At 38.9% G+C, this 57,671-nt stretch carries 48 protein-coding genes and 3 pseudogenes; 28 read left to right on the forward strand and 23 right to left on the reverse strand.

Going from position 1 to position 57,671, the window contains the following annotated elements; genetic code table 11:
• Positions 1-376: 376 nt before the first annotated feature.
• The 3 genes from cutA to H6F62_RS01060 all read left to right on the forward strand — a co-directional run bounded on the left by cutA (position 377) and on the right by H6F62_RS01060 (position 2,102).
• Positions 377-772 (forward strand): divalent-cation tolerance protein CutA, encoded by a 396-nt coding sequence (gene cutA / locus H6F62_RS01050; protein WP_242025883.1) that lies wholly within the window; start codon positions 377-379, stop codon positions 770-772.
• A gap of 111 nt (positions 773-883) precedes the next feature.
• Positions 884-1,432, forward strand: coding sequence for a DciA family protein (locus H6F62_RS01055; RefSeq protein ID WP_190371109.1), 549 nt, complete (start codon positions 884-886; stop codon positions 1,430-1,432).
• Positions 1,433-1,751: 319 nt separating this feature from the next.
• Positions 1,752-2,102, forward strand: a complete 351-nt coding sequence (locus tag H6F62_RS01060; protein WP_228036692.1) for a hypothetical protein — start codon at positions 1,752-1,754, stop codon at positions 2,100-2,102.
• 265 nt (positions 2,103-2,367) lie between these two features.
• Here H6F62_RS01060 and menB read toward each other — a convergent pair whose 3' ends face one another.
• The 5 genes from menB to acpP all read right to left on the reverse strand — a co-directional run bounded on the left by menB (position 2,368) and on the right by acpP (position 13,825).
• The gene (gene menB, locus H6F62_RS01065; protein WP_190371189.1) at positions 2,368-3,201 is read right to left on the reverse strand and encodes a 1,4-dihydroxy-2-naphthoyl-CoA synthase; all 834 of its coding nucleotides are present in this window, start codon (positions 3,199-3,201) and stop codon (positions 2,368-2,370) included.
• A 414-nt stretch (positions 3,202-3,615) separates the two neighbouring features.
• The gene (locus H6F62_RS20335; RefSeq protein WP_199306378.1) at positions 3,616-9,087 is read right to left on the reverse strand and encodes a choice-of-anchor L domain-containing protein; all 5,472 of its coding nucleotides are present in this window, start codon (positions 9,085-9,087) and stop codon (positions 3,616-3,618) included.
• A gap of 590 nt (positions 9,088-9,677) precedes the next feature.
• Complete coding sequence (gene tkt / locus H6F62_RS01095) at positions 9,678-11,690, reverse strand: transketolase (protein ID WP_137906652.1); 2,013 nt, start codon at positions 11,688-11,690, stop codon at positions 9,678-9,680.
• A gap of 356 nt (positions 11,691-12,046) precedes the next feature.
• Positions 12,047-13,306 carry a beta-ketoacyl-ACP synthase II gene (gene fabF, locus H6F62_RS01100; protein ID WP_137906653.1) on the reverse strand — a complete coding sequence of 420 codons (1,260 nt, stop codon included), beginning with the start codon at positions 13,304-13,306 and terminating at the stop codon, positions 12,047-12,049.
• Between the two features lie 264 nt (positions 13,307-13,570).
• Positions 13,571-13,825, reverse strand: a complete 255-nt coding sequence (gene acpP / locus H6F62_RS01105; protein ID WP_137906654.1) for an acyl carrier protein — start codon at positions 13,823-13,825, stop codon at positions 13,571-13,573.
• A gap of 212 nt (positions 13,826-14,037) precedes the next feature.
• Here acpP and H6F62_RS01110 point away from each other — a divergent pair, with 212 nt between their 5' ends.
• Together H6F62_RS01110 and H6F62_RS01115 are read left to right on the forward strand one after the other, a co-directional pair.
• Entirely contained in the window at positions 14,038-14,943 is a 906-nt protein-coding gene (locus H6F62_RS01110) for a CoB--CoM heterodisulfide reductase iron-sulfur subunit B family protein (protein ID WP_190371110.1), read from the forward strand.
• Between the two features lie 9 nt (positions 14,944-14,952).
• Entirely contained in the window at positions 14,953-15,186 is a 234-nt protein-coding gene (locus H6F62_RS01115) for a hypothetical protein (protein ID WP_199306379.1), read from the forward strand.
• On the opposite strand, the gene def is transcribed toward H6F62_RS01115, so the two are convergent.
• A complete protein-coding gene (def, locus tag H6F62_RS01120; RefSeq protein WP_190371191.1) occupies positions 15,159-15,692 on the reverse strand; it encodes a peptide deformylase in 534 nt (177 codons plus the stop codon). The two genes, H6F62_RS01115 and def, sit on opposite strands and share 28 nt — an antisense overlap.
• Before the next feature lie 905 nt (positions 15,693-16,597).
• On the opposite strand from def, the gene H6F62_RS01125 reads away from it, so the two are divergent.
• Entirely contained in the window at positions 16,598-17,131 is a 534-nt protein-coding gene (locus H6F62_RS01125) for a transposase (protein WP_242025884.1), read from the forward strand.
• Between the two features lie 172 nt (positions 17,132-17,303).
• Here H6F62_RS01125 and H6F62_RS20780 read toward each other — a convergent pair whose 3' ends face one another.
• Together H6F62_RS20780 and H6F62_RS01135 are read right to left on the reverse strand one after the other, a co-directional pair.
• Positions 17,304-17,453, reverse strand: coding sequence for a hypothetical protein (locus H6F62_RS20780; protein ID WP_242025885.1), 150 nt, complete (start codon positions 17,451-17,453; stop codon positions 17,304-17,306).
• Positions 17,454-18,105: 652 nt separating this feature from the next.
• On the reverse strand, positions 18,106-19,374 hold the full coding sequence (locus H6F62_RS01135; RefSeq protein WP_190371193.1) for an HhoA/HhoB/HtrA family serine endopeptidase: 1,269 nt from the start codon (positions 19,372-19,374) through the stop codon (positions 18,106-18,108).
• A 661-nt stretch (positions 19,375-20,035) separates the two neighbouring features.
• Here H6F62_RS01135 and H6F62_RS01140 point away from each other — a divergent pair.
• Positions 20,036-20,254, forward strand: coding sequence for a DUF4327 family protein (locus H6F62_RS01140; RefSeq protein ID WP_137906659.1), 219 nt, complete (start codon positions 20,036-20,038; stop codon positions 20,252-20,254).
• A gap of 205 nt (positions 20,255-20,459) precedes the next feature.
• A complete protein-coding gene (locus H6F62_RS01145) occupies positions 20,460-21,077 on the forward strand; it encodes a Uma2 family endonuclease (RefSeq protein WP_190371111.1) in 618 nt (205 codons plus the stop codon).
• Here H6F62_RS01145 and H6F62_RS01150 read toward each other — a convergent pair.
• From H6F62_RS01150 to H6F62_RS01160, 3 genes are all read right to left on the reverse strand, one after another.
• Positions 21,063-22,319 (reverse strand): protein kinase, encoded by a 1,257-nt coding sequence (locus H6F62_RS01150; RefSeq protein WP_190371112.1) that lies wholly within the window; start codon positions 22,317-22,319, stop codon positions 21,063-21,065. The genes H6F62_RS01145 and H6F62_RS01150 overlap by 15 nt on opposite strands.
• Positions 22,320-22,359: 40 nt before the next feature.
• Positions 22,360-23,559: a serine/threonine phosphatase gene (locus H6F62_RS01155; protein WP_190371113.1), complete on the reverse strand. Its 1,200-nt coding sequence runs from the start codon at positions 23,557-23,559 to the stop codon at positions 22,360-22,362.
• A gap of 198 nt (positions 23,560-23,757) precedes the next feature.
• Entirely contained in the window at positions 23,758-24,342 is a 585-nt protein-coding gene (locus tag H6F62_RS01160; protein WP_190371114.1) for an rRNA large subunit pseudouridine synthase E, read from the reverse strand.
• Positions 24,343-24,407: 65 nt separating this feature from the next.
• On the opposite strand from H6F62_RS01160, the gene H6F62_RS01165 reads away from it, so the two are divergent.
• The 7 genes and pseudogenes from H6F62_RS01165 to H6F62_RS20785 all read left to right on the forward strand — a co-directional run bounded on the left by H6F62_RS01165 (position 24,408) and on the right by H6F62_RS20785 (position 30,786).
• Entirely contained in the window at positions 24,408-25,280 is an 873-nt protein-coding gene (locus tag H6F62_RS01165; protein ID WP_190371115.1) for a phosphodiester glycosidase family protein, read from the forward strand.
• A 469-nt stretch (positions 25,281-25,749) separates the two neighbouring features.
• Positions 25,750-27,648 (forward strand): molecular chaperone DnaK, encoded by a 1,899-nt coding sequence (gene dnaK, locus H6F62_RS01170; RefSeq protein ID WP_190371116.1) that lies wholly within the window; start codon positions 25,750-25,752, stop codon positions 27,646-27,648.
• A 416-nt stretch (positions 27,649-28,064) separates the two neighbouring features.
• Positions 28,065-28,706: a hypothetical protein gene (locus H6F62_RS01175; protein WP_137906666.1), complete on the forward strand. Its 642-nt coding sequence runs from the start codon at positions 28,065-28,067 to the stop codon at positions 28,704-28,706.
• 244 nt (positions 28,707-28,950) lie between these two features.
• On the forward strand, positions 28,951-29,271 hold the full coding sequence (locus H6F62_RS01180; RefSeq protein ID WP_190371117.1) for a hypothetical protein: 321 nt from the start codon (positions 28,951-28,953) through the stop codon (positions 29,269-29,271).
• Positions 29,268-29,636 (forward strand): annotated as a pseudogene (locus H6F62_RS01185) (aspartyl protease). Before H6F62_RS01180 ends, H6F62_RS01185 begins: the two are co-directional and overlap by 4 nt.
• Before the next feature lie 653 nt (positions 29,637-30,289).
• Positions 30,290-30,559 (forward strand): DUF2281 domain-containing protein, encoded by a 270-nt coding sequence (locus tag H6F62_RS01190; RefSeq protein ID WP_028084968.1) that lies wholly within the window; start codon positions 30,290-30,292, stop codon positions 30,557-30,559.
• Positions 30,556-30,786 (forward strand): annotated as a pseudogene (locus tag H6F62_RS20785) (hypothetical protein). The gene H6F62_RS01190 and the pseudogene H6F62_RS20785 overlap by 4 nt, the downstream one beginning before the upstream one ends.
• Before the next feature lie 202 nt (positions 30,787-30,988).
• On the opposite strand, the gene thiO reads toward H6F62_RS20785, so the two are convergent.
• From thiO to H6F62_RS20790, 3 genes and pseudogenes are all read right to left on the reverse strand, one after another.
• A complete protein-coding gene (gene thiO / locus H6F62_RS01195; protein ID WP_190371118.1) occupies positions 30,989-32,992 on the reverse strand; it encodes a glycine oxidase ThiO in 2,004 nt (667 codons plus the stop codon).
• 142 nt (positions 32,993-33,134) lie between these two features.
• Complete coding sequence (locus tag H6F62_RS01200; protein ID WP_137906669.1) at positions 33,135-33,587, reverse strand: hypothetical protein; 453 nt, start codon at positions 33,585-33,587, stop codon at positions 33,135-33,137.
• Positions 33,588-33,603: 16 nt separating this feature from the next.
• A pseudogene (locus tag H6F62_RS20790) lies at positions 33,604-33,838 on the reverse strand ((2Fe-2S)-binding protein); the annotation flags it as partial.
• A 373-nt stretch (positions 33,839-34,211) separates the two neighbouring features.
• On the opposite strand from H6F62_RS20790, the gene cimA reads away from it, so the two are divergent.
• Positions 34,212-35,837: a citramalate synthase gene (cimA, locus tag H6F62_RS01205; protein ID WP_137906670.1), complete on the forward strand. Its 1,626-nt coding sequence runs from the start codon at positions 34,212-34,214 to the stop codon at positions 35,835-35,837.
• A 367-nt stretch (positions 35,838-36,204) separates the two neighbouring features.
• Positions 36,205-37,623: a glycosyltransferase family 2 protein gene (locus H6F62_RS01210; RefSeq protein ID WP_137906671.1), complete on the forward strand. Its 1,419-nt coding sequence runs from the start codon at positions 36,205-36,207 to the stop codon at positions 37,621-37,623.
• A 181-nt stretch (positions 37,624-37,804) separates the two neighbouring features.
• Here the strand turns inward: H6F62_RS01210 and H6F62_RS01215 are convergent, their stop codons facing one another.
• Entirely contained in the window at positions 37,805-39,604 is a 1,800-nt protein-coding gene (locus H6F62_RS01215) for an aspartate kinase (RefSeq protein ID WP_190371119.1), read from the reverse strand.
• 104 nt (positions 39,605-39,708) lie between these two features.
• Positions 39,709-41,070, reverse strand: coding sequence for a HAMP domain-containing sensor histidine kinase (locus tag H6F62_RS01220; protein WP_137906673.1), 1,362 nt, complete (start codon positions 41,068-41,070; stop codon positions 39,709-39,711).
• Positions 41,071-41,437: 367 nt separating this feature from the next.
• Between H6F62_RS01220 and H6F62_RS01225 the strand changes: the two genes are divergently transcribed.
• The 7 genes from H6F62_RS01225 (at position 41,438) to H6F62_RS01255 (ending at position 49,051) form a co-directional block, all read left to right on the forward strand.
• Positions 41,438-42,844 (forward strand): aspartate ammonia-lyase, encoded by a 1,407-nt coding sequence (locus H6F62_RS01225; RefSeq protein ID WP_137906674.1) that lies wholly within the window; start codon positions 41,438-41,440, stop codon positions 42,842-42,844.
• 185 nt (positions 42,845-43,029) lie between these two features.
• Positions 43,030-44,199, forward strand: a complete 1,170-nt coding sequence (locus H6F62_RS01230; RefSeq protein WP_190371120.1) for a pyridoxal phosphate-dependent aminotransferase — start codon at positions 43,030-43,032, stop codon at positions 44,197-44,199.
• Between the two features lie 42 nt (positions 44,200-44,241).
• Entirely contained in the window at positions 44,242-44,889 is a 648-nt protein-coding gene (locus tag H6F62_RS01235; protein WP_028088884.1) for a histidine phosphatase family protein, read from the forward strand.
• A 78-nt stretch (positions 44,890-44,967) separates the two neighbouring features.
• On the forward strand, positions 44,968-45,993 hold the full coding sequence (locus H6F62_RS01240; protein WP_137906676.1) for a glucokinase: 1,026 nt from the start codon (positions 44,968-44,970) through the stop codon (positions 45,991-45,993).
• 184 nt (positions 45,994-46,177) lie between these two features.
• On the forward strand, positions 46,178-46,957 hold the full coding sequence (locus H6F62_RS01245; protein WP_137906677.1) for a YebC/PmpR family DNA-binding transcriptional regulator: 780 nt from the start codon (positions 46,178-46,180) through the stop codon (positions 46,955-46,957).
• Positions 46,958-47,047: 90 nt separating this feature from the next.
• Positions 47,048-48,310 carry an FAD-dependent hydroxylase gene (locus H6F62_RS01250; protein WP_137906678.1) on the forward strand — a complete coding sequence of 421 codons (1,263 nt, stop codon included), beginning with the start codon at positions 47,048-47,050 and terminating at the stop codon, positions 48,308-48,310.
• A 150-nt stretch (positions 48,311-48,460) separates the two neighbouring features.
• Complete coding sequence (locus H6F62_RS01255; protein WP_137906679.1) at positions 48,461-49,051, forward strand: Uma2 family endonuclease; 591 nt, start codon at positions 48,461-48,463, stop codon at positions 49,049-49,051.
• 82 nt (positions 49,052-49,133) lie between these two features.
• On the opposite strand, the gene H6F62_RS01260 is transcribed toward H6F62_RS01255, so the two are convergent.
• Both H6F62_RS01260 and H6F62_RS01265 read right to left on the reverse strand, forming a co-directional pair.
• On the reverse strand, positions 49,134-49,502 hold the full coding sequence (locus H6F62_RS01260; protein WP_028088879.1) for a hypothetical protein: 369 nt from the start codon (positions 49,500-49,502) through the stop codon (positions 49,134-49,136).
• Positions 49,499-49,816 (reverse strand): hypothetical protein, encoded by a 318-nt coding sequence (locus H6F62_RS01265; RefSeq protein WP_190371121.1) that lies wholly within the window; start codon positions 49,814-49,816, stop codon positions 49,499-49,501. The genes H6F62_RS01260 and H6F62_RS01265 overlap by 4 nt, the downstream gene beginning before the upstream one ends.
• Positions 49,817-50,139: 323 nt before the next feature.
• Here H6F62_RS01265 and H6F62_RS01270 point away from each other — a divergent pair, with 323 nt between their 5' ends.
• Positions 50,140-50,349 (forward strand): hypothetical protein, encoded by a 210-nt coding sequence (locus H6F62_RS01270; RefSeq protein WP_190371122.1) that lies wholly within the window; start codon positions 50,140-50,142, stop codon positions 50,347-50,349.
• 197 nt (positions 50,350-50,546) lie between these two features.
• Positions 50,547-50,777, forward strand: a complete 231-nt coding sequence (locus tag H6F62_RS01275) for a hypothetical protein (RefSeq protein ID WP_137906682.1) — start codon at positions 50,547-50,549, stop codon at positions 50,775-50,777.
• 74 nt (positions 50,778-50,851) lie between these two features.
• Here H6F62_RS01275 and lysS read toward each other — a convergent pair whose 3' ends face one another.
• Entirely contained in the window at positions 50,852-52,435 is a 1,584-nt protein-coding gene (gene lysS / locus H6F62_RS01280) for a lysine--tRNA ligase (protein ID WP_190371123.1), read from the reverse strand.
• Between the two features lie 361 nt (positions 52,436-52,796).
• Between lysS and folB the strand changes: the two genes are divergently transcribed.
• The gene (folB, locus tag H6F62_RS01285) at positions 52,797-53,165 is read left to right on the forward strand and encodes a dihydroneopterin aldolase (RefSeq protein ID WP_137906778.1); all 369 of its coding nucleotides are present in this window, start codon (positions 52,797-52,799) and stop codon (positions 53,163-53,165) included.
• A 437-nt stretch (positions 53,166-53,602) separates the two neighbouring features.
• On the opposite strand, the gene H6F62_RS01290 is transcribed toward folB, so the two are convergent.
• Positions 53,603-54,601, reverse strand: coding sequence for an L-histidine N(alpha)-methyltransferase (locus H6F62_RS01290; protein ID WP_190371124.1), 999 nt, complete (start codon positions 54,599-54,601; stop codon positions 53,603-53,605).
• Between the two features lie 157 nt (positions 54,602-54,758).
• Here H6F62_RS01290 and folK point away from each other — a divergent pair, with 157 nt between their 5' ends.
• Positions 54,759-55,283 (forward strand): 2-amino-4-hydroxy-6-hydroxymethyldihydropteridine diphosphokinase, encoded by a 525-nt coding sequence (folK, locus tag H6F62_RS01295; RefSeq protein ID WP_190371125.1) that lies wholly within the window; start codon positions 54,759-54,761, stop codon positions 55,281-55,283.
• Here the strand turns inward: folK and H6F62_RS01300 are convergent.
• The 3 genes from H6F62_RS01300 to H6F62_RS01310 are packed head-to-tail and all read right to left on the reverse strand — an operon-like array spanning position 55,278 to position 57,628.
• Positions 55,278-56,264, reverse strand: coding sequence for an NAD(P)/FAD-dependent oxidoreductase (locus tag H6F62_RS01300; RefSeq protein ID WP_190371126.1), 987 nt, complete (start codon positions 56,262-56,264; stop codon positions 55,278-55,280). The two genes, folK and H6F62_RS01300, sit on opposite strands and share 6 nt — an antisense overlap.
• 6 nt (positions 56,265-56,270) lie before the next feature.
• Positions 56,271-56,696: a 6-carboxytetrahydropterin synthase QueD gene (queD, locus tag H6F62_RS01305; RefSeq protein WP_137906686.1), complete on the reverse strand. Its 426-nt coding sequence runs from the start codon at positions 56,694-56,696 to the stop codon at positions 56,271-56,273.
• Between the two features lie 44 nt (positions 56,697-56,740).
• Positions 56,741-57,628 carry a dihydropteroate synthase gene (locus H6F62_RS01310; protein ID WP_137906687.1) on the reverse strand — a complete coding sequence of 296 codons (888 nt, stop codon included), beginning with the start codon at positions 57,626-57,628 and terminating at the stop codon, positions 56,741-56,743.
• Between the last annotated feature and the right edge of the window lie 43 nt (positions 57,629-57,671).

Below are 57,671 nucleotides of genomic sequence, written 5' to 3' on the forward strand. Positions count from 1 at the left end.
TCAGGAGTCAGAAGTCAGGAGAAAGAAGACAAGGAAAGGAGTAAAATTAAGTTTGTATCAGCGGTTTTCCTAATTTTCGTACCTGATTCAAGTATATACGGCTATATTAACCCGTCTAACTTATGGTTCGGGTGTTTTGGGAAGGAGATGTAGTTTTATTTGTCATATATTTACTGATAAAGTGTTGCAAATGGCAGGTATTATGACTTGACCCCAAATCAAGGAAAGTTTAAATTATCTGACTATATCTGACTAATACGTAACTGCTGAATAATCTGGTATAAATCGTTTACAAGCATCAAAATCCGTAAAATTAGATAGTCTACCCCCATTTATTGAGAAGATAGAATAAAAATTTACCAAACAGCTACAAAAATTGTCAATTACTACCCTCTTCAGATATAATAACCATTTAATAGTTAATGGTCAAAACATGGAATTTATTTTTGTTTACATCACTTGTAAAGATCGTGTTGAAGCTCTTAATATAGGTAAAGCCGTAGTAGAAGCTCGTCTTGCTGCCTGTGCTAATATAATTGATGGTATGGACAGTATTTATTGGTGGAACGACGAATTACAAGTAGAAAAAGAAGCTATTTTAATTATGAAATCGCGGGGGGATTTACTTGAAGAACTAACGAAAAAGGTGAAATCAAAACATTCTTATGAAGTACCTTGTGTGGTGGCTTTACCAATTGAACAAGGAAATCAGGATTACCTGAATTGGCTAATAGCAGAAACCAAGGCTAAACAGATATCAACAAATAGTTGATAGTTAGATTTAGTGAATTTCAAGTTACTATCTTCATCAAGGATTAGGTAAGTACAAATAAGATAATGTATAATTTCTCAATAATTGAAATAGTAAAACTACTAACAAAATATGTCTTTAAAATCAATTAATAATATTTTAGAAGGTATTAAACGGTCAGCACCATGGCAAGAACAATTATTTCCGCGCTTGTTGAATTGTTGGGTGGAAATTGTCGGTGCTGGGGTTGCGGTACAAACTCGACCTTTGTCAATTCAACGTGATGTTGTGTGGGTAGCAACGTCTAGCGCTGCTTGGGCGCAAAATTTGACCTTTGAACGGAAAACCATATTGATGAAATTAAACCACAAGCTATCTACATCTTTGATAGATATTCGCTTTTCGACTGCGGGGTGGAAGAGTTTACCAACGACGGAAACACAAATAACTATTTCTGCTTCAGAACACCCCAGTTATGTTGCTGATGATCTAGTTCCTGAGAAGTTAGTCACACCGAGTCTTGACAATACTCTAGGTGCTTTTGAGAATTGGGCTAGGATGATGCAGGAGCGATCGCATTATCTCCCTTTATGTCCCGAATGTCAATGTCCTAGCCCACCAGGTGAACTTGAACGCTGGAATGTTTGTTCTCTGTGCTGTTCTAATGTTGGAAGTAAATAATCAGCCTTGATTATGATATTTAACTATTGTCAGTTGATTGTAAATAATGGAGTCAACTAGATGCTAAAAACTGAGTTTAAATCTATCCAAAGTAGACTAAAAAAATCGGAGTAAATCTAAAATCGGGCTTTTAACCTTGATCCCTAATATGTTTTAGTTTAAAGTGAGTATGTAGACACTCTAAGAATCATTTACAAATATAACAAGAATCTAAAGAGATAATAAAGTTTATTTATTGATAATAATGGCTAGAACCCGTATCCAATAATAACTTTTTGCCCTTCATCCCTATTTTGGTAAACAAGGAAAATATATAAGTATGTTGGCTAGTCCTATGGTACTGAAGATGAAGGCATATCAAGCAATTAAGCGTTTAACATCTACTTGTCGTTATTGTCGTTATTACCAGCCACAGGGTCGCCGTGGTGGTATGTGTGAAAAGTTGACCGCACCGGTCCAAGGTGTTTGGAAAGCTTGTCCCTTAGCGTTACCAGCTTTTGCACCCGCTTGGGAAACTCTAGAAGATGCTTGGAGTTTACCAGTACCAAGGCCTGTTATTTCAACTTCTCAAACTCTTGCAGCGGATTTAGATCATCTGACAATTAATTGTGTTGAAGAGACCCGTACTTATACCACGCAAGAGGTAATAAATCAGAATGTAGTAATTTAATTACGCACGATTATTGTTATCAATTTTCTGTCCACCTTAATAAGATTTGACTTGCAATTTATTAGTGTTTCCAATTTTGAGATCTTCAGAAATCGCACCTTCCTGACAGGTGCGATTTTAGTATATAAAAGTCAGGAAAGAATCAACCACGAAGGAACTAAGGAAGAGAAGGAAAGAGGGTTCGAGAGATATTTTCCGTAAGTCTCCAGGAAGTAAAACACTATTGATGTGATCACGGTCTTAGGGACTGATATAATTTTAAGCTTTAAGGTAACCAGGGAAATTCTCGAAAGTTGGGAGGTCGCTTTTCCAAAAAAGCTTGTTTTCCTTCCGCGCCTTCTTCTGTCATATAATAAAGAAGAGTGGCATTACCGGCAAGTTCTTGTAAACCGGCTTGTCCGTCGCAGTCGGCGTTAAATGCTGATTTGAGACAACGAATGGCTATAGGGCTTTTTTCGAGGATTTCTCGCGCCCATTGTATCCCTTCTGTCTCTAGTTTTTCTACGGGGACAACAGTATTAACTAAGCCCATTTCTAAAGCTTGTTGAGCGTTATACTGACGACAAAGAAACCATATTTCTCGCGCTTTTTTTTGTCCTACTATTCGCGCTAAATAACTCGCACCAAAACCACCGTCAAAACTGCCTACTTTTGGTCCTGTTTGCCCGAAAATGGCGTTATCGGCTGCAATAGTTAAATCACAAATTAAATGCAGAACATGACCCCCACCAATAGCATAACCGGCAACTAGGGCAATGACAACTTTAGGCATGGAACGAATGAGACGTTGCAAGTCTAAAACGTTTAAGCGGGGAATACCAACATCATCTACGTAACCTGCTTGTCCCCGGACACTTTGATCTCCTCCTGAACAGAAGGCGTATTTACCGTCTGTATGAGGTCCTGCACCCGTAAATAAAACTACACCAATATTAGTATCTTCTTTAGCGTCCCAAAAAGCCTCGTATAATTCAAAGACGGTTTTGGGACGGAATGCGTTACGTTTGTGGGGACGGTTAATAGTGATTTTAGCGATACCGTCGGTTTTTTGATAGATAATGTCTTCGTAGGTTTTGACGGTTTTCCAGTCGGGTTCTATCATGGATAATCTGCGATACTGTGTTTGAGAATTTTATCGCGGCGGAGATGGAAAGTATTGGCAATTTCCAGGAAATGAGTAATTAGGGGGGGAAACTAAAAAAAATATTCCCCTAATTCTCCAGCAATAGGGAATTAAGGGAACCTGATTTTGATTTGTTTGACATACTCACCGACCTGAAGGTGCGATGATTCTTGACACTTCACTGGAACACGCCACAAGTGGTCTTATCGTCCCTCCATGTCCGTTTAAAGTCTCCCAATGCCCTATGGCGACTATAACCAAATTTTAACATAAAGCCGTCCTAAAAGCGATGCACTGAGCTTGCCGAAGTGGACGGGGCTTGTATCCCAGATTTTTGGTCAAATCCAAACTAGTAGGAAGTAAGGATGTAAGATCTCAGTTGAGCGCGTATTAGGCAATCAAAGTAAAATCGCTACTCACAAGGGTGATAGTAGGATCACTTAAAACGGCAAACTTAGATTCCCCACCCGGAGTAGATCCGTTGGAGTTATAGAAAAGACTACCAGTGCCTTGGCTATAAACAATGCGGGCATTACTAGCACCTACTGAATTATCGTTAGGAACTACTCCAAAATCAGTCAGATCCTGTCCCACTGCATTAGTAATGGCACTGAAAGTAGCTTTACTCAATGCAATGTTGTCTCTATTTTGTCCTTGACTAATTTGTCCCGCTTGAAAATTGATGGTATCAACACCTAAAGTGTTGAAGACTCCATTGAACCGATACTGATCATTACCGAGTCCTCCTCTGAGAGTATCATTACCGAGTCCTCCTATGAGAGTATCATTACCACTTCCTCCGTCCAGAATGTTATTGCCACTATTACCAGTGATGAAGTTATTACCTGCATTACCAGTACCGTTAATTGCGGTTGTTCCCGTTAAAGTCAGGTTTTCGATGTTTGTCAACGTGGCAATACTCCAGGTGATACTAGATTGAATTGTATCTGTACCTGCGTTAGTATTTTCGGTAATAGTGTCGGTGGTGGTATCAACAATATAAATGTCATCACCTGCACCACCAATCAAGGTATCATTACCTGCACCACCAATCAAGGTATCATTACCTGCACCACCAATCAAGGTATCATTACCTGCACCACCATCTAGGGTATTATTGCCACTATTACCAGTGATGACGTTATTACCTGTGTTACCTGTACCATTGATATTGCCAGTGCCGGTGAGATTAAAATTCTCGTACAGGTCACTTAAAACGTAGTCCACTGAACTTGACTGGGTACCAATGACAATAAAATCCGTATGGTCAAGAGTGATACCAGGATCAACTTTGGCAAACCGAGATTCTCCACCCGCAGCACTTCCGTTGGAGTTATAGAAGACATAACCAGTGCTTTGGCTATAAACAATGCGGGCATTACTAAAAGTTGCTGAAAGATCATCAGTAACCACGGCAAAATCAGTCGCCGATAGATCCCCACTGTCAACACTAATAGCATTGAAACTAGCTTTACTTAATGCTATTTTATCTTCTCCTTCGACAAAATTCTCGATTGAAGAAAGACCTAATGAGGGAGAAGAAGAGAAAGAGTAATCTCTCTTGAACCAAAATCTATCCTGACCCTGTCCTCCATTGAGATTATCAATTAGGGAAGGATCAACAATTGATCCAGAATTACCCCCTCCCCACAAAGTATCATTACCATTTCCTCCATTGAGATTATCAGTGCCAGGTCCTCCCATGAGGATATCATTTCCGTTCTGTCCGCTCAGTCGGTCATTACCACTACCGCCCTGTAACAAATTATTTAGGGCATTACCAGTGAGCAGGTCATTTCCCGACCCACCAATCGCATTTTCAATGACATTTCCGGCAGAAAGAGTGAGTTTGAGGTTACTATTATTGACCGTTACCGATTGCTCTGTGGTGATGCCCAAGTTAATATTTACCGGAAAAGCAATATTAGTCTTAGGATCAAAGTCAATAGTATCAATACCCTCGTTTGCTGCTTCCACAATGGTATCTACTCCCAAAGGATTGGCAACACTAAAGACATAAGTATCGTTTCCTGCTCGACCAGTAAGGGTGTTGTTCCCCCTATTACCAGTAATGACGTTGTTCCCTGCGTTACCTGTACCATTGATATTACCAGTGCCGATGAGTGTGAGGTTCTCTACGAGGTCAGGTAAAGTGCGGGTCTGTGCACTTGGCAATGTATCAGTAATAAAGATTGGTATGCCATCATCGGTTAAAGATTGACTGATAGTAACGTAAGGTCGGTTGGGGTTGGACAGTGTTACGAGGAAGGATTTATCGGGTTCATTGATGTTGTCATTGAGAATGGGAATACGGATATTGCCCTCAGAATTGCCGGCGCGAATAGTCACCGTTCCTGAACTATTGGTATAATCAACACCCGGTATTGCGGAAACTGTACCTGTCGGACTGGTGGTGTAATCGAAGGTGATGTCGTCTTTACTAGTGACGGGTTGTCCATTAGCATCGATAAGGTCTATGACTATTACAGCCTGATTATTTAAGCCTTCAACGCCAATGAAGTTAAACTGACTGGATGATAAAATTGGACGGTCATTGTCATCGATAATAGTCCCTGTGTCGGCTCCTGGTGTACCAACGGTGTAACCTGTTCCACTAGCTAAGGTGACAACAACTGTCTCATTACCTTCGTAGTTGTTATCTGATGTGGGGTTTATGGTTAAAGTAGCTGTATCTGAATTCGCAGCAAAGGTGATGGTTTTACCTGCTCCTGGTGTTGCGCCTGTGTAGTCATCACCATTGGCTGTACCACCAATGCTATAGTTAACGGTTAAGGGATTACCTAAGGACTGGCTGGTACCACCAGGATAACTGCGAGTGAAAGTATAGACTAGCTTGGTTGTCCCGTCTTCAAATACGCTGCTTGGAGTTACGGTTACGGTAATACTAGCAGTATCGTCATCATTAATAGTTCCTACGACGGGTGCTGTTGTACCAAGGGTATAACCTGGTCCATTAGCTAAGGTGACAACTACTGTCTCATTACTTTCAACGATGGTATCTGCTGTGGGGTCTATGGTTAAGGTAGCTGTGTTTGCACCCGCAGCAAAGGTGATGGTTTTACCTGCTCCTGGTGTTGCGCCTGTGTAGTCATCACCATTGGCTGTACCACCAATGCTATAGTTGACTGTTAAGGGATTACCTAAGGACTGGCTGGTACCACCAGGATAACTGCGAGTGAAGGTATAGACTAGGTTGGTTGTCCCGTCTTCAAATACGCTGCTTGGAGTTACGGTTACGGTAATACTAGCAGTATCGTCATCATTAATAGTTCCTACGACGGGTGCTGTTGTACCAAGGGTATAACCTGGTCCATTAGCTAAGGTGACAACTACTGTCTCATTACTTTCAACGATGGTATCTGCTGTGGGGTCTATGGTTAAGGTAGCTGTGTTTGCACCCGCAGCAAAGGTGATGGTTTTACCTGCTCCTGGTGTTGCGCCTGTGTAGTCATCACCATTGGCTGTACCACCAATGCTATAGTTGACTGTTAAGGGGTTGGTGGTAACTCCGGTACGGGTGAAGGTATAAATCAGGTTGGTTGTACCATCTTCATTTACGCTACCTGGTGATACTGTCAGGGTAATGCTGGGGAAATCATCATTATCAATAGTTCCCGTTGCTGATCCTGATGTACCAGGGGTATAACCTGTGCCACTAGCTATGGTGAAAATAACTGTTTCATCATTTTCAAATGTGCTGTCTGCTGTGGGGTTAATGGTTACGGTTTTCGTAGTTTCACCCTCTTCAAAGGTGATGGTTTTACCTGTTCCCGGTGTTGCTCCTGTGTAGTCAGCACCATCGGCTGTACCGCCAATGCTATAGTTAACGGTTAAGGCATTGTCTATCTTTCCATACCGACTGAAGGTATAAACCAGGTTAGCTGTACCATCTTCATTTACGCTATCAGGGAATACGGCTACGTTAACATTGGTATCCTCATCAATAATAGTTCCAATGACGGCGGTGGCTGTATTGATAACGTAACCTGATCCAGGAGCTAAGGTTAACTCAACGTTTTCATTACCTTCAAAGGTGGTATCTGCTTTGGGGTTAATGGTTAAATTGGCTGTACTTGCACCCGCAGCAAAGGTAATCGATCCTCTTGTTAGTCCAAAACTGGCTGCTCCTGTTTGAGTATAGTCAGTGTCATTAGAGTCACTGCTGAAAGTAGCTGAACCGCCAACATTGAAGTTAACAGTTAAGGCATTAGTCAGATCTCCAGCACGAGTGAAAGTGTAAACTAGATTTGTCGTCCCGTCTTCAAGAACACTAGCAGGATTAACCGATAGGCTAACATCAGCACGTCCCGGATCAACATCATTGTCAGTGATGATTACTGTTGCACTATTGTCTGTGCCTAAACTGTAATTAGTGCCACTAATTAATGACAGGATTACGGTTTCTCTGCCTTCGACAAGATTATCATTAACGGGAGTAATGGTGACGGTCTTTGAAGTCTCTCCCGCCAGAAAGGTTACGGTAGAAGGAATGGGGCTGTAGTCACCAGTAGATGCAGTTCCCGAAATTGTGTAACTAACTGTGAGAGCATTGTTAGTGCTACCTGTGCGAGTAATCGTAAACACACCTGGGTTAGCTGTTGTTCCTTCTCTAGCGTCGCTATCTGTAGCTATGACTCTAACAATGGTACTTGGGTCACTAAAACCTTGAATAAAAACTGCCGCGTCACGAGCGGAGTCACGGGTATCAGCGATCGCTAACTTGATGTGATTAATTTGACCTGGAATAAGATCCGTTGCTACTGCACTTAATACAGTTGTGAAACCATCGAACTTCGTACCTAAAATCTTTCCATAATAATCAGGTTGGAAAAATGCCGAGTTCGTTCCAGCGTTAACAGTATTGATAGAAACAGGAGTTGTCGCACCGGGGACGAAAGCAATGTTTTTACCATTCAGGTAAAAGGCAAAAACATCATTGAACCTTGAATTTCCCAACTCAGGATAATCTTCAGAGGCAAATACATAGGAGAAGCTGATAGTATTCGAGGTCGGAATAAAGTCAAACTCTAATACTGCTGCATCATAGGTGCTGTTATTAGAGACTATAGTTTTGACTATGGCATCTAGATCTCTGTCACCTGATTTACCGTTAGAAGTTGAGTAGGTTGAAGGATCATCATCAACATCAATATTTCCGGTACTCAGAACAATACCGTTAATGCCTATTGTTCCTTGTTCACCAGTAAAAGTACCCCCGGCAACATTTGCACCGGTAAACCTGATGTTGCTGATTTTGTCTGGTGTAATACCGGAGTTGCCGATTAAAGTGTTAACAAGTTGCGCGGCAGTAACGCTATTTAAGTCTCTTGTGGTTAAAGCACTCTGTTCAATTGCGATCGCTTCTCCATTTATTATAATCGTAGCGTGGTCATTCTCTGCTTGCAAACTCTGTAAAGTTGTCCCATTCAGACTTTCACCTCGTACCAAAGCGGCAAAAATCGCCCCTTCGTCTCCAGCACTATCCGTTTGATTAATCCGAGCATCTACAAAATGCCCAATTTCTTCTAATATTACGTCACTAACTGCTGCTGAATTCGCATTTGCGACAAAATTATCTGATAAGTAAATCTTATTAGTGCTAGTAGAATAGGCCCCATTAGCATTGCCAAGAATGGTGTTACTAACAACTTCTATTTGGGGAAGTTGACTGAAATTACCCCCTTGCCAATCTAATCGCAGAATTTCCGCCGCGCTGCGGTTGTATTGCGTCCCAAAAGCGCTATCGAAAACCTGCCAGAAATTATTATTAACATCAGAAAAGCCACTTAGTTTGTCGTATGTCAGCTTTAGGGCTGATTCAAGTAAAAGTGAGAAGTTCATAAGTATATATAAGGTAGAATGCTTTATTAAAGATATAACACGATTTACTTTTAATTTCTAGGGTATTTATATTAAGATTTCTTATGTCACTAAAATTAAAATAACAATTAGTATGTCCAGAATATTGTCCCTACAATCTTTCTTATAAGTATCTATTGTATTATTTAATTTTAAGTATTAATATTTATTTGTCTAACCGCTCAGTCAAGGGAATAATTCAGGACTTACGCAAAATATCTCTCCCTAAATCCCCATTTCTCTGTTACCTCTGTGCCTGGAGTGGTTTCTTATTCCGCAACTTGTGCGTAAGTGCTGTAATTCTTGAAAAGATGGATAATAAATTATGTGCGGAATCTGGGTGCTAACTTCTAAATAGCAAAATTCAGGAGTTAAAAGTAAAAGTATCCGTGGTTTTTACATATTTATTAGTATTAATTTAAACTCTTTGTATAAAAAAAGGTGAGCGTTTTAGCCCACCTAAAAAATCAGAGAATATTGATGCTATGATACAGCGGATTGGAAATCAATGAGGTACAAAATCTAATCAAAGCCAGACAATAAGCCAATTTTACTCCTGACTCTTGCTGTAATTAGCCTAACAATGCTTTGGCTTTAGCTAAAACATTATCAACTGTGAAGCCAAACTTCTCTAAACAAATACCACCAGGAGCGGAAGCACCAAAAGTATCAATACTGACGGTATCGCCTTCACTACCGATATACTTATGCCAACCGAAGCTACTAGCCGCTTCTACAGATAGGCGTTTAGTAACAGATCGAGGAAGAACAGACTCTTTATAAGCTGCATCTTGTGTATCAAATAAGGTAGAAGAAGGCATAGAAACAACACGAACTTTCTTACCTTCTGCTGTCAGTTTCTCTGCGGCGCTCACACAAAGACTTAATTCTGAACCAGTACCAATTAAGATGATATCTGGTGTACCTTGACAATCAACAATTGTATATGCACCTTTAGCGACACCTGCGATAGATGTACCTGCTAAGTTAGGAACATTTTGACGAGTGAAAGCTAATAAAGTAGAAGCTTGTGCTTTAGATTTTTCAATGGCAACTTTGTAACCACCAGAGGTTTCATTTCCATCTGCGGGACGAATTACGGTTAAATCAGGAATAGCCCGCAAAGAAGCTAAAGTTTCAATGGGTTGGTGAGTAGGACCATCTTCACCCTGGCCAATGGAGTCGTGAGTCATGACCCAAATTGCGCCAGCTTCAGAAAGAGCAGCCAAACGAATAGCAGCCCGCATATAATCGGTGAAGATGAGGAAAGTTGCACCGTAGGGTATTAAACCGGAACGGTGTAAAGCCATACCGTTACAAATTGCACCCATGGCGTGTTCCCGGACACCGAAGTGAATGTTACGATTGCCGAAATGTCCTTTTTGGAAGTCCCCAGTACCTTTAAGTTCAGTGAGGTTGGAGTGGGTTAAGTCAGCAGAACCACCGATTAATTCCGGTAAAACAGCACCTAATTTGTTGAGGCAGGTTTCCGAGTGTTTGCGGGTAGGTAATGCTTTATCTGCATCTGTGTAGGTAGGTAATACTTGATCCCAACCCTCTGGTAATTTGCCACTAATCAAACGTTCAAATTCAGCGGCTTCTTGGGGGTATTTAGCTTGATATTCGGCATAAGCTTTGTTCCACTCGGATTCGTAAGCAGCACCGCGTTCAACAGCCTTGCGGGTGTGGTTGAGGGCATCTTCGGGAACGACAAAAGCATCGTATTCCCAGCCTAAGTTGTTGCGGGTAGCTATTGTTTCGTCAGGTCCTAGGGCAGCACCGTGAATACCAGCAGTATTAGCTTTATTAGGAGAACCATAACCGATGGTGGTTGTCACCTTAATCATGGTGGGTTTGTCTGTAACTGCTTTTGCCTGGGCGATCGCTTTGGCAATGCCTTCTAAATCTGTGTTACCGTCTTTAACGTGCAGAACGTGCCAACCGTAAGATTCAAAGCGTTTAGAAACGTCTTCGGTGAATGCTACATCTGTAGAACCATCAATTGAGATGTGGTTATCGTCATAGAGCGCAATAAGTTTACCTAATCCCCAGTGTCCAGCGATAGAAGCGGCTTCACCAGAAATCCCTTCCATGTTGCAACCATCACCAAGAATCACATAAGTGTAGTGATCAACAATTGTCGCATCAGGCTTATTGAACTTAGCGGCCAGGTGTGCTTCTGCTACTGCTAAACCGACTGCATTGGCAATTCCTTGACCTAAAGGACCTGTGGTAACTTCTACACCAGCTGTCACAAAATTTTCGGGGTGGCCTGGGGTCTTAGCACCCCATTGACGAAATTGTTTGATGTCGTCTATGGTAACGCTATCGTAGCCTGTGAGGTACAGTAGGGCATACTGCAACATTGAACCATGACCAGCGGATAAAACAAAGCGATCGCGGTTGAACCATTGCGGATTTTTAGGATTATACCGCATGAAGGAGTCCCAAAGGACAAAAGCCATGGGAGCCGCACCCATCGGTAGTCCAGGGTGTCCAGACTTGGATTTTTCTATGGCATCAACAGCCAAAAAGCGGATAGAATTGATACAAAGTTCTTGGAGGGATTGGGTTGCAACTGCCATAATCTCTAATTGTTAAGGACGGGTTAGGACTCTTTTTAGCGTTTTTGTGGGTTCATGAGCAAATGATCCCACTTTGTTCATCATCTCATTCCCAATTATCAATGGACAAGCGGGATTGTGAGGATTGTTAGTGATGAATCAGGCCGATAAGCCGATAAATTTAATCATGCGTTCCCAAAGCTTGGCATTAGCTAGGCCGTTAGTTCAGCTATGAATGTCTCTATCATACTTGCCTTGTGTTCATTTCTCAAAGGCAAACTAGGAGCAAAATTATGCGGGGATCAATAATAAATACAAGTCTTGGTAATGGATAATTGGGTTATTAACTTTACCTATTACCTGACTAGTAAGTATCTTTAAGGAGTAAATTTCTTGAAGGCTAGGCTGACATTATGACCACCAAAGCCAAAGGAGTTAGATAAGGCTACCTCGACTATTTGACTGCGGCTGGTGTGGGGGACATAATCTAAATCACATTCTGGATCAAGATTTTCGATGTTGATGGTAGGGGGAATTTTGTCATGAGCTACGGCTAAAATTGTCGCTACGGCTTCAATTCCTCCCGAACCACCTAAAAGGTGTCCTGTCATGGATTTAGTGGAACTGACGGCTATTTTATAGGCGTGATCTCCTAAAGCTTTCTTAATGGCGGCGGTTTCGTTGACATCATTGGCTGGTGTACTTGTCCCATGGGCATTGATGTAACTTACCATTTCTGGGGCGATCGCCCCATCTTTTAAAGCTAATTCTATCGCCCTAGCCGCACCTAAACCACCGGGAACTGGCGCAGTGATATGATACGCATCACAGGTCATCCCATAACCGACAATTTCCCCATAAATCCGTGCGCCACGCTTCATGGCGTGTTCTAACTCTTCGAGAATTAAAATTCCCGCGCCTTCACCCATCACAAACCCATCCCTATCCCTATCAAAGGGACGACAAGCATGGGCTGGATCATCATTGCGACTAGATAAAGCCCGTGCAGAGGCAAATCCTGCCACTGATAGGGGGGTAACTGCTGCTTCACAGCCACCGCAAATCATAGCTTTAGCGTATCCCCATTGAATTTGACGAAAAGCATCACCAATGGAATTAGAACCAGCCGCACAGGCTGTTACAGAACAGGAATTAGGACCTTTTGCACCGGTATGAATTGCTGTTAATCCCGCTGCCATATTGGCGATCATCATGGGAATCATGAAAGGACTACAACGACTAGGACCACGTTTAGGATCTAAGTAAATGGTTTGTTGGTCTTCTAATACTTTAATGCCACCAATACCAGAACCGATGATCACGCCAATTTGTTCAGCGTTGAGATCGTCAATTACTAACCCGGAATCCGCAACAGCTTGAATAGCCGCCGATACACCCAATTGAGAAAAACGATCCATGCGCTTGGCTTCTTTGCGTTCTAAGTAAGTCTCTGGATCAAAGTTTTTGACTTCACCAGCAATGCGACAACTATGTTTAGAAGCATCAAAAGCGGTAATATAGTCAATACCATTCTGTCCGCTCAATAATCCTTGCCAATATTCGGCGGGTGTGTTTCCAATGGGTGTAATCGCGCCCACACCTGTTACAACAACGCGATTACGTTTATAGTCTGTCATGATTACATTAAATATGGCGAAAAAAAATATGGCGAAAAAGCAGCAGATTGAACAATTAAGAGTGCTGAGTTTCCAGTCAAATATCCATAAATTTTGAGTATACTGTCTTCTCAATATTAGGACTTTTGGATGAGGACTTTTGGGGTTTTCCTGGAATTTTTACAGTTTAAACACTCAACACTCATGTACCGGCGGGTTTATCCAGTTAATCTGTATACCTGCAAAATATCTCTTTAAACCCGCCTATACTGAATTAACACTTATCTAAGCAGATGCAGCAACGTGACTATCGATATAATCTACCACGGCCTGAACAGTTGTAATTTTTTCAGCCGCTTCATCAGGAATTTCGATCTCAAACTCTTCTTCCAAGGCCATGACTAGCTCAACTGTATCTAGGGAATCAGCCCCTAAATCGTCAATAAAACTGGCTTCTGGTATAACCTTCTCGGGTTTGTCTACACTCAGTTGCTCAATGATAATTTTTTTTACTTTTTCAAAAGTATCTGCTTGGCTCATAAATAAAAGTCCTTAACAAGTTGCTATGATTTGCTCTCAATGAACAAAGTTTTTTTGGCCATATACATCTTATCGGAAAGAGTGAATCTGAGTATAGGTTCTATCATGAAAACTGAGAATTGAAGATTAGCGGATTTAAGTCCTTACTACTAATCACTACCAATACATAACAAATCCCAATTACCTCTAAAATCTAAATCAAGTATACTTTTATGCCATCCAAAACTCTCAAGTACGCTTATTATCCCGGTTGTGTAGCCCAAGGAGCTTGTCGAGAACTGTATTTATCCACCCAATCTCTAACTAAAGCGTTAGGTATTGAACTGATTGAATTGAAAAAAGCTGCTTGTTGTGGTTCTGGTACATTTAAAGAAGATTCGCAATTATTAGAAGACACTGTTAACGCTAGAAATATCGCTTTAGCGGAATCTTTGCATCTCCCTTTACTAACCCATTGTAGCACTTGTCAGGGTGTTCTTGGTCATGTTGATGAACGATTAAAAGAATGTCAATCTACAAATCCCGATTATCTCAACAAAGTTAATGGTTTACTGGAAAAAGAAGGCTGTTCTCCTTATCGGGGGAGTACAGAAGTTAAACATCTTTTGTATGCTTTAGTGACAGATTATGGCTTAGAGGAAATTTCTGGGCGTGTTAACAAGAAATTAAGTGGATTAAAATGTGCAGCTTTTTATGGCTGTTATCTGCTTCGCGCTCAAAAATCCATGCCTTATGATGATCCTTTTCAACCCGAAGCAATGGAAAATGTATTTCGGGCTGTGGGAGCGACACCTGTATATTATCGTGGCAGGACTCAATGTTGTGGTTGGCCTTTGTCTAGCTATGCGACTACAGAATCTTTCCAAATGGCAGGAAATCATATTCAAGAGGCTGTAGCTAATGGGGCTGATTGTATTGTCACACCATGTCCTCTGTGTCATTTAAATTTAGATTCTCGTCAACCGGAAGTAGAAAAAGTCATTGGTCAAAAATTAGGTTTACCAATTTTGCACTTACCCCAATTAATTGCTTTAGCTTTAGGTGTTAGTCCTAAAGAATTGGGTTTAGAAAGACATATTGTGTCTACAAAACCGGTTTTAGAAAAGTTAGGATTCTGATCAAATAAATTGTGGGAAGGAAATAATATTTTTCTTCCCATTACCCATTACCCATTACCCATTACCAATTACCCATTACCCATTACCCATTACCCATTACCCATTACCCATTACCAATTACCCATTACCCATTACCCATTACCCATTACCCATTACCAATTACCCATTACCAATTACCCATTACCAATTACCCATTACCAATTACCCATTACCCATTACCCATTACCAATTACAGATTTCTGATATTCTTCTTCACTAATTAAATCGTGGTTATTTTCCACACGATCTAAAAATACTAATCCTTCCAAATGATCATACTCATGTTGAAAAATTCGGGCAATAAAATCCGTTAATTCTTGTTTTTGGAAATTGCCAGAACGGTCTGTATACTCAACTTCAATTGTTTGATATCTAGGAACTAAACCCCTAATTCCCGGAACACTTAAACAACCTTCCCAACCCTTGACTATTTCCGAAGAATGGGCAACAATTCGGGGGTTGATCATTGCGGTGGGCTGCATTTCTGGTGCGTGGGGATATCTAGCATTAGGACGGGAAGCGACGATAAATAAACGGTATGATGCTGCTATTTGTGGTGCAGCAATTCCCACCCCATTAGCTTGAGCAACTGAGGTAATTAATTCATCAATCAGGTTTTGAATTTTCTCATCTTGAACATTCTCAACCGCAGCCGCTTTTTGTCGTAATATCGGATTACCTAATTTAATGATTGGCGCTAATTTAAACATTTTCAAATCTCTAGATTTTTCTCGCCGTTTTATCGCCGTTTCGACGATTATACCATTGATGATGTGCGATCGCCTTCCGTGGCCTCGCCTTGTACCTCGCACGAGTTATGGAGAACACGGAAGTAGAAAATACGGAGGTACAAATATCCATGAGGAGGGGTGGGGTGGGAAGGGGTATTGTGGGACTTATGTGGAGGTGTTCCGTTGTGGTAAGGTGAATGGGCTAGGGGGATATGATAAAAAATAAATTATTTGGTTTTTAATTGTGTTAAATAATGATATACTTTGTGAGTATGAGTATTTAGTCTTTTGTCGACTTCACAACAACACACACGACTTCCGGCTTAAAAAAATATGAAAACATCAACCAAAACCAAAATTGTCATTGGCGAACTCCTTCCGCCGACACCACTCAATCACTCGGAACTATGCGCTGTGATCGGCGGTAAGGGAACACCAATTAAGAGGCCCCCAAACAGCGTTCTGATTTGTGATCGGCGGGGATGTCGCTATGTATCTCTGGTGAATGGCAGAGTACCTTTTAATTAACCCAACCTCACCGATGCCAACGTTAACACGATAACCCATTTTTATTTTTTTTCATTTTTCACAAATGTTCCAAAATGGTCAAAAGCTTTTTGGAACGTTTTTTTCTCGTTAGTGATTACCTGGCACCGTCCCTGGCACCGTCCCCTCTCCCCAGCTATGTCCCGAAAGCCCCGTGATCTAAAACCCGCATTCGTGTATCACATCACCACTCGCTGCAATAACCGAGAGTTCCGATTAACTCGTTATGAATGCCGTGAGGTGTTACTTTACGCATTGAAAAAAGCATTAGATAAGTTTAAGTTTAAGCTCTATGGTTTGTGTATAGAGCTAATCATGTTCATTATCTGCTTGAACCTTTGCAGCCAGAAGAATTACCTAAAATCATGCACTGGCTGAATTGGTACACAGCGATGTGTTTCAACCGGATACTTAACCGCACCGGACATTTTTGGGAAAAACGTTACTACAGTAGCGGGTTTGCAAATAATGATTATCAAAGGACTTTAAATACTCTCAGATATATTCACAGTAATCCCAAGGCAGCAGGAATCAAACAGGGATTCTTTTATGATTTCTCTAATTATGGTACTCATGAGAGATTAACAGATGATGGCATTACTCAATGGCATCCAGCATTTTTATCTTTAGGAAAAACCTTAGAAGAATGTGCAAATAAATATAAGGGATTTTGCAAAAGGTATAAACCCCAGCCAAAAAGCGAGAAAAAACGCCAATGGGGCAGTAAGCTGCTGCCAAATGTGATGAAAAGTAAAAGCAAAAATAAATCATCCCCTGGTCAAATGAAATTGCCTATGTGTAATTGGGAAATTGTGGATTCAGATATCAGTAAGGTAGCTGAAAAGTTTGTTAGGGCTAACAGTCACTTATAAGTAACTGCATTTTCCTTGGTTTAGCAACGTAATACCAGAACCACTTAACCGCTGTCAGCTAAACAAATAAGCCATTAATAACTGAGGTTGCATATTATGGTATCTGTGGCTGAATTTACCCCTATCTAATACGAATACTGTTCGCTTCGCTTTGTCGCTTTGTGTAACTCAGTTACACAAATCTAGCTAATAATTCCTCACGGGATAATTGTAAAAGCAAAGGAGTAAATTCCTCTCTCTTCATAGCAATCAGAGAGTTGATAATTGTTGCTAACTGTGAATCAACTTCCCCAAAACGCACTTGCAAGATACTTTCAATCATAGCGCGTCTTTCTCTATAATCCCTCTATCAAGTCCTCGTTTTTCTCCTTCCTGAAGTCCTTCTTGTCGTTCTTGTTTTTTAATCTCTTCTAACTGTTGTTGATACATTTTGTTGTTGATACATTTCATTTACAGCAAGTAGCTTTGAGTGAGGTACACTTTGTGCGGGCAAGATGCCCGCACCACAAGAGTTTTATTATTAATATTATTATTATTAATTAATATCACAAGAAGATGCCCGCACCACAAGAGTTTTATTATTAATATCTGTACTTCATAATATCGGGAACTGCTGTAACTCCTGATCATCTTGATCAATATCGTGTTCCTAACGCTGACGAGTGGATAACACAGCAATTAAGTTATGTACTATTACTATAATATCCCCAAGGAACGGACTAAGTAGGTGAACGAAAAAAAACCGACATAAGTAACCAAAAGTAAAGTTGCCCAAAACCTCTTTCCTGTTAAGAGTTAAGAGTTCCCTGTCAACTGTCATGTCAACTGTCATGTCAACTGTCAACTGTCAACTGTCAACTGTCAACTGTCAACTGTCAACTGTCAACTGTCAACTGTCAACTGTCAACTGTCAACTGTTAAGAGTTCCCTAAAACTAAAAAACTTTGTACCTCAAGAGCATGGGAACTGCTATATTAACTGTTTTTATTAACTGGTAAAGGTGCGGGTTTAACTAAAACTTGAAAAATTCTGCCATTACGCTCTACTTGCACTTGTAAAGGAATACCAATTTTACTATTTTCTACTAGTTTTTGCACTTCATCAACTTTCAAAACTGGTTGATTATTAATACTTTTAATCACATCTCCTGGTCGTAGTCCAGCAATAGCTGCGGGTGAGTTGGGAACAATTTTAACTAATAAAATTCCTTGACTTGCGGCTAAATTGATTCTATCACCAAATCTAGTAGTTATTTTTTCCTTGACTTCCGGTGTGAGTGTCGGTGTGAGTGTTACCATTTGTATTCCCAAATAAGGATGATCAACTCTACCTTTAGCAATTAATTCTTCGGCAATTTTTTGGACTGTATTTATAGGAATGGCAAATCCTAAACCCTGAGCGCCTTGAATAATTGCTGTATTCATGCCAATAACTTCACCACGGGCATTTAATAATGGTCCACCGGAGTTTCCGGGGTTAATTGCTGCGTCTGTTTGTAAATAATCAACGCGCTTATCACTCGCACCAATATCACTACTAGAACGATCTGTAGCGCTGATAATTCCAGAGGTGACAGTATTATTTAAACCCAAAGGATTACCAATAGCAATCACAGCTTCTCCTGGTTGTAAGGTGTCAGATTTACCTAGGGCTAGGGTGGGTAATTTATTCGCATCAATTTGAATAACCGCCACATCCGTGACTGCATCCTCTCCTAATACTTTACCTTTAAAAGTTCGGCCATCTTTAAGAGTAACTGTAACTAAATCAGCACCGTCTACAACATGAGAATTGGTGAGAATTTGTCCAGATGAATTAATTATAAACCCAGAACCGCTGCCTCTTTCTACTCTTGATCTGGGTTGTGATGGAATTACATTACCAAAAAAGCCGCGAAAAAAGGGATCAGAAAATTCGTCAGGAACTTGAGTAGTGACGGTTCTAGTTGAATCAATGCGAACTACAGCATTACCAGTTTTTTGGACTACTTTAACGACAAAGTTAGGATCTCCAGAGGAGGAAAAGATCGGAGGAGGAGCAATTTCTGGTTTGGGTACGGTGGTTTTTTCCCCTTGGTCGTTACTGGTTTCTACGGATGTGGTTTTCTTCAAACTGTTGCAACCTCCCAGCATGAAAACGATTACACCACAGGCTGCAATCCATTTTTTTCCCTTATTTGCCAATTTTTGCCCTAAAAACCTGGTATTAATATTTTTAGCTGATTTATGATTATTGATTCTCATCATCTTTCTTTTCAAAAAATATTGAAGGTAAATTGTAGCTAAGTTTATCAGATTATCATAATTCGTCCCTGACTTTGTGGACGCTACTAAGCAAGGGGGTCGCACCCCAACAAATTCCTTCGGGGAAAGGCACTTTTGGTACAATCCCAAAAATAATTGTGTCTAAAACACTTGCCATTATTCCATAGATATGTTGTAATATGTTAAGAATTAAAATAAAATAAACGAACGAAATATAATATGCAGCCATCGAGCCGCAAAGATAACCATGGTTAACTATCTTTCACACAAAACATTTATTCCACAACTAAATTTGAAAAATTCCCATCCATCCCCAAAAAAAATTTAAATTTGAAAAATCCCTGTCAATCTTCTCTAACTGCGTTATGATAACTATCACAGGACTAAAAACCTTGTAGACCGCAAATCGTCACTACTATTTGCCTAATTGGCCTTTAGTGGTAGTAATTACCGTACAAAACCGAAACCGAAACCGAATTCTCTAGCAATTTACTATCATTAGTTATGGTACACTGGAAAAGTTAGAACTAGCTAGCTATATGCCACCAACCATAATTGCTCCACGCACAGGTAATAATTGCTAACGGAAAGCTGTTTTAATCAAGCATTTACACACAAAAATCTGAAATACACCGAGGTTATGATTCAGCAAGTAATTCACCCCATGGTGAAATTGCAACGTAACGTGCAATCACTGGTAGAATCCAATATTATCAAACCCCATGATAGAATTTGGAAGATTGCCTTACTCTATGGCGATGAGTGGCAACATTGGAAACAAGAGTTGTTAGACTTTGGATTTAGCACCCAAGATCCAATTAGCGATTTATTGGCGGTAGAAACATGGGACGACGAATAAACATTTATTGTATACCAGCTATTTCTCTGTAATAGATTCAGGCGCAAATACTCCTACCTGTAGCATAGCAATGGGCTTGCGTCCCATTGTCCTTGCTTTAATGGTGGGTGAAATTAGCCACAATTCTATTATAGATTTAGCACAATAAAAATAGACATTTCAGTATCCTAACATACTCAGCCATCTTGATGAAGGCAGATAAATTATGGTTCAAGCCTTACCGAAAGCCAAATTAGTAACCTTTGAGGAGTTTATTAAATGGAAACCAGAAGGCGGATTTTATGAACTGCATGATGGGGAAATTATCGAGATGAACCCACCATTAGGAAAACACGAAAGCAGAACAGGGTTTTTGTCCAGAAAACTGACAGTTGAGTTTGACCGATTAAATCTTCCCTATTTTATTCCTAAACAGGCACTAGTTAAACCACCAACAACGAAATCAGTCTATTGTCCAGATGTTTTGTTGATAGATTCCACTAACTTAGTTAATGAACCGTTATGGGAGAAAGAGTCAACTGTTATCCAGAGTGATTCCGTACCATTACTTATTGAAGTTGTCAGCACAAATTGGCGAGTTGATTACTATAGAAAATATAGTGATTATGAAGAAATGGGAATTAAAGAATACTGGATTGTTGATTATCAACCTTTTGGCGCTTCTAAATTCGTTGGTGAACCAAAAGAGCCGACTGTATCAGTTTGTTCTTTAATCGGTGATGAATATCAAATAAAGCAGTTTAGAGACAATGATCAAATAATTTCACAAGTTTTCCCTAAATTGAACCTCATCGCTAACCAAATTCTTCTATCTGCTGACTGATTTTAATGCCTGAGCTAACTCTTGTGCGGTATGATAACGACGCGCGGGTAAAGGTTCGGTAACGCATTCAATGACCTGTCTTAACTGATTAGTAATGGCGGGTATACCCTTAACATCAAAGCGAAAATTTCGCCCCTGTTGACGATAGAATTTTAAAGGATTTTCCCCAGTTAATAAGAAAATTAGCGTTGGACCAATAGCATATAAATCAGATTGGGTAAGTGGTTGTCCGCGTTCCTGTTCAGGAGCGCAATAACCCTCAGCGCCGATTCTTGTCCCTGGTTTTGTACCAATTTCCTTGACAGCCCCAAAATCTAAAACCACAATACTATTATTACTACCCCGCACCATCAAATTAGCTGGTTTAATGTCCCGGTGAATTAGTGGCGGTTCTTGGCTATGAAGATAATTTAGAATATCACAAGTTTGTACCATCCAGGCGATCGCTTGTGGAGGTGTGACAGGTCCTGTTAACAAAATCCGTTTTTCTAGATCTTGTCCGTGAATTAATTCCATGGCCAGGTATTTTTTACCATCTTCCACAAAGAAATCATAATACTTAGGAATTCCCTCATGATTAAGGTATTTGAGAATACTTGCCTCTCTCTCAAATAACTCTCGGGCTTTGGGAATTTTTGCCATATCAGCATTCATTTGTTTTAATACCAGCAATTGTGGTACATTAGTAGTATGACCTGTAGCATCCCAAGCTAAATAGGTAGTACCCATGCCACCTTTACCCAAGGTGCGTATTACTTGATAATAGCGAATAGTCTTTTGTACGAAAATGGGTTGGCCACAATGAACACAAAATATATTTCCCGGATCATTTCCTTCATGGGTACAACGAGAAGCAGAAGATACAGGTTTTATCACCTGATTAATTTCCCCAGCCAGGGAGGATAAAGGGGGAGTAATTACGGGAGATAATTTCTGAATTTGCACCTGGATTAAAGGTCCACCTATCGCCAATTGCAGGAGAGAATTATCTGTGAGTATAGACTTGGTAATTAAACTACCATTAAGGAAAGTGCCATTAGTACCTTGACTAATGATTTCCCAATTGTATCCCTGGGGATTAGTAGTATGTCTTAGTTCTAAATGATATCTAGAAACAGAATTATCACTCAAGACAATGTGATTATCTACCGCTCGACCAATGCGAATGACGGTAGAATCTTGAAAGTGCCACTGCTGGAGCGGTGTTTTTGTGATTTTTTCTAATAGAGTCAAAGTAATCACAATACAACCTAAAACCTCAGAACAAAAAACTAACAAAAAACTAAATTGATGACAAAGCGGGTTGAGATGGGGAGACTTTTACTCGTACAAGTATAGCCGTAATGTTATCATGACCATTATATTCATTGCCCAACTCAATTAAATTTTGAATACCCATTTCTAAGTCACTATCATAACTCAATAAAGGTTGAAGATGAGTTTGCCAGTGAGTTTCTAAGCATTCATTATCTGATAAACCATCTGATACCAACAGCAGAAGCATATCCTCATGAATATCAAAAACAGATACATCGGGATCGAGGTAATTTTGATCACGCGGACCAAGAGCCTGGGTGAGTTGGTAGGCATCGGCGCGGCCATAAGCTATAGTTGGTTCTACACCCCTGGAAATTTCCCGTTGACCGACTTCATGATCTATAGTTAGTTGTACTAGTCCTTCCCTGGGAGTTAGGCAATAAAGACGACTATCTCCCACATGAGCGATCGCTGCTTGCTGATCCTGAAGTAACAACATTACCAAAGTAGTACCCATGCGCCCCATTCCCGAACGGGCTTGTTGTTGATTCAGGTCGTAAATGGCTTGGTTAGCTAAATAAACCGCCTCTTTAATACTTTCCTGATTAGGTAATTCCCCGCTAGTCCAGGTTTGTTGAAAGTATTTACGGATAGTATTCACAGCCAATTTACTGGCCACTTCACCTCCGGCATGACCACCCATACCATCACAGAGAATATACAAACCCCTCTTTGTGAGACTAGCACCCTCTGGTAATTCTTGTTTGTGAACTTTGCTATCAATAGCAAAATAGTCTTCATTATGATTTCGTTGACGACCAGTATCAGTATATGCCGCATATTCCCAACTAACTAACGGAGGGGATAGCGGTATATTTGTCATCTGATCACTGACAATTCTGTCCTCCGTTTCATGGTCTAAGTCTAATTGCAAGATAGTCAGGGAAGAATCCGGGTTTTCTCCAGACGATACTTCCACCGTATCCGTGGATATTTCTGACATAGACAACAGAGAACAAGTATTTTCCAATTGTGTCAGAGTTTGCATCTGCTCAGACTCAATATCCCTTAACCGTATATCCGCGTCACCAAAATAATTTATATCTAATACCACATTATCATGGGTATCAATGCGGATTTTATCAGTTAGGGAAGTGCCACAATTTTGACAGAATTTATTATGATCAGAGTTGGGAAATGTACACTGGGGGCAAATCAGCATCATAGAAGTTCCTTGATTTTCCTTTTTCAGGAATCAATTGGCATTGATTATATATAAGATAATACTGGTATTTTACCTAAGGGCAAAATTCACAAAAGCTTGATTCCTAGATTGAGTTAAGGTAGGTTCACTACGTGAACTATAGGCAAAACCCAACCTATCAAAAAATAGCGAAAGTATTGAGTACTACAGTAGATTAACTTACTTTTCCGGTGCATAATTGAGCCTAGTTAATTCTGTGGGAGTAAGTTCTCGCCATTGTCCTGGTGCTAAATCATGTAATTGAATATTAGCAATACTCACCCGAATCAATCGCAAAGTTGGAAAACCCACAGCGGCCGTCATACGACGAACTTGGCGGTTTTTGCCTTCAGTGAGGGTCATTTCCAGCCAAGCAGTGGGAACACTTTTACGAAATCTAATGGGGGGAGTGCGTTGTGTCACCGATGGTTCTTCTAACAATAACCTAACTTGGGCGGGGGCAGTGCGATAATCTTGAATTTTCACTCCAGTTTGTAACTGATTAATGGCATCTAGGGTAGGAACGCGTTCCACCTGCGCCCAATAGGTACGTTGATGACCAAAGCGGGGATGAGCGAGACGATGCTGTAACTGTCCATCATTTGTTAACAACAGTAGTCCTTCACTATCCCAGTCCAAACGCCCCACAGGATAAACGTCGGGAACATCTATATACTGTTTGAGAGTGATATGTTGAGGACTTTCTTGAGTAAATTGGCTCAGGACTCCATAGGGCTTGTGAAAAATGATATAGCAATTATTCATAAAATATAGGAGTCAGGAGTCAGAAACAAGAAGAAAGAAGAAATCAGAGTTAATAAAAATCAATTATGCCAATTACTAAAATCAGCCGTAGATCCTTTTTATTTCTTAGTGGAGCAACCCTAGCACAGGGATTAACAATCACATTACCCAGTTACGGCCAAGCTGTACAGGTCAACAAAAGTCAAATTAATGGTATCCCTTTTTATCAGACCATAGTTGACCTCACAGACCCAAAAAACTTAATCACAATGGGTTTAGCCAAAAATGCCACCTTTGCTAACACAATTCAAAAAACCAGTGGTGATGAAGAATTTAATAAATTAGTGCTGCGTTATGGGGCTACAGTAGTAGCCAACGGCACATTTTCCGCCAAAAATCCCCAAAAAACAGTTATGGGTAACATGATAGCAGGGGGGAAATTTCTCAAATACCGTCCTTGGGAAAACTTTGGTACTACTTTAGGGTTAGGAATTGGCAACAAACCGGAAATAGTCACAGCCAGAGCAGACGGTAGACCAGAATGGAATAAACATTGGTTTTCCCTAACTGGTGGACCGAGACTATTGCGACAGGGGGAAATTTGGCTCAACCCCAGAATTGAAGGTTTTAAAGATCTCTCTGTGTTGGGTAATAGCACTCGAACAGCCATTGGTTTTACCAAAGACGGTACAAAGCTTATTTTAGCGAACTTTGAAATCGCCCTCTCTTTGCAGGAAGAAGCGGAGGCAATGAAAGCCATAGGTTGTTATGAGGCCATGAATTTAGATGGTGGGGCTTCTAGAGCCTTAGCCACCAAAAATACTATTTTAGTTCCTTCCGGCAGACCTTTAACTAATGTAATTGTCATTTATGATGCCACTAATCCTGCTCCTGCTGATTTACAACAGGCATGGCTGAAATTTCAGAAAGGAGAACGTCCTCCCATACCTGCTTCCTGAATAAGACAGGGGGCTGGAGCTAAGGGTTGGGGGAATAATTACCAACCCTCTTATTAGGCAGTAAGGAGTATAATTTTCTCTCTTTAATTCTTAATTTTTAGCTCCCCACAGGGCTTGACGGCAAATACGACTATAAAGTTACGGTTCACCCCAATTCCTGAAAGTATTAATTCTCATACATTAGTCAATGTGAACGCACATTAATTCATGAGATCACTAGACATAATTTATAAAATTCACTGTTCCCTTAACGGTTCGGTAAACCACCCTTAGGCATATGGCTACCACTAAGTTTATATGATAAAAGCCTAGTTTGGGGTTTAATTCCCAGCAGAGCCTAACCCAATTGATTGCCATTGACAATTAGTTAATGCAATTTTATCAAAAAAGAATTCAGTAGTGTTCTGATGCTCTTTTTTTATATTCCCTCTCATTCATTTAGTAATTTTATACGGAGTAAAAAACCAAAATGGCAAAAGTAGTTGGAATTGATTTAGGTACGACTAACTCCTGTGTGGCAGTAATGGAAGGTGGTAAACCCACTGTTATCGCTAATGCGGAAGGTTTTAGAACAACACCCTCCGTAGTTGCCTTTGCTAAAAATGGTGATAATTTAGTCGGTCAAATCGCTAAACGTCAAGCGGTAATGAACCCCGAAAATACTTTTTATTCTGTAAAACGCTTTATTGGTCGTCGTTATGACGAAATCACTAATGAAGCTACAGAAGTTTCCTATAAGGTTCTTGGTAGCGGTGGTAACGTGAAAGTAGATTCTCCTGGTGCTGGTAAACAATTTGCTCCTGAGGAAATATCTGCCAAGGTTCTCCGCAAATTAGTGGAAGATGCTAGTAAGTACCTGGGGGAAACTGTTACCCAAGCAGTAATTACCGTTCCCGCTTATTTCAACGACTCCCAACGTCAAGCCACCAAGGACGCTGGTAAAATCGCTGGTATTGAAGTATTACGGATTATCAACGAACCTACTGCTGCTTCTCTAGCTTATGGTTTTGATAAGAAGAGCAATGAAACTATCCTCGTATTTGACTTGGGTGGTGGTACTTTTGACGTATCTGTACTGGAAGTTGGTGATGGTGTATTTGAGGTATTATCAACCTCTGGTGATACTCACTTAGGTGGTGACGACTTCGATAAAAAAATTGTTGATTTCTTGGCGGAAAAGTTCAAAAAAGATGAAGGTATTGACCTCCGTAAGGACAAACAAGCTTTACAACGTTTAACAGAAGCGGCAGAAAAAGCTAAAATTGAACTTTCTAGCGTTACCCAAGCGGAAATTAACCTACCATTTATCACCGCTACCCAGGACGGACCAAAGCATTTAGATACAACTCTGACTCGCGCCACTTTTGAAGAACTCTGTTCTGATTTAATTGACCGTTGCCGCATTCCCGTGGAAAATGCTCTCAGAGACGCGAAATTAAATAAAACCAATATTGACGAAGTTGTTCTTGTTGGTGGTTCTACTCGGATTCCTGCTGTTCAGGATGTGGTTAAGCGGGTTTTAGGTAAAGAACCTAACCAAAGCGTTAACCCTGATGAGGTGGTAGCTGTTGGTGCTGCTATTCAAGCCGGAGTTTTAGCAGGTGATGTTACAGGTATCTTATTGTTAGATGTAACACCATTGTCTTTGGGTGTGGAAACCTTGGGCGGTGTCATGACTAAGATTATCCCTCGTAACACTACAATTCCCACCAAAAAATCAGAAGTGTTCTCTACTGCTGTAGACGGACAAACTAATGTGGAAATTCACGTTCTCCAAGGTGAGAGAGAATTTGCTAATGATAACAAGAGTTTAGGTACTTTCCGTTTGGATGGTATTCCTCCTGCTCCCCGTGGTGTTCCCCAAATTGAAGTTACTTTTGATATTGACGCTAACGGTATTCTCAATGTTGCGGCTAAGGATAAGGGTACTGGTAAGGAACAATCTATTAGTATAACAGGTGCTTCTACTCTTGACAAGAATGATGTAGAACGCATGGTGAGAGAAGCTGAGAAAAATGCTTCTTCTGATAAGGAGCGCCGTGAAAAAATTGAACGCAAAAACCAAGCTGATACTTTAGCTTATCAAGCAGAAAAGCAGTTACAAGAATTGGGTGATAAAGTCCCCGCTGCTGATAAGACTAAGGTTGAGGGTTTAGTTAAAGAAGTTCGGGACGCTATAGCCAAGGAAGATGATGCTCAAATCCAGAAATTAACACCAGAACTGCAACAAGCTCTGTTTGCTATTGGTAGTAATATTTACCAACAAGCTGGTGGTGATGCTGGTGCTGCTGGCGCTCAATCCCCCGGTGGTGGTTCTGCTCCCTCTGGTGATGATGTCATTGATGCTGATTTCACCGAAAGTAAGTAGTTTTACCACGGTCAGGGCGAGGCGGCTCTGACTTAATTAATACCCACCAGTAGTAAAACTGAGTGGGTATTTTTTTATGCCAACTAATTTATACTATTAATTTAATTTAAGATAGTTCTTCCTTATCAATTTCATGATAACAAATTTAAAAGCAAATGTCAACCCCTTGATCTTCTTTATTGGCGTTTTTTAGGTTAAAATAAATGACACACTTTAATCAAGTGATTAATCATGACAAAATCTACACCGCAAAGGGTTGTCCGTCGTGGTCGAGAATTTCGGGAAATTCAGTGAACCCAAGAACAAAAAGCTCACAGAAAAGCCAGAAGACAGGCTTTTTCTACCTGAGAAGTAATCAATTGTAAAAATAAACTTTTTCTCCCAACTAATTATTAAAAGTAACAAGGTAGATAAAGATGGCTTACAGTGATTTTAAATTAAGTGAAATTATCCAAAAATTTGAATTGACATTAAATGAAGTATCAGGATTATTTGCAGATGTACCAGAGGAAGAACCTAGTAATTTACTAACAACAATCCTCAAGGAAAATGTTGATTTAGCCGTTTCAATTAATACTGAAAAAGCCCGTTCTGAGATGATAATTAGTCCAATTTTACTCGAAGTAAGAAGAAACTTAAATAATGAAATCAGTTTATTTTCGGGAGTAGATTTTAATGTTGATAATCAACAAGGTTTAAATGGTTTTTGTGATTTCCTAATTAGTCTTTCTAAAGAACAGCTTTTTATTCGCGCACCTATAATTACATTGGTAGAAAGTAAAAATGAAAACTTGAAATTAGGTTTAGCTCAATGTATAGCTGAAATGCTGGCTGCTCAATTGTTTAATCAACAAAAACAAAATGCGATTAAGATTGTTTATGGTGCTGTAACTATCGGTACTATTTGGCAGTTTTTGAAGTTAGAAGATAAAACTATTTCCATTGATTTAACCGAATATTATATCAAGGATGTGAAAAAGATTTTAGGAATTTTAATCAGTGCAATAATATTATCAACTCACAAACAATTCATAAATAACAATCCTGTAAATCCTTAAATCCTGGACATCCTGATTCTGACAAAAAAATCCTTACATCTCACAGACAAAATTTTTTGGCAGATCAAGTTAAACTAAACCAGAAAAATTAGGTAAATAAAATTTTTCTGGCTGGAATTTGTCAAAAATATCAATAATCCGAGTCACATCTGCGAAATGTGAGGTGCAAGCAAAAGCCTCGATGATTTTTAATAGTCGTTTTTTAGGTTAAAATGGACAATACACTTTAATCAGGTGATTAATCATGACAAAATCTACACCGCAAAGGGTTGTCCGTCGTGGTCGAGTATTTCCCGAAATTCAGTGGACCCAAGAACAAAAAGCTCACAGAAAAGCCAGAAGACAAGCTTTTTCTGATCGTTGTTGGGTAATTTTTGAGCGGTTAAAACCGGAAATACTTGATAAATACTATGGTTGGTATATTGCTATTGAACCTGATAGTGGGGATTATTTTATTGATCAGGATCAAGAGGTAGCTAGTAGAATGGCTAGAGAAAAGTATCCTCATGTTATTCATCATATTTATGGCATTAATGAAACGGGAGTTAGTGGCAGCATAAGATAGAGGGTAGATTTGGAGATAAAGGTCAAATTTATTTGGAAATTGATTTAATTGATGGAGATAATTTCAGTTTTCCTGTAGAAACAATGTTAGACACAGGATTTACTGAATATTTAGCCATGAATAAACAAGATTTACAAAGTCTTGATTGGCCTTTTTTAAGACAAAATAAATTAAGAACTGCTCAAGGAGAAACTGATTTTGATGTTTATCATGGTAGGGTGATTATAGATGGTCAAGAGTGGGAAATTCCTGTATTTGCTGGAGATGAAATACAGTAAATTTTACTGGGTTCTCGATGGTTGAAGTTGTTTGTTTTAGTTGCTAATTATGGTGAAGATAGGGTCAGTTTAGAGTTAAATAAATAAATTTTAAAACTATATTTAGTTTACACTTCCAGAAATATTAGATATAGATATCATTCTCAAAAATTAATTTTAGAATTAGTACAAAGAATGCTGGTTTACAAATTCTCAACCTATAGCTGTTAGGAGTTAGAAGTAATGTTTGGATTAACAGAATGGCAAAAAACCCATTAAAAACCATTCCTAAACTGTTAAATAAGGGACTAATTAATAGACATCTCCGACTTCTGGAAGAAGCCGGAGATCTAAGTACAAAAAAACTAACCTGTAATCGTTCCCGTTACAGGAGAACTAGCACTAGCATACTCTTTAATAGGCATTCTACCCGACAAATAAGCTATACGACAGCATCATCAGTTAATTTCCTGCTGTATAATATTTATATATATTTTTCCTGATCAATCTAACAGCTTACTATCACGGCAGACACGGCAGATTTTGTCATAATATAAAGATAGGATTCCCATAACTAATTACGCTTTATCAACATTATAAGGAGTAGAAAAAGCCATTAAAACCAATGAAGCAACAGCTACAGATTGGATAAATCAACAATTGGCAATATTAGGAATTGATCTCAAAAATGGAGAAGAAAATAAAAATTAATGCTAATGTCATTTATAATAGAATAATAGCCTAGTAGTAGAGGTGAAACTATGACCATTGAACAAGCTGTTTTAGAAAACCTGCGAGAGTTACCAACCGATAAACAACAAGAAGTTTTAGATTTTATTCAATTTCTCAAACATAAACTGTCACAAATAAAAGAACAAGTACAGGAAAAACCATTACAGAATAAAGGAGATAGCTTTTGGGAAGGGGTTTTAAGGTTTCGAGAAACAATTGAAAGAGAAGGAATTGAATTTACAGATGAAGATTTTGCTAATTTAAGAGATCGTAGTCCAGGACGCGAGATTGATTTATGACAGTTCGCTTTTTACTAGACTCTAATATTATCTCAGAACCGAGTCGGCCAATTCCCAATACTCAGGTTTGAGATCAATTAAATCGCTATCGTTCAGAAGTAGCAGTAGCAAGTCTTATTGCGAGTATTGCGTTCTGTAATGACTTGATTTTAGTAACAAACAATATGGCAGATTTTCAGGATTTTGAGGATCTGATAATTGAGAATTGGTTTATTACAGTTGATTAAATTGAGGTAAATTACAGCAGTTATCCGTTTATGAAGTACAGATATTAATAATAAAACTCTTGTGGTGCGGGCATCTTGCCCGCACAAGGTGTACCTCACTCAAAGCTACTTGCTGTATGATAGAAAGGGACAATACTTGCCATTGAAATTAGACAGCGATTCCGACTTCTGGAAGAAGCCGGGGATCTAAGTACAAAAAAAACTAACCAGTAATCGTTCCCGTTATAGGAGAACTGGCACTAGCATACTCTTTAATAGGCATTCTACCGGACAAATAAGCTATGCGACCCGCCACAGTTGCTAAATTCATCGCATAAGCCATGGCTGGAGCATTTTCAGCCAAAGCGATCGCACTATTAATTAATAACGCATCTGCCCCCAATTCCATCGCCTCAGCGGCTTGTGAAGGCGCACCAATACCCGCATCTACCACCACTGGTATTTTAGCATTTTCAATAATAATCCGAATATTGGCGGTAGTTTTCAGCCCTTGTCCAGAACCAATGGGTGCGGCTAAAGGCATCACAGTGGCACAACCAACCTCTTCTAACCGCTTTGCTAACATAGGGTCAGCATTAATATAAGGTAATACAGCGAAACCTTCTTTTACCAATTTTTCTGCCGCTTGTAAAGTACCTATAGGATCTGGAAGTAAATATTTAGGATCAGGTATAACTTCTAACTTGACAAAATTATTATCCTCTTGTCCCAATAATTTCGCCATTTCTCGTCCCAAGCGTGCCACCCGAATGGCCTCCTCCGCAGTTTGACAGCCAGCAGTATTAGGTAACATCCAAATTTTACTCCAATCTAGCGCCTCTCCTAAACCTTCATGTCCTGGTGCATTAGTTTGTACCCGTCGCACGGCCACCGTCACAATTTGACAACCACTGTTTTCGACACTTTGCTGCATTTCCCGGATACTGCGATATTTACCAGTTCCCGTCATTAACCGAGAACTAAAGCTTTTACCGGCAATAATTAATGGTGAATCTTGAATATTTAGATCTGATAGTCTGGGCGGCGTAGCAATGTCACAAAATGATTTATTTTGGAGCTTGTTTACACTATTAATATTAGTATTAGCGACAGTAGAATTAACGAGCATTGATGTAGTAGTAGATGACACAGCAGAAAAACGGGAATAGTGGAAATTAGGTAAAAGAGGATCTGTTTTTTGTTCGCAAATCAAATCAGCAATTAATATCGCTGTCACAGGTGCGAGTAAAATTCCATTGCGGTAATGACCAGTAGCCAAAGTTAAATTAGGACAATGACTAGCACCCAAAATAGGTAATTCATCGGAGGTAGCTGGACGAAATCCCCACCAAAGTTCTTGAAGAGGATAATTTTCTAATTGGGGATACAAGCGAATAGCTGATTGTAGTAAACTTTGAATCCCGACCGGGGTATTATCAGCAGTAAATCCCACATCTTCATTAGTTGCACCAATAATGATAGAACGATTGCGTCGGGGGACAATATAAATACCTTCTCCAAATAATACCCTAGTTAGGGGTAATTCATTGAGACAATCCGGGACTCGTAAACTCAACATTTGTCCTTTGCGGGGGCGCACTGATAAAGGTAATAATTGATTTACCCAAGCACCAGCGGTTAAAAGATAATGGTCAGCCCGAAATAAACCTATATTAGTTTGGACACCAATCACTTTTCCCTGTTGTTGAGAAATAGCTTCTACGGTAACTCCGTCTTGAAATATAATACCCTTATACTCCGCCGCAGTCCGTAGAACCTTAATTAAAGCCCGGTTATCAACTTGCCCATCTTCAGGATACCACCAACCACCGACCACATCCTGACCCAAACCTGGTTGATATTGGTTAATAGTATCTTTATTCAACCAGTGGGCGTTTCTATATCCCGTATTTTGTGGTTGTTGATAAACCGGTGCGAGGATACCGCAAGGCCAATAACCTGTATTGTTTACATCCTTTTGTCCAGTTAATTCTGCTAATTTTTCTGTCCAATTTAAGTATAAATCGCGCGATCGCCGACACAAAGACAACATCGGCTCATTAGTAATATTTTCCGCTTCAGGGGCTAACATTCCGGCGGCGGCGTGGCTGGCAGCAGCAGTAAAATCACGCGAAATTACAGTTACATTAGCACCCCGTAATTTCATTTCAAGACCGCAAGCCAACCCGATAATACCACCACCAATAATTAAAACATCATTAGTCATTAGTCATTAGTCATTAGTCTAGTAAATAACTAATAACTCATAAAGGCTAACAAAGGGAGTAGAATTTAGGTCATTGGTCATTAGTTATTTGATTTTGACCGTTGACCATTGACCATTGATTTTTAACTTAATTTATCTCTAGTTACCACAAAGCTCGAATTGGTTGTTTGTCCTGATTAACATTACTACTAGAATTTGATAGCCCGCGTGGTGTAGCCATGTCACTATCTGTACTTGCCGTTTCCTTGGTAGAATCAGAACCTTGGTCACTAGTGCTTGTTTCTTGTGTAGTGTTAGAAGAATTACCTGAATTTTCAGTAGAAACATTACCTTGAGCTACATTAGTGCGGCGGCTTTCACTGTTAGAATCATTGCTTTTAATCGTTTCCGACTCATTGCTAGGATTATTTTCCGCATCATTACCTCCACCTGCACTATTAACATTAATATTAGCTGGGAGAACACTGGATGCTCTGCGTCCTTGTGGAACATTAGCACTTTGTTGTCCGCCCATAGGAAAGTTAATTCCCAGCAGCGTACCTAGCAAAATTGCTACGCCGCCAGCCATCAAAATTAAGGGTGTCCATCTACCCATCTTGTTTGTCTCCTTTTTAACCTTTTGGTGTCCAAACTATTGAAGAACCTTGACCCCAAAAACCGTGAAATTTAGTCACTTTAACAGTAGCTAAAACCTGAGTTTGATCAATCAAACCCAAATTACTTGTAGGAGAATGGGGAAGAAGGGAACGCAGAAGAATGCTCAGACCAATTTACTGCGGACACTTCGCCTTCTACCTTAACCGCACAAGTACCATAAGTGCCAATTCCTTTCCTCATATTTAACAGGATTTTGGGGATCATTTCCTTTGCTTGTCTTCAGGATGAAAACAGCTTAGAATTGAATTATTAACAACCGTCGGTACAGCGGACGAGCCGAGTCATGGTTTTTGCTAAAGGTTTTCCAGGGGAAGAATAAGTACTGAATGGTTTTAGGGTTTCCTGCATGGGTAACATGAGTTAAATCCCCAAGGGGATAGTGGCGAAGCTTTGAGACTGGAAGTAGGAAGAAAATATGAAGCTTCGCTACACTTCCTCAGAGCAATTGTTAGCATTTTTGTATGGCCTGATGAAACTACCAAAATAGCTTTTTGTTGTTTATTGGCGTGCAGCCAAGTTATCTCTCAGGTGTCAGTGTTGAATCAAAGGTTCAACAATTTTTATGACCAAAACTCCCTCAAATCAACTTTGGCTCTATGACACTACTCTCCGGGACGGGACCCAACGGGAAGGACTTTCAGTGTCCATAGAAGATAAGTTACGCATTGCTCACCGACTCGATCAATTAGGGATTCCTTTTATTGAAGGTGGTTGGCCAGGCGCAAATCCTAAAGATGTCGAGTTTTTCTGGCAACTTCAGGAAAATCCCCTCAAACAAGCGGAAGTTGTTCCCTTTTGCTCTACCCGTCGTCCTCATACCAAACCCCCAGATGAACCCATGCTGCAAGCGATTTTGGCGGCAGGTACTCGCTGGGTGACTATTTTCGGTAAATCCTGGGATTTGCACGTTACAGCCGGACTCAAGACCAGTCTAGAAGAAAATTTAGCCATGATTGGTGACACAATTGAGTATCTGTGTTCTCAAGGACGACGGGTAATTTACGATGCTGAACATTGGTTTGATGGTTATAAGCAAAATCCTGATTATGCTTTACAAACCTTGACAACGGCCATGACCGCCGGTGCGGAATGGTTGGTTTTATGCGATACCAATGGTGGGACTTTACCTCATGAAGTTACACAAATTGTTCAGGATGTTAATTGTCATTTATCAATGGCCAATGGTCAATGGTCAACAACTCCGCAAATAGGAATACATACTCATAATGATTCAGAAATGGCGGTAGCTAATGCTCTAGCAGCAGTTATGGCGGGTGCAACAATGGTACAAGGGACAATCAACGGTTATGGAGAACGCTGCGGTAATGCTAATCTGTGTTCTCTGATTCCTAATTTACAGCTAAAGCTGGGTTATAGTTGTATCGCCCAACACCAGCTACATCAACTGACAGCGGCCAGTCGTTTTGTCAGTGAAGTTGTCAATCTCGCTCCTGATGAACACGCACCTTTTGTAGGGCGTTCCGCTTTTGCCCATAAAGGCGGTATTCATGTATCAGCGGTAGAACGCAACCCTTTAACCTATGAACATATTCAACCAGAACAAGTCGGAAATACGCGCCGCATTGTCATTTCCGAACAGTCTGGACTAAGTAATGTTTTGGCTAAAGCCCGGACTTTTGGTATTGAGTTAGACAAGGATCATCCCCAAGCTAGACAAATTCTCCAGAGAATGAAAGAATTGGAAAATGTCGGCTATCAATTTGAGGCGGCAGAGGCGAGTTTTGCCCTGTTGATGTATGATGCTTTAGGTCTGCGTCAACAGTTTTTTGAAATCAATGGTTTTCAAGTCCATTGTGATTTAATTCAGGGGAAAGAAACAACCCATTCTTTAGCAACTATTAAAGTAACTGTCAATGGTGAAAATATTCTGGAAGCTGCGGAAGGTACTGGACCTGTAGCGGCTTTGGATGCCGCTTTGCGTAAGGCTTTGGTTAACTTTTATCCGCAAATTGCCACCTTTGAGTTAACAGATTATAAAGTTAGAATTTTGAATGGAAATACCGGAACTGCGGCGAAAACTCGTGTCTTAGTTGAATCTCGGAATATTCAACAACGCTGGACAACTGTTGCCGTTTCTAAGAATATCTTAGCTGCTTCCTATCAAGCAGTGGTTGAAGGTTTGGAATATGGTTTATTATTACATTTCCAAGCAGAAAACTATGCTTGAAAGTTGAGCCATAAATGGGTAAATATAGCAGTATAGCAGTGGGTTGTGAACGGATTTTTTTGAACTAACCTACACTGGACAGAGGACGCAGAAGTAGAGAAAAGGATCGCTATATGTCCCGGACTTCTTGAAAAAGTCCGGGATATGTATAATTATGTATGTAGAATTAATGTAATAGCCGCTTTCACTCGGTGACGGGGAGAGGGGAAGAGGGGGAGAGGGGGAGACAAGAAGAGGAATTATGCTCTATCTATTCCCTTTAGGACTCTTTAGAACTATATTAATTAGGTAGCTAGTAATCTGTTACAGAATCGGTCTGTAATTTAAGGCTACATACATAAAATAGCTGTTTTTAATTATATAACCTATGCCAGCAAATTCCTGGCCTGAAAACAATACTGATCACGGAAACTCTGATCCCCTTGACCTGATCTTACCTGACCTCTCAGAAAATAAAGAATCAGAATACCTACAACCAAGACGATTTAAAGCCCGTAGAGGCAAAGCTGCTTTAGTTTTAACTATAGTCTGGAGTGGGACTATTACCCTACATCTAGTTTCTTGGGGTTCGATATTTATCCTGGGACTGACAACAATACTGGGAATTCATGCCTTGGGGATTATTTTTACCAAACCCCGCGACCATTCCCCAAAGATAGAGGCAGATTTGCCTTTTGTGTCTGTGTTAGTGGCTGCTAAAAATGAAGAAGCAGTAATTGGCAGATTAGTTAGGAATCTGTGTAATTTGGAATACGGCAATGGTCAATATGAAGTCTGGATTATTGATGATAATAGTACAGATAATACACCCCAATTATTAGCAGAACTCAAGCAGGAATATCAACAACTGAATGTATTTAGGCGTTCCCCCCAAGCTAGTGGCGGAAAATCGGGAGCATTGAATCAAGTATTGCAACTGATAAAGGGAGACATTATTGCTGTATTTGATGCTGATGCCCAAGTGACACCAGATATGCTATCACAAGTAGTTCCTTTGTTTCAAAAAGAACAGGTAGGGGCTGTACAAATGCGAAAAGCGATCGCCAATGCTCCAGAAAATTTTTGGACTAAGGGACAAATGGCGGAAATGTTCTTGGATATCTGGTTTCAACAACAGCGGACTGCTATTGGTGGTATTGGTGAACTCCGAGGTAATGGTCAATTTGTCCGTCGTCAAGCCCTAGTAAGTTGCGGTGGTTGGAATGAGGAAACTATCACCGATGATCTTGATTTAACTATCCGCTTACATTTAGATAAGTGGGATATTGAATGTGTTTTTCATCCCCCAGTGGAGGAAGAAGGTGTTACCAATGCTACAGCCCTTTGGCATCAACGTAACCGCTGGGCGGAAGGTGGTTATCAACGTTATTTAGACTACTGGGATCTGATCCTCAAAAACCGTATGGGGACAAAGAAAACCTGGGATTTGTTGATCTTTATGGTGACAATGTATATCTTGCCAACGGCGGCAATACCAGATATATTAATGGCGATCGCTCGTCATCGTCCACCTATGTTAAGTTCTGTAACTGGGTTATCTCTAGGGATGTCAGTTATAGGTATGTTTGCGGGTTTAAAGCACATCCATAAGGCTACCCCAAGGCTATCAGAACAGCTTAAACCATCTACCCATTTAGTGTTACTTTTACAAACCCTTCGCGGCAGTTTATATATGTTGCATTGGTTAGTAGTCATGAGTAGCACCACAGCGCGAATGTCGTTCCGACCAAAACGTTTAAAATGGGTAAAAACTGTCCATAAAGGTGTGGAAAAATCAATTTTGTAATTAGGTAATATAGCAATTCCCATTCAAGTTAGGTACAAGAATCAGAATTAAACGCAGATAAACGCGGATAAACGCAGATAATTTTGTACTTCATTAGACTAGGATTCGCTATCAGGTTAATACTCCCCGGTCTCAGGACACGGGGATTCTTGGTTAAAATAGTTAAACAAGCTGATTATCTTCAAGCGGGAACTACAAAATTTTCACTCCCAGCTAAATCAAAAGCCGCGTGAATAACTTGTAAAGCTTTCACACCTTCATCAATACCTACAACACAACTAATTTTAATTTCTGAGGTAGCAATCATTTGAATGTTGATTTGATTTTGCGCTAAAGCTGTAAACATTTTCGCGGCAATTCCTGGTTGTCCTACCATACCAGAACCAACAATACTAACCTTAGCGATCGCACTATCTAATATTACCTCACCCCAATCAAATTCCGCTGCGACTTGTGTAAGTTTTTCTTGAGCGATTTCTGCATCTATTTTAGCCACAGTAAACGCGATATCCCGACGGGGAACACCGTCTACCACCCGACAACGTTGGGATTGAATAATCATATCCACACTGATGTTATATTCTGCCAAAAATCCGAACAATTTAGCGGCCATACCTGGACGGTCTGGTAATTGACGAATAGCAATCCGGGCTTGATTCCTATCTAAAGCGACACCACGCACAGCGGGGGCTTTAGAGCTAGGATAGGCCAGGGAAGTAGAGGAAGAATTGATTTCAAATGTATCACACAGAGCAACTATAGCGCGATCGCAATCTACAGCATCAACTACACAACTCACCTTGACCTCACTGGTAGAAATCATCTGAATATTCACACCAGCGGCCGCCAAAGTTTTAAACATTTGCGCTGCTACCCCTGGTCTACCAATCATCCCCGCGCCGACAATACTAATTTTTGCAGTATCTTTTTCTACTAAAACCTCCGCCTCATCGGAACTAGGATTGTTTCTCAATGCCGGAGCTATAGCTGATGATACCGCCTCCGCTCGTTTTAATATTGATGTATTTACTGTAAAAGCAATGTCGTTACTATTACCTTCATGAATAGATTGAATAATCAAATCCACATCCACATTTTGCTGGGAAATTTCGCCAAATAACCGGGCTGCTACCCCAGGTTGGTCAGGAACGCGCAATAAAGCCACCTTAGCCTGTTGCATATCAAATTCTATAGCGTCTACAGGGCGAGCTAATTCTAAGTTAATTAACGCCCGATTTCGTCTTAGGGGCGTTGTCACCCAAGTTCCCGGTTGATCTGTCCAACTTGAACGTACCACCAAGGGAACGCCATAATTACGGGCAATTTCCACAGCCCTGGGATGTAATACTTTCGCCCCTAAACTTGCCAATTCCAGCATTTCATCACTGCTGATTTCTGTCAATAATTGGGCTTGGGGGACAATGCGGGGATCTGTAGTTAAAATCCCTGGTACATCTGTATAAATTTCACAAAAATCTGCGCCAATGGCTGCGGCTAAAGCGACTGCGGAAGTATCAGAACCACCACGCCCTAAAGTAGTAATTTCTAATTCTTCTGTGTTGCTAATCCCTTGAAATCCAGCAACCACAACAACTTTACCGTCATTAATCTGCCGCATTAAGCGTTCTGTTTCAATATGTAAAATGCGAGCGCGGGAATGTTCAGCTTCAGTAACAATGCCTACCTGAGCGCCAGTCATAGAAATCGCTGGTTGTCCAATTTCCTGTAATGCCATACTCAATAAGGCAATAGTAACTTGCTCTCCTGTAGAAAGTAGCATATCCATTTCCCGACGGTTAGGGGTTTTAGAGATATCATTAGCTAGTTTAACTAATCCATCGGTAGTTTTCCCCATGGCTGAAACCACTACTACTACAGAATTTCCAGCTTTGACAGTTTTTTCAACTCTACTCGCAACCGCTTGAATACGTTCCACTGAACCAACAGATGTACCACCGTATTTTTGAACTATTAGTGCCATAATCAGTATTTGATGTATTTATTTTAGTTTTATTGGTGAATAAGGCAGAGAAACATTAAAAAAAATATTTTAATTTAACGCTGGCGCTGGATTGAAAAAACTAGCTAAAATGGAAATTTCATGATCAAAGCGGTTTGATTGTTAGTGCTTATTACATGAATTAACCCGTTTAAACGTTGCACCATGGTTTTTATTAATGTCAATTCTAAACCAGTATTTTGTGCTTGCCAAGGGGAATGTTTCGGAATACGGTAAAATGGCTCAAAGACTTGTGATAGTTGAGATTCGGGAATCTCAACACCAGACATATTCACTTTTAATTCTATCCTGTCTGCATTTAAATGAGCCGTAACCGTAATTGATTTATTCTGGGGAGTGCATTGACAAGCTTGATTGAGTATTAAAGTAATAATTTTCTCTAAATCGTGGATATCTGTAGATAAAGCCGGAATTTCTGCTGATATATCAAGGTATAAATATTGTTGTTGACAATTCGTAACATCTCGGAAAGGTTGAATAATGGGAGGTAACCAATTCAGAAGATTAATAGTCATGAACGTGGGGGGTTGAGGATTGATTTTAAAATATGCAAGGGTGAGAATATCCTCAAGTAATTTATTTTCTCGTTCACATTCATTATAGAGAATTTGTAATAGGTGACTTACTATTTCTGTATTTAAATTATTTGCGGGTGTGATCAGACTTTCCAAGGTTTGAACCGCCAGATTAATATTAGTAATTGGTGTGCGTAATTCTTGAGAAATCTGTTTGATAAATTGGTATTTTTGACATTCTTGATTTTCTATTTCCTTGATATAGGATTTGGTTTTTGCGAGTAGTTGAGATTGACGAATTACGATGGCACATTTATTAGCTATTTGTTGTAAAAATGATATTTCTAATGGTGTAAATAGTGTTTCTGATGCTTTAATTATCCAAATATTGCCGAAAATTTCTTGATGATTAAAAATCGGACAAGCTAATTGACTGACAATCTCTAAAATAGAGTTATATGTGGGGACGATTTCCAGAGATTGCCAGATTTGTTTTTTTAATAAAGACTGATATATTTGGGTAAAATCGGCAATTTCTCGGGTTAATCCTTGATAAATAGGCAAAATGGAACTATATTCATAAGTAATGATAGTGGCAGTGAGACAAGGATTATAAAATTCAATTTGACAACAATTAAGTTGTAATAAATCAACTAATTTTTGAGTAATTATTGTGAATAACTTATCATCATCTAAACCATCCCGAATTGCTTCAGTTAGATACTGTAGTAATTCTTGAAATCTTTGAATTTGCTGTAACTGTTGAGTAGATTCCTGTTTTTCTAAATCTGGTGTATCTATATCCAGTTGCATAGATACTTCCGATAGCCTGGGTGGGGTAGCCATGGCATATATCGGTGGAGATGGTAATTGTGTCCATTCAGGAATGGATTCAACTCTATTTATATTCATGCAACAGTCTAGAAAGTAGATAATGGATAATGGATAATTGGGGAAGAAGCAAGGACCAAAACTGACTTGAATATAAGTGAGTATACCAAATATTGTGTATTGCTGATAACAACCATTGTGACAGTTTGTGAACAGGTACTTTACCCGTGGGTTGCAGATAAACTAAAAATTTTATTTTTAGCATTGCTGATAGCCTGGGTGACGAAGCCATATTAAAATATGGAATGGTAAAGGTAAATAAAACTTTTGCAAAATTGATGCTTTGCGTCTTGACGTGAGATATATCCATATATATTTATTTGATCATCAGCAAAGACAAATTGCGATCTTGTTTCCTGTTCTCTATTACCTGCTGTAAGAGTGCTATATGACTAACAATTCAGATTTTCGCGTTGAAAGAGACTCAATGGGCGATCGCCAAATTGCCAATAACGTTTATTATGGTATTCAAACCCAAAGAGCGATCGAAAATTTCCCCATTAGCGGTATTAAACCTTTACCAACTTATATAGATGCTTGCATATATATTAAAAAAGCTACAGCTATTGTCAACTCAGAATTAAATTGTATCCCGGCAAATATCAGCAAAGCGATCATACAAGCCAGTGATGAAATTTTAGCAGGGAAATTACGAGATCAGTTTGTGGTTGATGTTTATCAAGCTGGTGCGGGAACTTCACACCACATGAATATTAATGAAGTGATCGCAAATCGGTCTTTAGAAATTCTGGGTGATCAAAAGGGTAATTATAAACTAGTTAGCCCCAACGATCATGTCAACTATGGACAGTCCACTAATGATGTTATTCCTACTGCGATTCGTATTGGTGGCTTATTGGCGCTTTCTCGCAGATTACAGCCAGCTTTAGAACAGGCAGTTTTGGCATTAGAAGCAAAAGCGGCAGAATTTGAAAATATCATCAAATCTGGGAGAACCCACCTGCAAGACGCTGTACCAGTGCGGTTAGGTGATAATTTCCGGGCTTGGGCTTATATCCTCTCAGAACACCAAAACCGGCTTTATATTGCTTCTTCTGACTTAATGGTATTGGGTTTAGGAGGAAGTGCTGCGGGAACGGGAATGAATACCCACCCGGAATATCGTCAAAAAGTTGTAGATGTCTTGAGTCAATTATTGGAATTTCCCCTAGAACCAGCACCACATTTAATGGCTGCAATGCAAAGTATGGGGGCTTTTGTCAATGTTTCCGGGGCTTTACGGAATTTAGCCCAGGATTTAGTGAAAATATCTCACGATTTGCGGTTAATGGATTCAGGACCCAAAACCGGATTTAAAGAAATCCAACTTCCTCCAGTACAACCCGGTTCTTCGATTATGCCGGGAAAATATAATCCAGTTATGGCAGAAATGACATCAATGGTATGTTTTCAGGTCATGGGATATGATAATGCGATCGCTTTTGCCGCCCAAGCGGGACAATTAGAATTAAATGTGATGATGCCTCTGATTGCCTATAATTTAATTCACAGTATTGAGATATTAGGTAATACGATTTCTGCTTTAACTACCAACTGTATTCAAGGAATTACTGCTAACAAAGAAAGATGTTTAGTTTATGCTGAAGGTAGTTTAGCATTAGTCACGTCCTTAAATCCCCATATTGGTTATTTGAATGCTGCGGCTGTAGCCAAAGAATCTTTAGAAACTGGTAAATCTCTACGACAAATAGTTTTAGAAAAAGGGTTAATGACCGAGGAACAATTAGCCACTGTATTAGATTTAGAAAAAATGAGTGCCATCGTTCCATTATAATCATAGCGGGCATCTTGCCCAGTTTAATTATACTTAAATGAATGAAGTACAGCTTATTGCTAAACCCTGGTACTAATTTTATTTATTCCTTTTGATCTGCATTTATTTTCTATGCAAATAAATCGTCTAATTTTCAGGTTTATATATCATTTACAATCATCCTTTGTGGTGTCTTTTGACCAGTTATGAATTACGAATTATCGCGGATGAATGGGATTCAATCACCAATTATTCCCGTTATTGGAGAATTAATTACAAACTCTCCCGGAACAATTTCCCTGGGTCAAGGTGTGGTTCACTATCAGCCTCCAGAAACCGCGATGTCACTATTACCAAAGTTTCTTTCTGAACCGAAAAATCATCTTTATCAAGCTGTGGTTGGTATTCCTGAATTATTAACAGCGTTAGCAGCAAAATTATCAATATTTAATGGTATTGATATTAATGAAAAAAATGCTATTGTGGTGACTGCTGGTAGCAATATGGGGTTTATAAATGCTATTCTAGCAATTACTTCTCCTGGTGATGAAATTATTTTAAATACTCCTTACTATTTTAATCATGAAATGGCGATTAAAATGGCAGGTTGTCATCCAATATTAGTCCCAACTGATACAGATTATCGCCTAATTCCCCCAGCTATAGCCGCTGCAATTACAGAGAAAACCCGTGCTGTGGTGACGGTTTCTCCTAATAATCCAACGGGTGTAGTTTATTCAGAAACGGCTTTACTTCAAGTTAATCAAATTTGTCGAGAAAAAGGAATTTATCATATTAGTGATGAGGCTTATGAATATTTTACATACAATGGTGTAAAACATTTTTCTCCTGGGGCATTTTTAAACAGTAATCGCCATACAATTTCTCTTTTTAGTTTATCAAAAGCCTATGGTTTTGCTAGTTGGAGAATTGGTTATATGGTTATTCCCCAACATTTATTAACCGCTGTAAAAAAGGTTCAAGATACTATTTTAATTTGTCCACCGGTGGTTTCTCAATATGCAGCTTTAGGCGCGTTACAAGCTAAAGATAATTATTTAAAAGATAATATTAACGCCATTGCCCAAGTGAGAGAAATAGTAATTAATGAACTCCATAATTTAGCTGGTTTATGTACGATTACACCAGCCAATGGCGCATTTTACTTTTTATTAAAAGTGCATACCAAAATGAATGATTTGGAATTGGTGAAAAAACTGATTCAAGAATATAAAATAGCGGTGATTCCCGGAACTACTTTTGGTATAGAACAGGGTTGTTATTTGCGGGTTGCTTATGGTGCATTACCAGCAGATACAGCAAAATCAGGTATAGAAAGATTAGTCAAAGGACTGCAAACTGTTGTATCATCATAACCGCAGCTAGAAAATTCATACTCCCTAATATTATTTTCTCCCATGAGTCAAATAGTTTGGATAGCAAGACACGCTAACCGTCTTGATTTCGTAAATCCAGATTGGTTTTTAACCGCCGAAAGACGGTATGATCCGCCCTTATCCGATGATGGTATGATACAAGCACAGCAATTAGCAAAACGACTGAAAGGGAAAAAAATCGCTCACATTTTCGCTTCTCCGTTTTTGCGAACCATACAAACTGCTCATGCGATCGCTGAAGTTTTGGATTTGGCGATTAAACTAGAAATAGGTTTGAGTGAATGGCTAAATCCAGCATGGATGACCGAAGAACCGGAAAAACTCTCAACTCCAACCTTAGTCAAATTATTTCCCAGAATTGACCCCAGTTATACATCACGCATAGCTGCACAATACCCCGAAACCCATGAAAAGGTGCGAGAACGTTCAGCCCAAACTGCCAGATGTCTATCTACAGAATTTTTTCCCCATGATATCCTATTAGTAGCCCATGGTGCTTCTGTATTGGGGGCAGCAATGGGGTTAGTGGGAGATGTGGCCAAAACTGAAGTTAAGGCTTCTCTCTGTTCCTTGGTAAAAGTTGTGCGTCAAGATTCCCAATGGTTGCTAGAACTAAAGGGGGATACTTCCCATTTAACTAAAACTGAGGAATTGGTGCGATTTGTGTGAATATTTTGATCATAAGGGGATTTTTCTCAAATCCCAAGGGACAATTAAGCACAGGTAATTTATTAGCTGATAATTTTTATGAGTTTGCTACTGGCAGGAGACATCGGTGGAACAAAAACTATTTTGCGTCTGGTACAATCCTCAGATGCGGTAGGGCTAAAAACTCTGTATGAGGAGAGTTTTCCCAGTGGGGATTTTCCTGATTTAGTCCCCATAGTCCAAAAGTTTTTGACTACAGCTAACTCTAGCACACCAGACAAAGCCTGTTTTGCCATCGCTGGACCTGTGGTAGAAAATACTGCTCAGTTGACTAATTTATCATGGTTTCTGGATACAGAACGTTTAAGCAAAGAACTGGGTATTGAAAGAATTTCTCTAATTAATGACTTTGCGGCTGTTGGTTATGGTATTTTTGGTCTAACTAAACAGGATTTACTAACTTTACAAGTTGGTAAATATCAATCAGCAGCACCAATGGCTATAATCGGTGCAGGAACGGGGTTAGGACAGGGATTTTTGATTAAGCAGGGCCAGGGTTATCAAGTCTTTCCTTCCGAAGGTGGACACGCAGATTTCGCCCCCCGCAATCAGTTAGAATTTGAATTGTTGAAATATATTTTAACTAAATATGATATTCAACGAGTATCCGTAGAAAGGGTTGTTTCTGGTTTGGGAATTATTTCTATTTATCAATTTTTACGAGATCGGAAAATAGCCACCGAGTCTCCAGTCATTGCTAACGCAGTCAGAACTTGGGAACAAGAAGCCGGAAAGTCAGAAAAAACCGTTGACCCTGGTGCGTTAATTGGGAATGCTGCTTTAGAAAAAAGCGATCGCCTTTCGGAACAAACTATGCAATTATTTATAGAGGCCTACGGTGCTGAAGCGGGGAATCTAGCCCTGAAACTACTACCCTATGGAGGATTATACATTGCTGGTGGTATTGCTCCTAAAATCCTACCTTTAATACAGGATGGCGGTTTTCTTACTAATTTCACCCAGAAAGGAAGAATGGGTTCTCTTCTGGAAGAAATACCGGTACTTATGATTCTCAATCAACAAGTCGGGTTAATTGGTGCTGCTTTGTCGGCATCTAGGTTATAAATAGCAATAACAGTAAAATCTGCATCTACTATTACCAGGATTAGAGATTTCTTTACTTAATGAAGCATTAAGAAAAACTCGACTGGATCATAGTCAAGTTTGTGCTTGGTTATTAAGCCAATTTCAGCAATAATCTTATGATTTCATCCTATTTTTAAATAGCGTACTCATAATTTTGGGAATTATGGCAGGACATAGTAAATGGGCTAATATTAAACGTCAAAAAGCAGTAGTAGACGCAAAAAGGGGACATATCTTTACCCAGCTATCCCGCGCGATAATTGTCGCAGCTAGAAATGGTATACCAGACCCAGCGGGGAATTTTCAACTACGGACTGCTATTGATAAAGCCAAAGCGGCAGGTATTCCTAATGATAACATTGATAGGGCGATCGCTAAAGGAGCAGGTACTTTTACTGGTGATTCCTACGGAGATTCTCGCTATCACGACCGTTTAGAAGAAATTCGTTATGAAGGTTATGGTCCGGGTGGTGTCGCAATTTTGATTGCAGCCCTCACAGATAACCGCAACCGTACTGCTGCTGATTTACGGGTGTCCTTTAGTAAAAATGGCGGAAATTTGGGAGAAACCGGTTGTGTCAGTTGGATGTTTTCCCAAAAGGGTGTTTGTGTGGTTGAGGATGTAATTAATGAAGAACAGCTTTTAGAAGCTTCCTTAGAGGGAAATGCTGAGTCTTATGAAATGATTGCAGACCATACATCTGAGGTATTTACTCAAGTAACAAATTTAGAGAAACTCAGCCAAGTCTTGAAAGCAAAAGGGTTTAAAGTAGTTGATGTAGAAATACGCCAGATTCCTGGTAATAAAGTTGAGGTAACAAATATTGAACAAGCGCGATCGCTTTTTAAATTAATTGATACCTTAGAAGGGTTAGATGATGTACAAAGTGTTACCAGTAATTTGGAAATTGCTGATAATTTGATGGTTTTAAGTATGACCTAGTATTTTGTACTGTATTTTGTGCCGTTGCCTTGATTATCAATCGTAATCGCGTCACAATAATAATTAAAACTATTGTAATTTATCTTCACAATGTCTTCCACCCTTCTGACTCCTACCCTTTCCTCTCCCCACTCCCCCACAGAAAACCATTGGGGATATGATTATGATTTAGTCATAGTCGGTGGTGGAATTGTTGGTTTAACCCTGGCCTGCGCTTTAAAAGATTCTGGTTTAAATATCCTGCTGATTGAAGCTAGAATGACATCAGCCGCTGTAGCGAAAGGACAGGCCTATGCTGTACATATGTTGTCAGCAAAAATTTTCCAAGGCATTGGTTTATGGGATAAAATTCTCCCCAATATCGCTAAATATAATCAAGTTCGTCTTTCTGATGCTGATTATCCTCATGTAGTTAACTTCCAAACTACGGACTTAGGTACGCCAGAGTTAGGTTATGTAGCAGAACATTACGCACTATTAGCACCATTACAGGAATTTGTGGGAAATTGTGCAAATGTAACTTATCTTTGTCCAGCAGAAGTGGTAAGTACGGAAAATCACTTAGATACAATTAAGATTAACATCAAAATTAACGAGACCACCAAAACGATTCGTAGTAAATTATTAGTGGCTGCTGATGGTGCAAAATCTCCCATTCGTGAAGCTGCGGGAATTAAAACTAAAGGCTGGAAATATTGGCAATCATGTATTGTAGCTTTTGTCAAGCCCGAAAAACCCCACAATAACACCGCTTACGAGAAATTTTGGTCTAGTGGACCCTTTGCAATTTTACCCTTACCAGAAAACCGTTGTCGCATTGTTTGGACAGCGCCCCATGCAGAAGCAAAAGCCTTATGCGCTTTAAATGATCAGGAATTTTTAGCAGAACTGACTAAACGCTATGGTGAGCAAATGGGTAAATTAGAATTATTAGGGGACAGATTTATTTTTCAAGTACAATTAATGCAGAGCGATCGCTATGTTCTCCCTAGATTAGCATTAATTGGCGATGCCGCCCATAATTGTCATCCTGTGGGAGGACAAGGTTTAAATTTAGGTATTCGTGACGCAGCAGCATTAGCCGAAATCATCCAAACAGCACAGCAAAATCGTCAAGATATTGGTAATATTTCCATTCTCAAGCAATATGAACGCTGGAGAAAAAAAGAAAACCTCGCAATATTGGGTTTCACCGATTTATTAGATCGAGTTTTTTCTAATAACTTTTTACCAGTGGTAATAGTTCGTCGTCTCGGTTTATGGATGATGCAAAAAGTCCCGATGATCAGAATATTTGCTCTGAAATTAATGATAGGATTAAAAGGAAAAACACCAGAATTAGCTAAACGGTGAAATTACCAACACCAAAAGTAGGGTGCGTCAGATTCGATAACTCAGCCAGCCATAAATCGCTTTTTGATCTCTGACGCACCTGAAAAATTTACCTCTTTTGATAATTTGTTAATAACATCAACTTAATAACTAAGGAAAGTGAGAGATATCATGACTCAAACTTTAGAAAATTCTCTCAATTTAGTAGAAGAAGAACAATATTTCTACCGTCCTGGAATAACTTGGGAAAGTTTTCAAGCAATTCAAAAAGCCTTTGAAAATGTACCAGGAGTGCGTTTATTTTATTGTGAAGGAGTTTTAGAAATCGTGACTATCAGTAAACCCCATGAAGCAATTGCATCTTTAATGGGATTGCTGTTAGGACAATATTTTTTAGAACAAGGTATTGAATTTTTTCCCAGTGGTAGCTATTCGCAAATTATTCCCGGTATAGTTGAGTATCAAGCTGATTTATCCTATTGTTTTCAAACTGATAAATCTAGACCAGATTTATGTATTGAAATTGTGATTACTAGTGGTAGTCCTATTAAATTACAAAAATATAAATTAATGCAAGTTCCCGAAGTTTGGTTTTGGGAAGATGGAACTTTAGAAATTTACTGTTTGCGAGAACAAGAATATGAGAAAGTTAATAATAGTGAATTATTACCAAAATTAGATTTATCCCTATTAAATCGTTGTCTTTTATTATCTTCTCCCCTAGAAGCAATTAAACAATTTCGTCAGGGATTAACCTTGTAGGGTGCGTTAGCGACAGCGTAACGCACCACAAATCCTCGTTTATCCTCATTTCAAAAATTGGTATTTTAATAAAAAACAGAGATTAAATTAACTCTAAACTTACCCTATTTTCTGCATAATTAGCAATTAAAACGAATAACTTCAACCATCGAGAACCCAGTAAAATCTCCTGTATTTCATCTCCAGCAAATACAGGAATTTCAAACTCTTGACCATCTATAATTACCCTACCATGATAAACATCAAATTTGGTTTCTCCTTGAGCAGTTCTTAATTTATCTTGACCTGAAAAAGTCCAATCAAGACTTTGTATATCTTGTTTATTCATGGCTAAAAATTCAGTAAATCCTGTATCTAACATTGTTTCTACAGGAAAACTGAAATCATCCCCACCAATTAAATCAATTTCCAAATAAATTTGTCCATTTTCTCCAAATCTTCCCTCAATCATATTCTGCCACTAACTCCCGTTTCATTAATGCCAAAAATATGATGAATTACATGAGGATACTTGTCTCTAGCCATTTTACTAGCTACTTCCTTATCCTGATCAATAAAATAATCACCACTATCAGGTTCAATCGCAATGTACCAACCATAATATTTATCTAATATTTCTGGTTTTAAACGTTCAAAAATTGCCCAACAACGCTCATAAAATGCCTCTCTTCTAGCCCTATCTTGGGCTTTTTGTTCATCAGTCCATTGAATTTCGGGAAATACCCTCCCACGTCTAACAACTCTTTGGGGTGTAGATTGTGTCATGATTAATCACCTGATTAAAGTTTATTATTCATTTTAGCATATTATTGATTTAGTATTAATTTGTAGGGTGCGTTAGCGACAGCGTAACGCACCACAAATCCTCGTTTATCCTCGTTCCCAGGTTCTACCTGGGAATGCAATCAAAAGGCTCTGACTTCTGAAAAACCCTGAAACTCTATTAATCTAGTAAAGATTGTATTGGGTTTCCGCTCTATATTTGGAAAATTGACAAAGGTATTGACTTATTTAACCCATTTTTATTAAGTCTTGCTTGACTTACATTTAAAATAAGATATAATGTAATATATGTTATGGTGATAATTATGTCTAACCTATCCTTAGAACGCAATCAACTTAAACAAACCCTGAAAGAATTAATAATAGAACTGTTTTCAGAAAACAAAGAAGAATTTTCAGCTTTATTTACGGAAATAATTGAAGATATTGCCTTATCAAAAGCTATTGAAGAAGGAGAAAAAACAGAATTAACAGATAGAGAAACAATTTTTGCAATTTTAAACCAAGAACAATGAAAACCGAATTTAGGAAAAGTTTTGATTATTGATTTAGAACAAAAGTAACATCTGTTAAAACAGGATATATTGAATATTGGACTCCCAAACTGACGTACCCAAGCAAATTGAAAGAGTATTAAAAGCCATGAATAATTAAAAAATACTTTTCAAACAATTAGTAGTATAATAATCCAAGATACTAAGGAGTTAATTATATGCAAATAAAACTTAAATCAAAAGTTGATGCACAAGGTAAATTATTGTTACAACTTCCCCAACAATTAGCTAATCAAGAATTAATAATTATTATTACTGATGCTTTTGAAGAGAAAATACCAACACCACAAGAATTAGGATATCCTGCGGATTTTTTTGATAAAACTGCTGGAAAGTGGGAAGGTGAGGTTTTAGTTAGAGAAAATTTAGTTGATTGCGATTTGTATTAATTTGTAGTATTAATTTGTAGTATTAATTTGTAGGGTGCGTTAGCGACAGCGTAACGCACCATATTAATAATAACTTAAACTTCTATCTTCTCCTTACCTACATTCAAATTAACCACATCCTGCAACCGAGAAATTACAAAAGACTTCTCCAAATAAGACAACAAACCACCAGCCTTTGGACCCTTTTCTTTATTCAAGAAAGATAGATACAAAGCCTTAAAAGCCATTGGTTGTTGAACCCCTAACTCCTTAGTAGTCGAGAAAATTATAGTTTGTAATTCCTCAGCTTCCCAATGAGGAATATTCTGCAAATTCTCCATCAATTTTTGCAAATAAGCAACTTGTTCTGAATTTAAATCATGAGCTTTTTCGGGAACTTGTTCCAAATAGAGAACTAACTTGTCTTCCTCGTCAGCATAATCTTGTAACCACTTTTGAGCCGCAGTAATTCTTTGATTAATAATTTGTTGATCATACTCATTTAAAGGCTGTAAACTGCGTTGTACAACTTCTTCCTGAATATTTAAACGGGGAACTTGCAACAGAGAAATTAATGTACTAAAATCAAAGGGTTGGAAAGTTTTAATTTCATCCCCTAATTGGGCGTAAAATAAAGACATTAATTCCTCCGTTAATTCAGGAGCATGAGAATACTTATTAATTAAAGTATCGTAATCTCTAAATAACCGGGTAGTAGTTTCATAATTTGGTGCAAAATTAATTACTGTTTTCGGTTGAGTTCTTAACATCAAAAATCGCAATAATTCAGCAGGTAATAAATCAGCAATTTCCCTAGCACTCGAACCCACACCCTTAGAAGAACTCATTTTTGTCCCATTCACAAGAATAAATTCATAGGGAGAATGGAAAGGAGGTTGTTTTTGTAAAACCTTGCGACTAATAGCATTAGCAACATCACGAGAACCACCTTTTTGAGAATGATCCTTCCCAGCCATTTCAATAGTTACACCCAATATATCCCATTTAGCTACCCATTCAACTTTCCAAGGTAATTTACCATGACCATTAAAGGGAGAAACCCACCCGGAATGTCCACAACCTTTTACATAATCAACACCATCGGGTTTACAAGTGTAAAATACTTCTGAACCGTTATAATCTGTAGTGACAGTAGTAGCGATTTTACCGCAATTTTCACAAACAACTTGAAAAGGATACCAATTATTTGCACGTTCAGCTTTACTTACTTCCTTATAAGCTTCCCGCACCAAATGAGCATTTTTCAGGAAAATATCAATATGGGAATTAAGTTTTCCTGAACGATATAAATCGCGTAAAAAATACGTTTCTGGTTTAATTCCTAAATATGCAAAAATTTCAAAAAACTCACCAATAAAATACTTAGCATAATCTTCCGCACCATCACCAGGAGAAGGAACATTACACAAAGGAAAACCCAAATAAGGCTGAAATTTTTCTTGATCTAAGTATTTAGGAACAGTATCCAGCGCATCATAATCATCTACACCATACAGAAATTTTACGGGCTTCCCTGCGTGTTTCAAAGCACGGTAAATAACGTCGTGAATAACCACACCACGCAAAGACCCAACGTGTACCCTTCCTGATGGAGTCTTAGAATCATTAACTACTTGTTGACCTACTGCGTCAGCAGCAATTTTATCAGCCCAAAACATTTATCTTTTATTATTTCACAATTGCTCTATTTTAACTGCTGTTATAGCGAATAAAATCATTGTTCAATAAATTTGGTAATTGGTAATTGGTAATTGGTAATTGGTGATAAAATACTTGTTTTCATCTCGATAACCACCTGATTCTGACACTGTGCCTAACTAGCAACTTACATTACTAAGTGCAACTAGACAATTAAATATACTTTAGAATAATCTCTGCTGCTTTCATTCGTAATAGATGAATGTAAAAACATTATAGAGAGATAAATTCTTAATTTATCTGAATTTAATTTTAGATTTTGTCTGAGTTATTCAATTTAAAATCTAAAATGGTCAGGTAATGATTTATAATCAGGGTTTTATGGACTGTATTCATTTGACGGGGATTCGCGGTTATGGCTATGTTGGGTATTTACCGGAAGAAAAGGTATTAGGACAATGGTTTGAGGTGGATTTGAAGTTATGGGTAGATCTGGCTCAAGCTGCACAGACTGATGCTATTAAAGATACAGTAGATTATCGTAGTGTTATTAGTTTAGTCCAAAACTTGCTGAAAACATCTAAATTTGATTTATTGGAAAGGTTGGCAGGTGCGATCGCTGATGCTATTCTTGAAGAAAGTAGTCTGACTACCCAAGTACAAGTTACTCTCATTAAACCTGCTGCACCAATTCCTGATTTTGATGGTAATATTCGCATTGAATTGACTAGAAGCAAATCAAATTTGTGAAGCAAAGGTCTATTTTTTGGACTTGCTGAAGGAAAGTATGAATTTTTGTCACTGTTAAATCTTGTGGGGTGGGCATCTTGCCCGCCAGACCTATACAAATTAATACACAACAGCGCAGAGTGTCACTGTTAAATCTTGTGGGGTGGGCATCTTGCCCGCCAGACCTATACAAATTAATACACAACAGCGCAGAGTGTCACTATTAAATCTTGTGGGGTGGGCATCTTGCCCGCCAGACCTATACAAATTAATACACAACGCAGAGTGTCACTATTAAATCTTGTGGGGTGGGCATCTTGCCCGCCAGACCTATACAAATTAATACACAACAGCTTATCCTAATATCCTTGGCTTATTTTTGCAAACCCTACCTACAAGGAAATGATAGAGAAACTTGTAGGAGAGGGGTTTTGCAATTTCTTAGGGATGTTTTTGTTTTATATCTTTTGACAAAAATAAACTCCCTCTTCTTGATTTGCACCTTCCCAATAATTTAGGATGATAATATCATATTGTTTGAGAATGTTTTGCAGTTTAGCAGTTGTATAACGATAGGAGAAAAATAATTGAATTTGATCACCATTTTTCCAGTGCATGATTTGATCATCTAATTTCAAATCTATATTAGTTTCTACTTCAAACTGAGCATTAACTCTTGTTAATTCTTGATGGTTTGGATCATCTTTTAGGGAGAATTTAATAGTCCCGTGATCTGGATTTATCCCCGCGTCAACTAACACTGTCATTAACCAATCTTTGGTTAATTCATTATCATACTGTGGCAAAATCTTGTTAATTCCTGTTAGATAATCGTCTCCCGGTGCTAAGTTCGCACTCATGAGTAAAATATCTCCTGGTTGCAGAAAATTACTTAAAATAGGCAAAATTTCATCAGGAGTAAAATTAGGAATCATGCCAAAAAATGTGATAATCTTTCTGTGTCCTTCTCCTTGATCATGAAGATGGAGTATTAAATCATCAGCACAAGGTAAATCACAAACAATTGGCTGTATAGAGACTTGAGGATAAGATTCTCTAATTTTTTGACCGGAAATTAAAGCCAGAGATAAACTAACATCAATAGGATAATAAATGATTTCCCTTTCTGTATTCAAGAGATAAGATACTAAAAGATGATCTTTTGCACCACCGCCACAACCTAATCCAATTACTTGGATATTGGTATTAATGTCCAGAAATTCCGCAGTTTTTTGAAAACATACTGCATAGGCATTAATACAATCATCATTGGTTCTAGCTGGAGAATAATATTCATGAATTTTTAACCATTTCTGACTTTGTTTAACAGTGTCATAATGAAATTTATGATTGATTTTACCTACAGAAAAGCAATCTAAATAATCTTGATAAATCTTGTTGGGAAATTGACTAGGATGGACATATACTTTTTCAAAGCCGTTGGACATTGTAGACATAATAGTAAATTCCTTGGTGCTGATGAACCTGGTTAGTTAAATTAGTAGTTATTAGTTATATGATACTCTAAATTCAGCTTTTTAGATCAAGCAATTTTGTGAAAATATCTGATATTATCTGATATTATATTAATAATTTCCTGACACCTACAAATTTATGATTGATAAATCTGACCTGAGAACAACGATAAAACCTTCATTAAGTGCGATCGCTCTTGGTAGTAATATAGGAGAATCTTTAGCTATTTTAGAAGGTGCAATTAACAGCCTGGAAAAAACTCCGGGTATTACCATAAAAGCCAAATCTAGTTGGTACAGAACCGCTCCCGTAGGCGGACCATCACAACCAGATTATTTAAACGGTGCGGCTATTTTAGAAGTGCAACTCAGTCCCCAGAAATTGCTAGAAACTCTGCTCAATATTGAACAAGAATTTGGTCGAGTTCGTCAAGAACATTGGGGACCTAGAACTCTAGATTTAGATGTACTACTATTTGATGACTTGATTTTAGAAACACCAGATTTACAAATTCCCCATCCTCGAATGACCCAGAGAGCCTTTGTTTTAGTTCCATTAGCGGAAATTGCACCAGATTGGATAGAACCAGTTTCTAGAGAACCTATTTCACAACTCCTGCAAAAATTAGACCGTTCTGATGTGAGTTTATCTATCAATTTATAGGCTTTTCTCATAACAACTAAGTCTTAAATCTTCTTCTATACTGCGTGCTGCAATTGCACCATGAGCAACCGCAGTTGCTACACAGGGATCTCTAGGATTTGTCACATCTCCAGCCGCGTAAATATTGGGGATTGATGTTCTGAGAAATTGATCAGTGGCAATATATCCTTTTTCGGTCAGTTTCACAGAACCCACTCCTCCTTGCTCAAAAAGTCGCACTAACTCCTCAACATTCGGTGTAAAACCCAAACGAAAACAGAGATAGTCAAAAAGTAACGCTTTTTCTTGGTTGTTTTCATCTTGGAAAAGCATATAAATCTTCTCTTCGCGCATCTCAAATCTCTGAATTTTTGCGGGTTGATGTACAGTGACTCGACCGGCTCCAAGTTCAAACATGGCTCTTTTGTTCACCTCAAATGCTCGGATTTCAGAGCGAATAAACAGGTGAATATGTTGGGATGTGTTACCTAAAATTCTGGCTGTTACTAATCCATTATCACCACCTCCGACTACAGCAACTACCCCTCCTGATACCTTAGATCCCAATAAGGGAGTGGCACCAGGGTTAAAGCAAACACGCTGGGAAGAAAGGAGATATTTACTTCCGGGAACTGATTCTATAGCTTCAAATCCTGTAACTCGCTGACCTGTGGCAATAACCATATATCGTGCTGTAATTTCAGTTTTGTCAGTAACAATTCTGAAATCATCTCCTACCTTGGTGATCTCCTTTATTGAAGAATCCAAAACTGTAGAAAGCATTTCTGCTTCAACATGACGGTGAAATTGATCTGCAAGTTCATATCCAGTTTTTCCCGGTATTCCCAAGTACCAGACATTTTGAAAATGGCTTAACGTTTGTAGTCCTCCTAATTTTTCATTCTTTTCAATGAGAATGGGAACAAAACCGAGATGTTTTAACCAGAGAGCGCAAGACATACCAGATGGACCACCACCAACCACAGCAACAATTTTATTCATGTTAATTTAAAAGCCCAAAAAATTAACTTTTCCCTTGGAGTAAATACATTGACTGGTACAAGTTTCATCAATTCTCACTGCAACAAGTCCGGGAATTTGGGGTTCAAGCTGTTCATAAATCCATTTAGCGATCGCTTCACTGGTAGGATTAGCTAAACCCGTGGATTCATTTAAATGGTAATGATCCAGATAATTTTCCAAGAGGGGTTTTATGTATTTTGATATATCACCATAATCCATAATCATCCCCTGTTTAACACCTGAATTTATCAGTTTATCCCCTGTAACATAGACAACACCGCGCCAAGAATGACCATGTAATCTAGCACATTTACCATCATGATTCGGTAATTGGTGAGCAGCTTCAAACCTGAATTCCTTACCAATTATCCAAGTTTCTAAACAAGATTCAGATTCCGGTTTTGAAGTCATTATTATATCCCAATTATATCCCAAATTCCCCAATACTTAGATACTTAAAATGAATGTAGTGTATCTAAAACTGCTTTAACTTTAGGAACTTCATGAGTTCTGAATAAATCTGTTTTTCCTAATGCTGCTAAAACCGCAAAAAATGATTCTGCACTTCTTACTTCTTCCCCAAAATATTCAAAAGCGTGAGGGAGAGCATGACAGACAGGAAAACCTAATTTTCTCAGTCTAAAAGTAGTCAAAAAAGTTTTCATTTGATAACGAATTCGCAAAGAACTATCCTGGAGATTTTTATAATAAAACCCCAAACCAGCATCAACAAATATTTTTCTCACCCCATATTTAGCTGCGATTTCTATTTCATTAGCAAAATATTCATACATTAATTTTGTTGGATCATCACCAAAATCAAAATCACCAACTTCTCTGACATTTTTACCTTGAACATAACAGATAATCACCCCAGCGTCAAATTCAGATACAGCTTGATAAATTTTCTCACTATCAAAAGCACCCGTTAGATTAATCACATTAGCGCCAGCTTGTAAACATTCCCTAGCAACTTGAGGATAATAAGTTTCAATGGAAGTTAAAACCCCCTGTTGACTCAGAGATTTTAGCACTGGTAAAATTTGGGAATTTTGTCGAATATCCTCAACTCTTTCTGCTTTTTCTAAAGTAGATTCAGCGCCAATATCTATAATATCAGCACCTTGAGCCTTTAATACTAATCCCTTGCGAATAGCCTGTTCTGAACTTAAACATACGCTTTCTCTGTACCAAGAATCATTAGAAAGATTAATCACTCCTAAAATTGCTGATTCGGAATTAAAATTAAATTTTTTCTCACCAATTGTAAATTCTTCTACTTTTACTTGCAGAGCATCATGATATTTTTCATATATTTCGTAAATGTCTTCAATCTTCAACATATTTCCAATCCTTTTTTTGATAGACAATAGTTTTTTATTAGCT

The sequence above is a fragment of the Anabaena sp. FACHB-1391 genome (genome assembly GCF_014696755.1).
Lineage (GTDB): Bacteria > Cyanobacteriota > Cyanobacteriia > Cyanobacteriales > Nostocaceae > Dolichospermum > Dolichospermum planctonicum.

Excerpts from the sequence above, each read along its gene's own strand:
- H6F62_RS01265 (WP_190371121.1), bottom strand. The coding sequence starts at position 49,816 with ATGACACAATCTACACCCCAAAGAGTTGTTAGACGTGGGAGGGTATTT.
- H6F62_RS01055 (WP_190371109.1), top strand. The coding sequence starts at position 884 with ATGTCTTTAAAATCAATTAATAATATTTTAGAAGGTATTAAACGGTCA.
- H6F62_RS01245 (WP_137906677.1), top strand. The coding sequence starts at position 46,178 with ATGGCAGGACATAGTAAATGGGCTAATATTAAACGTCAAAAAGCAGTA.
- H6F62_RS20780 (WP_242025885.1), bottom strand. The coding sequence starts at position 17,453 with ATGATTGAAAGTATCTTGCAAGTGCGTTTTGGGGAAGTTGATTCACAG.
- H6F62_RS01215 (WP_190371119.1), bottom strand. The coding sequence starts at position 39,604 with ATGGCACTAATAGTTCAAAAATACGGTGGTACATCTGTTGGTTCAGTG.
- H6F62_RS01140 (WP_137906659.1), top strand. The coding sequence starts at position 20,036 with ATGATTCAGCAAGTAATTCACCCCATGGTGAAATTGCAACGTAACGTG.
- H6F62_RS01110 (WP_190371110.1), top strand. The coding sequence starts at position 14,038 with ATGCCATCCAAAACTCTCAAGTACGCTTATTATCCCGGTTGTGTAGCC.
- acpP (WP_137906654.1), bottom strand. The coding sequence starts at position 13,825 with ATGAGCCAAGCAGATACTTTTGAAAAAGTAAAAAAAATTATCATTGAG.
- H6F62_RS01275 (WP_137906682.1), top strand. The coding sequence starts at position 50,547 with ATGCAAATAAAACTTAAATCAAAAGTTGATGCACAAGGTAAATTATTG.
- H6F62_RS01165 (WP_190371115.1), top strand. The coding sequence starts at position 24,408 with ATGCCAATTACTAAAATCAGCCGTAGATCCTTTTTATTTCTTAGTGGA.
- H6F62_RS20335 (WP_199306378.1), bottom strand. The coding sequence starts at position 9,087 with ATGAACTTCTCACTTTTACTTGAATCAGCCCTAAAGCTGACATACGAC.
- H6F62_RS01225 (WP_137906674.1), top strand. The coding sequence starts at position 41,438 with ATGACTAACAATTCAGATTTTCGCGTTGAAAGAGACTCAATGGGCGAT.
- lysS (WP_190371123.1), bottom strand. The coding sequence starts at position 52,435 with ATGTTTTGGGCTGATAAAATTGCTGCTGACGCAGTAGGTCAACAAGTA.
- H6F62_RS01310 (WP_137906687.1), bottom strand. The coding sequence starts at position 57,628 with ATGTTGAAGATTGAAGACATTTACGAAATATATGAAAAATATCATGAT.
- H6F62_RS01175 (WP_137906666.1), top strand. The coding sequence starts at position 28,065 with ATGGCTTACAGTGATTTTAAATTAAGTGAAATTATCCAAAAATTTGAA.
- H6F62_RS01255 (WP_137906679.1), top strand. The coding sequence starts at position 48,461 with ATGACTCAAACTTTAGAAAATTCTCTCAATTTAGTAGAAGAAGAACAA.
- H6F62_RS01290 (WP_190371124.1), bottom strand. The coding sequence starts at position 54,601 with ATGTCTACAATGTCCAACGGCTTTGAAAAAGTATATGTCCATCCTAGT.
- H6F62_RS01160 (WP_190371114.1), bottom strand. The coding sequence starts at position 24,342 with ATGAATAATTGCTATATCATTTTTCACAAGCCCTATGGAGTCCTGAGC.
- H6F62_RS01135 (WP_190371193.1), bottom strand. The coding sequence starts at position 19,374 with ATGAGAATCAATAATCATAAATCAGCTAAAAATATTAATACCAGGTTT.
- queD (WP_137906686.1), bottom strand. The coding sequence starts at position 56,696 with ATGACTTCAAAACCGGAATCTGAATCTTGTTTAGAAACTTGGATAATT.
- folB (WP_137906778.1), top strand. The coding sequence starts at position 52,797 with ATGGACTGTATTCATTTGACGGGGATTCGCGGTTATGGCTATGTTGGG.
- folK (WP_190371125.1), top strand. The coding sequence starts at position 54,759 with ATGATTGATAAATCTGACCTGAGAACAACGATAAAACCTTCATTAAGT.
- def (WP_190371191.1), bottom strand. The coding sequence starts at position 15,692 with ATGTTTAAATTAGCGCCAATCATTAAATTAGGTAATCCGATATTACGA.
- H6F62_RS01190 (WP_028084968.1), top strand. The coding sequence starts at position 30,290 with ATGACCATTGAACAAGCTGTTTTAGAAAACCTGCGAGAGTTACCAACC.
- H6F62_RS01260 (WP_028088879.1), bottom strand. The coding sequence starts at position 49,502 with ATGATTGAGGGAAGATTTGGAGAAAATGGACAAATTTATTTGGAAATT.
- H6F62_RS01180 (WP_190371117.1), top strand. The coding sequence starts at position 28,951 with ATGACAAAATCTACACCGCAAAGGGTTGTCCGTCGTGGTCGAGTATTT.
- H6F62_RS01060 (WP_228036692.1), top strand. The coding sequence starts at position 1,752 with ATGTTGGCTAGTCCTATGGTACTGAAGATGAAGGCATATCAAGCAATT.
- H6F62_RS01240 (WP_137906676.1), top strand. The coding sequence starts at position 44,968 with ATGAGTTTGCTACTGGCAGGAGACATCGGTGGAACAAAAACTATTTTG.
- H6F62_RS01230 (WP_190371120.1), top strand. The coding sequence starts at position 43,030 with ATGAATTACGAATTATCGCGGATGAATGGGATTCAATCACCAATTATT.
- H6F62_RS01210 (WP_137906671.1), top strand. The coding sequence starts at position 36,205 with ATGCCAGCAAATTCCTGGCCTGAAAACAATACTGATCACGGAAACTCT.
- tkt (WP_137906652.1), bottom strand. The coding sequence starts at position 11,690 with ATGGCAGTTGCAACCCAATCCCTCCAAGAACTTTGTATCAATTCTATC.
- H6F62_RS01200 (WP_137906669.1), bottom strand. The coding sequence starts at position 33,587 with ATGGGTAGATGGACACCCTTAATTTTGATGGCTGGCGGCGTAGCAATT.
- fabF (WP_137906653.1), bottom strand. The coding sequence starts at position 13,306 with ATGACAGACTATAAACGTAATCGCGTTGTTGTAACAGGTGTGGGCGCG.
- H6F62_RS01270 (WP_190371122.1), top strand. The coding sequence starts at position 50,140 with ATGTCTAACCTATCCTTAGAACGCAATCAACTTAAACAAACCCTGAAA.
- cimA (WP_137906670.1), top strand. The coding sequence starts at position 34,212 with ATGACCAAAACTCCCTCAAATCAACTTTGGCTCTATGACACTACTCTC.
- H6F62_RS01300 (WP_190371126.1), bottom strand. The coding sequence starts at position 56,264 with ATGAATAAAATTGTTGCTGTGGTTGGTGGTGGTCCATCTGGTATGTCT.
- thiO (WP_190371118.1), bottom strand. The coding sequence starts at position 32,992 with ATGACTAATGATGTTTTAATTATTGGTGGTGGTATTATCGGGTTGGCT.
- H6F62_RS01155 (WP_190371113.1), bottom strand. The coding sequence starts at position 23,559 with ATGATGCTGATTTGCCCCCAGTGTACATTTCCCAACTCTGATCATAAT.
- H6F62_RS01145 (WP_190371111.1), top strand. The coding sequence starts at position 20,460 with ATGGTTCAAGCCTTACCGAAAGCCAAATTAGTAACCTTTGAGGAGTTT.
- H6F62_RS01220 (WP_137906673.1), bottom strand. The coding sequence starts at position 41,070 with ATGAATATAAATAGAGTTGAATCCATTCCTGAATGGACACAATTACCA.
- H6F62_RS01235 (WP_028088884.1), top strand. The coding sequence starts at position 44,242 with ATGAGTCAAATAGTTTGGATAGCAAGACACGCTAACCGTCTTGATTTC.
- H6F62_RS01250 (WP_137906678.1), top strand. The coding sequence starts at position 47,048 with ATGTCTTCCACCCTTCTGACTCCTACCCTTTCCTCTCCCCACTCCCCC.
- dnaK (WP_190371116.1), top strand. The coding sequence starts at position 25,750 with ATGGCAAAAGTAGTTGGAATTGATTTAGGTACGACTAACTCCTGTGTG.